Source organism: Vibrio hepatarius, from assembly GCF_001274785.1.
Lineage (GTDB): Bacteria > Pseudomonadota > Gammaproteobacteria > Enterobacterales > Vibrionaceae > Vibrio > Vibrio hepatarius.
Window position 1 is genome coordinate 1 of the sequence record NZ_LHPI01000004.1, and the last position, 57,671, is coordinate 57,671.

Genomic DNA, 57,671 nt, shown 5'->3' on the forward strand with positions numbered 1-57,671 from the left:
CGATGACGACAACTTTAGCTGGTTCAACGCCTGGAACGCCGCCAAGAAGAAGTCCACAACCACCGTGAGATTTCTCCAAGGTTTGTGCACCAGCTTGAATAGACATGCGTCCTGCGACTTCAGACATTGGAGCTAGTAGTGGCAAACGACCCATATTATCTGTTACAGTTTCATATGCTATGCAGACAGCTTTGCTCTTGATTAGCTCTTCAGTTTGTGGAAAATCTGGTGCTAGGTGCAAATATGTAAATAAAATTTGCCCCTCGCGGAGCATGGCACGCTCAACGGCTTGAGGTTCTTTGACTTTGACAATCATCTCAGCTGTTGCGAAAACCTCTGCAGCAGTAGGAAGAATGGATGCGCCTACAGCGATGTAATCGTCGTCTGAAAAACCAATACCTACGCCGGCATTGGTTTCAACAAAAACTTGGTGGCCTTTAGACACTAGCTCGCGAACGCTTGCTGGGATCATGCCTACGCGGTACTCGTGGTTCTTGATCTCTTTAGGTACGCCTATGATCATCCTGACTCCTTATTCTATTTTGGTTGTGAAATCTGGTTTGAATAACTAAGTGTAGGGTAAATCTTCGAATTAACGTCTAGTATAGACAGGATGTAATAATATTTGATACTAAATATTAAAAAATTGTAGTATATTTTTTTGCAAGGAAGTAACAAGGTGGAATAAAAAATGGCAGACAACAATAAGAAGCCGTCCAAGGATCTAGACCGTATCGATCGCAATATTCTTAATGAATTGCAGAAAGACGGTCGCATATCAAACGTAGAACTGTCTAAGCGTGTAGGTCTTTCTCCTACACCATGTCTAGAACGTGTTCGCCGTCTCGAGCGACAAGGTTACATTACTGGGTACACAGCGTTGCTGAACCCACAATACCTTGATGCATCACTACTCGTTTTCGTTGAAATCACTTTAAATCGTGGTGCGCCAGACGTGTTTGAGCAGTTTAATACTGCAGTTCAGAAACTAGATGATATTCAAGAGTGTCACTTAGTATCGGGCGACTTTGACTACTTGTTGAAAACGCGAGTATCAGATATGAGTGCGTACCGTAAACTGTTAGGCGACACACTGCTACGTCTTCCGGGTGTAAACGACACACGTACCTACGTGGTAATGGAAGAAGTTAAGCAAACGAACCAGTTGGTTATCAAAACTCGATAATTGCGTATAAGTCTGAATACCTTTCGATATTCTGACTTTAGGCAATTGGGTTTTAGGCCCTTATATGGTTAAATCGATAGTCCGAGTAGCATAGCTGCTCGGGCTATTTTTTTCCGCTACAAAGATAAGTTGGTTATGTTCAAAGAGAACAGAAGTAAAGTTGAAACAATAATCAAAACAGGGGAAGAGCCTCAGCCTTCTCGCCTGACAGGTCCGCAACGTCTTAAGGAGTGCACACTGATCGTGATTGTGCTGCTCTCTATTTTGCTGTCTGTCGCGCTACTGACTTTTAGTCCTGCCGATCCTTCATGGTCTCAAACTGCATGGGGGGTAGATGTCGAAAACGCTGGTGGCCTCGTCGGCGCTTGGCTGGCGGACACGCTATTTTTTACCTTTGGTTCTTTGGCATACCCAATCCCGTTCATTATCACGGTCACGGCATGGGTATTTTTGCGCAACCGGGATGAAGACGAGCCTTTAGATTTGATGCTTTGGGGCACGCGTCTACTCGGTCTAATCGTACTTATTCTGACTAGCTGCGGCCTTGCCGATATCAATTTTGATGATATCTGGTATTTCTCTTCAGGTGGTGTGATTGGTGACGTGCTTACCAGTCTCGCTCTGCCAACACTCAATGTACTGGGCACGACTTTGGTACTGTTGTTTCTTTGGGGCGCAGGCTTAACCTTACTTACCGGCGTTTCATGGCTAACTATCGTCGATAAACTAGGCGCGCTAGCGATCTCTTCATTCACTGCTTTGCTGAATAAGATTCGCGGTGAACAAGAAGAAATTCTCGAAGCCCAACTGGCGATGGCGAACTCAGCTCCACATGATCTAGAGCGTGAAGAATCTCCGTTTGCTGCTAAAGAAATATCGGAAGACGCTGCCGAGCCGCAACGTCGTTTCAACATTCATATGCCTGAGGCGCGCAAAGAGCCTGTTATTAGCGCAGACCCACTCTTTGAAGAGCCGAGCTTTGACGAACCTGTGTTTGAAAACAAATCGACGCAAACACCGCCTCGTCAGCCTGAACCTATTCAAGCTCAACCTGAACCAGTTATTGCTCCTGAACCTGTTGTGACGCCTACTAAGCCGCAACCTACGCAAAATCATGGTCATGAGCCTCAGGTAGAGCGTACGCGTCAACTGGGTGCGACGATTGAAGAGTTAGAAGCGGCAGCGCAGCGCGAAGATGACTTTGCACAGCAAGTGGCCGACGAAAACCAAGTTGAACCTCATGAAGACTTCCAGACAATCTATGAGTACGAACAATCTCAGCAGCAAGCGTCTGCAGAGCAAAACCTTCCATGGAACAACACTGAAGAAGTGGCCGAAGAAGAAGTAACTCAGCCTGTGCTGCAAGCCGAGCAATTGGAAGATATTTCGGCGTCAATTGAGCCAGAATCAGGCCATCAAGAGCCAGTGATCTCCACCTTTGACGTGGCGGACGACGAATATCAACAACCTATGATGGCAGACGTTGAAGAAGTCGATCCAAAAGACCAAGATGTCGCGGCGTTCCAAAACATTGTTTCTGATGCTCAGGCAAAAGTCGCCGCGCAGCAAAATCCATTCTTGGTGCAACAAGAGACGAATCTGCCAAAACCTAAAGAGCCGATGCCGACTCTGGAGCTTTTGTACCATCCTGAAAAGCGTGAGAACTTCATCGACCGTGAAGCGTTGGAAGAGATCGCGCGTCTGGTAGAAGCAAAACTGGCTGATTACAAAATCAAAGCGGAAGTCGTGGATATTTTCCCAGGACCTGTCATTACTCGATTCGAGCTCGATCTTGCACCAGGTGTGAAAGTAAGCCGTATCTCCAGCCTATCTATGGACTTGGCTCGTTCACTTTCTGCGATGGCGGTGCGCGTTGTAGAGGTGATTCCGGGCAAACCTTATGTGGGTCTAGAACTGCCTAATATGAGCCGTCAAACCGTGTACTTCTCAGATGTGGTAGGCAGTCCTCAGTTCATTGATGCGAAATCGCCAACCACCGTCGTGCTAGGTCAAGACATCGCCGGTGAAGCAGTGGTTGCTGATCTTGCCAAGATGCCACACGTGTTGGTGGCAGGTACCACTGGTTCGGGTAAGTCGGTCGGTGTGAACGTAATGATTCTGAGTATGCTGTACAAATCGACGCCAGAAGATGTACGTTTCATCATGATTGACCCTAAAATGCTTGAGCTTTCAATCTACGAAGGGATTCCGCACCTGTTGTCTGAAGTTGTTACCGACATGAAAGATGCCTCAAACGCACTACGTTGGTGTGTGGGTGAGATGGAGCGCCGCTACAAGCTGATGTCAGCACTGGGTGTGCGAAACATCAAAGGCTTTAACGACAAGCTTAAGATGGCTGCAGAAGCAGGGCACCCAATCCACGATCCACTCTGGCAACCGGGCGACAGTATGGATGAGCAGCCGCCACTACTTGAGAAACTGCCGTACATTGTGGTAGTGGTGGACGAATTTGCTGACCTAATGATGGTGGTTGGTAAGAAAGTGGAAGAGCTGATCGCTCGTCTGGCTCAAAAGGCGCGTGCTGCTGGCATCCACTTAATTCTAGCGACCCAGCGTCCTTCGGTTGACGTTATCACCGGTCTGATTAAGGCCAACATACCAACTCGTGTCGCGTTTACCGTGTCGACTAAGACCGACTCGCGCACCATACTAGACCAAGGCGGTGCTGAATCGCTATTGGGTATGGGTGATATGCTTTACTTGCCGCCAGGTTCAAGCCACACAATCCGTGTCCACGGTGCGTTTGCTTCGGACGATGATGTTCACGCGGTAGTGAATAACTGGAAGGCTCGTGGTAAGCCAAATTACATCGATGAGATCACTCACGGTGACCAAGGTCCAGAAGCATTACTGCCAGGTGAAAAACCAGAAGGTGATGAGGAAATGGACCCGCTATTTGACCAAGTGGTTGAGCACGTCGTTCAGTCTCGACGTGGTTCAGTTTCTGGCGTTCAGCGCCGCTTCAAGATTGGTTACAACCGAGCCGCGCGTATCGTTGAGCAGTTGGAAGCACAAGGCATTGTCAGCGCCCCAGGCCATAATGGTAACCGTGAGGTATTAGCTCCAGCACCAAGTCGTGATATGAACTAATCAAATCCAGTTGCGACAAATAGAAAAGCGCAGGAATGACCTGCGCTTTTTTGTATCTAGAATAGAGCTAAGTTATTTGTTTTTGGCAAACTGAGCAATCACAATTACCGCTAAAGCAACAAGGTTTGCAGCAAAAATGACTACTAACCACTGCGGCATTGATAGGGTTAAGAATTGCCAAACTACCTTACTGCAATCGCCATACGCTTCAAACATCCACGGAACCCATTGGTTAAGCGGTGCCCAATCAGGGAATGTAACGAATAGGTCGCAGGTCGCAAATGGGGATGGATTAAACTGGTAATCAACGTGCTGCATTGACAGCGCAAGGCCTTTGTACGCGCTAGCGCCCCAAGCAGCTAAACCTAACCAGCGAAATACTGGGTTATTTGGCGCAATCAGTCCAATCAACGCAGCACCGCCAATTCCCAGCATCGCAACACGCTCGTAGATACACATTACGCAAGGCGAAAGCATCAAAACGTGCTGGAAAAACAACGCGCACGCTTCAAAGAACACGACGAACGCTAAAAGAAGGAACCAAGAAAGACGTCCTTGGGAAAATGTTTTGAGTGTGGAAAGTAAATTCACAACAGTGTCCTGAAAATAAAAAAAGCCCTGACTAATCAGAGCTTTTTATCGTGTAAAAGTTTCAGTAGCAATAAAAACTTTTCAAAATTTGGAGTTAGTGGCCACCAGACACCGCTTGAACCGCGTCACCAACGTGGTGTGAGATCCAACCTGCATCGTAGAACCAAGTTGTCATCGGGTCGACTAAGAAGACGATGCCAGCTAAGCCAACCAGTGCTAAAACGATAGTGTAAGGCAGTGCCATGATAACCATGCGTCCGTATGACAAGCGGATCAGCGGCGCCAATGCTGACGTTAGCAAGAATAGGAACGCAGCTTGACCGTTTGGCGTTGCAACTGAAGGTAGGTTAGTACCAGTATTGATAGCGACAGCAAGTAAGTCGAACTGATCGCGGGTGATCATGCCTTCAATGAGTGCTGTTTTCACTTCGTTGATGTAAACCGTACCAACGAATACGTTATCCGACACCATAGACAGTAAGCCGTTCGCAACGTAGAAAAGTGCGAGCTGGGTGCCTTTGTCTTCAACGTGCAATACCGCATCGATAACTGGCTTAAATAGCTCTTGGTCGATGATAACTGCAACGATCGAGAAGAAAACCGCAAGTAGGGCAGTGAATGGCAGTGCTTCTTCAAACGCTTTACCCAGTGAATGCTCTTCGATAACGCCAGTGAAAGCTGTTGCCAAAATGATGACTGATAGGCCGATAAGACCAACCGCAGCAAGGTGTAGAGCCAGACCAACAATCAACCATACCGCGATTAAACCTTGAATCCAAAGTTTCGCTACGTCTTGGTTAGTACGGTTTTTACGCTCTTCGTTGTCGAAATCAACCAAGATCTGACGAACGTTGTCAGGCAGACGTGCGCCGTAACCGAACACTCTAAACTTCTCGACTAACACACAAGTAATCAAACCACAGACAAATACGGGTAGTGTTACTGGTAGCATGCGAATGATGAACTCACCAAATTGCCAACCCGCTTGGTCTGCAATGATCAGGTTTTGTGGCTCACCTACCATGGTCATTACGCCACCCAGTGCAGTACCGACACCTGCGTGCATTAGCAAAGAGCGTAAGAACGCACGGTAGTTTTCTAAGTCATCACGAGTAAGCTCAGACAAGTGGTCGTCTTGTGTATGGTCGTGGGCAGTGCTTGAGCCTTTACCTGATGCCACTTTGTGATAAATCGCGTAGAAGCCGACCGCAACGCTAATTACGACCGCAATAACGGTAAGAGCGTCTAAGAATGCTGACAAAAATGCCGCTGCGAAACAGAATGCAACAGATAGCATTGATTTTGAGCGGATACCTAGCAGGATCTTGGTGAAAATGAACAGCAGCAACTGCTTCATAAAGTAGATGCCGGCAACCATGAATACTAGTAGCAATAGCACTTCGATGTTTGCGACCAGCTCATGTTTGACTTGCTCTGCACTCGTCATCCCGATAGCAACTGCTTGGATTGCCAATAAGCCGCCTGGCTGTAGTGGGTAACATTTTAATGCCATTGCCAAAGTAAAAATAAACTCTGCAACTAATAGCCAACCTGCTACGAATGGATTTACGAGAAAGAAAACGAGAGGGTTTATGATTAAGAAAGAAATGATGGCAACTTTGTACCAATCTGGGGCTTTACCAAGAAAGTTCTTAATAAACGCATTTCCGAGTGAAATCGGCATGATCGTAATACTCTTATAAGTTGTTATGAATCGACACTGAACGTGCTTGCTTCATAAATCGGAGCAATACCAAACAAAAGCTGCACTCTCGGTTTAGCGCAATTCTTATTGATATTTTGGGTATTAAACCCGATCCAACAGTGACTTAGAAAAACAACATTAAGAGGTTGCAATGTGGCCTTGCCAAGTCACTCCCTGAGAAAGACAAGCACTCCTTACTTCGGTCGTCACTCTACTCCCCAGTAAAATTTAGTCAATCATAAAGTGGAGCTAGGCAATTATATTCATTCGTTTTTGTCTAAAAACGCGATCTGAGTGGCGTAACTATCTGGAGATAGTTGCTAAAACCTGCACTTAGTGTCGTGACGGAGTCGAAGTGTAAGAATAACAGAGAATAGGTGAATATTCTGAATGGAAATCAAAGAGTTTTTTGCAAATAGTAAAACTTAGATTTTGTGAACTTTTCCTTTTATTACGGGGACTTTGATGTGTTAAATTTTTATTAAACTTGAAAATAATCGGGTTATTCATTGATGTGAATATGCAAAATGCTCGTTTCACAATTAGAGTTATTGCTCAATTGTTGTTTGACAGCAAGTTTACTTGGTTCTGGTTTCCGATATAACTTAACTAGTGGTATGATGAGTTGCAACAGACCCATAAAAATACAAATAGTGGACAAGACATAAATGGTCATAAAGGCAAAGAGTCCAGCTGGATTTGCGGAAAAGTATATTATTGAAAGCATTTGGAAAGGACGCTTCCCTCCTGGTTCCATCTTACCTGCAGAAAGAGAGCTCTCTGAACTTATCGGAGTAACACGAACAACTTTGCGCGAAGTGCTACAACGTTTGGCGCGTGACGGCTGGTTAACCATTCAACACGGAAAACCAACTCGAGTGAATCAGTTTATGGAAACGTCAGGTTTGCATATTCTCGATACGCTAATGACTCTTGACGCTGAAAATGCCACTTCGATTGTAGAAGATCTCCTTGCGGCACGTACCAATATCAGCCCAATTTTCATGCGTTATGCGTTTAAAGCAAACAAAGAAAGCTCTGAGAAAACCATCTCAACGGTTATCGAGTCTTGTGAAGCGTTGCTCGCCGCTGACTCTTGGGATGCGTTTATGGAGTCTTCAGCTTACGCAGATAAAATTCTACAACATGTAAAAGATGACGGCGAAAAAGACGAAGCGATTCGTCAGTCGATTTTGGTCGCTAAAACTTTCAATTTCTACGATTACATGTTGTTCCAACGTTTAGCGTTCCATTCTGGCAACCAGATTTACGGTCTGATCTTTAATGGTTTGAAAAAACTGTACGATCGCGTTGGTAGCTACTACTTCTCAAGTTCGGAAGCGCGTAGTTTGGCGCTGAAGTTCTATCGTGACCTGTTAGATGTATGCGAGACAGGTGACCGTGAACGCATTCTTATCGTAGTGCGTAACTACGGTATGGAAAGTGCCCAAATCTGGAACAAGATGAAGATGACCCTGCCGACGAACTTTACGGAAGACGACAGCTAATCTGGATTAAAAGAAAAACCGCCGAAAGGCGGTTTTTTTGTATTTAGACATTGTTTACCAACTAGGTTAGCAGTCGGCACATTCGTCATCATTACCACCGGCTTCAAGGAACCAGTTGCTTAAGTGCGTCTTAAGGTCTTTAAGCTCGTCCGGACCAATAAGAGCAAGACCTAAGTCTTCAGCGCGGGTAATGTCATTGTGACGAAGCGGTCGGAAACTCACCAACATTGCACGCGCTTGTAAGCCACCGAGCAAGTCACGCAGAGATTCTAGCTTATACAAGGTATCATCGCCGTCATCGCGCATCCCTTTGGTTTTACACTCAATAATGTGCAGCTTGTTGTTAACCACAGAGGCGACATCAAGCTCGTTACGTACTTCGCGCTCGCCCAGTTGTCGATAAACCTGCACATTCAGCGATCGGTCTTGAATCGTCGGCATGGTTTTTTGAATTTGACGCACAGTACTGTGAACTAACGTTTCTAACCATTCGCCATTCGAGAAACGGCGCGCATCTTCGTTAGCAAAGGTTAAGATGCCGTTTTCATAAGTCGCAATGCCAGTATCCACTAAATCGGTGATCAGCATATTGAGCTCACGATAGCCTTGCTGTTTCTCTGTGAGTTCAACATCAAGCTTCTGCTCTTTGCGACAGGTGGTGGCTAAGTAGTTGAGCGTGGCTAAACCTGGACCGAGTTCCAGTGCGTTGCTTGCCCAGCGCTCGCCAAGTTCATAAAGCTGTTGGTCGAGTTGGGGGGAGATCTCGTGCTCGCTGAACTCACCACGCGCACCGAATATCGTCAGGTAGTCATCAATAGTGATGCGGTCTTGAACTTGTGTGTCTTCTTTGCCGTCTGGGTAGAGCCAGCACAAGCGGTCGCTGCTTGGCTCGACAACAAAGATTGGCCAATGATAGCTGCGGAAAATTTCGTAAACGGAAAGCAGGCGATGACGCAAACCGCAGCTTGCGTTTAACTTAACGTCTTCAGCACGCTGTTTTAGGTCTTTGGCGAGAGCACAAATGCTTTGTTTTATTTTGGTCGGATTGGCAACGTTTGGGATTTCGAAAAACTCGGACGTGATTTGGCGTTTTGCTAATACGTTGTGAAGGCGGGTGTAAATTTCTTCTTGAGCTTTTACACCGATGAAAACGATGTGATTGCTGATCGTCCGATTGTCTAAGAGCGGGGTTACCAAGCGAATTGGGTCTTTGTCTATGATGCCAACATGAATTGCCATAACTGTTCCTCAAGTATGGCTTGCAAAAAAGTGTGACAGAAAACGGGCAAGCCTATTACCCATATAATGTCATGGGTTATAAAAAACAAGGGCAACTAACAAAATTAGTCGCCCTTGGCATAAGTTTAGTTGTTGTTATAACTTGAATTGATGAACCAACTCGCCTTGCTGGTTGGCAAGAATAGTTAAGTCGGTGCTGGTTTTAGCAATCTGTGCCATCGCTTGGTAGTTCTGCTCAGCAATCAGGTTGATCTCTTCAATATTGCGCGCGATATCGCCCGACGTTGCGCTTTGCTCCGTCGCCGCTTGGGATATTTGTCCACTCATACGGCTGATCTCAATAATCAGCGCTTGAATCTCTTCCATAGCACTATTGGCGTTGGAAGCTTGCTCGACCGATTGCTCCATTTCAGCCATACAACTTTGAATCACTTGGCTTGCCGACGATGAGCTTGATTGCAAACTACTGATCATGTTTTCGATTTCGCTAGTAGACGACGTGGTTCTTTGCGCCAGCACTCGTACTTCATCGGCAACCACTGCAAATCCTCTTCCTTGTTCACCCGCGCGTGCCGCTTCGATGGCTGCATTCAACGCCAGTAGATTGGTCTGCTCTGCAATATTACGGATAACATCGAGAATCGAACCAATTTTACTGCTCATGCTTTGCAGGTCTTTCACTGCGTCCACCGACTGCAACAACCGAGTTTCCAATTGATTGATGGTCGAGATGTTGGTGCTCATGATTTGTCGACCGGATTCCGATGCCACTTCAACTTGCTCGACCATATGCTGCGAGCTCTGTGCATTCTGCGCGACTTCTTGTACTGAATGAGACATTTCTGTCATCGCAGTGGCCACCGTCGCGGTTTGTTCCCTTTGTTGGCTTAGTTGCTCTTGTGCCTGTGATGAAGTGCTCTGGTTGGAATCAGCGGTTTTCGTCAGGTTGTCTGACGCATCGTTAAGTTTGACCAAAATGTTGTGCAGGCTATCTGCGAGGGTATTGATGTGTCCACTGACGCGGCTGAATTCGTTGTTGTAGCGAATATCGATCCGATGAGTCATGTCACCTTCGGTCAGATATTCCAACGTTTTCAGAATGCGGGTCAAAGGTTCACGTACACTATGGGCAATGTGATAGCCAATACCAAGAGCGAGCGCAACGACTACGCCACCAATAATGACTGATGTCATAACGCCTTGTTGATAAACCTCACCCGCTTCCAATAAGGAGGCGTGTAGTCCTTGTTCTGCGACGTCGCTGAATGAGTTTAATATCGCCATGGTTTGGTCAACTTCGGCGGTCAAATTCGCGATGTTCTGATACAGCGCTTGTTTCGCTTGCAGATAAGAGCTGTGCTGGTCTAATACGCCGCCTTTTTTGCCGATGTCGACAGTAAACTGTTCCACCGGTTGGTCAAAGACTTGTTTGAGCTCTGGCATTTGTGCTGTCAAGCCGCGATAAGCATAGTTAAGGTGGGTAACTGCTTTTTTGTTATTGGTGACGGCTTTGGCGACAAACTCAAGATTGCTGCTAGCCAGGGCGTCTGACGTGATCACCTCTGCATCTTTTAGCTTAATGAAGTAGCTTTCTGCCATCACTTTAACGGAGATTTTGCTCTGCTCGTCAACATAATCTTTCATGCCGCTACTTAGCTCTGCATGTAAACGCTGGAAACGTCGCGTCGATTGCTGCACTTCGGCCTGTGCTTCAAACATTGCGCGGTAGTTTTCCATCGCTTTGTTTGCTTCTTCGAAATAGCTGGTTTCCTTTTCTTTAAGCTGGGCGATTTGTTGTTCAAGCTCTTCAATCGAATAGGTGGCTTGTTCTAAGTCAGCGAGGGCTTGGTGATAGTTGGCTTGGGCATCGGCAAAATGTGCAGAAAGCTCGTCCATACGCTCGAAACTTTGTGTAGTTAAAAAGTCTTTAAAGAGTTTGTCCGCAGAAAGGAGAGAAACGCTGGTGTGATTGGATTGAGAAACTAGTGGTAAAGAACGGTTAGAGACACTCTCGAAGTTGTCGTGAATCAGTTGCATACCACGTGTGGTAACGATTGTGGTGACAATAAACATTACTAAGATCAATGCAAAACCAGCGTACATTCGCCGTATGACAGAGCCTTTCATAGACCTCTCCCTGAGACATAATTATTGGCAAAAAATAACAAAAAAAGAGTAATGTATTGATAGTGACTGGAGGCTTTTACGACTCACAGCGCAAAAACAAAGCGTACGACTTGCTGTAAATGCCAATATTTAAACTTAACGATTGTTTTTAGTTGGTTATTTTGTACAGCTTGGCGCATACTCGGCAGTTGAGACAATTTTTAAAGATAAGATGACGGAGCGCTTCATGACCGAAGAAACCATTTTCAGTAAAATTATTCGCAAAGAAATTCCTGCAGATGTTGTTTACCAGGATGATATGGTGACGGCGTTTCGTGATATTAACCCTCGTGCGCCAAGCCACATCTTGATCATTCCGAATAAACTCATTCCGACAGTGAATGACATTGCGGACGAAGATGAAGCGCTGATGGGACGCATGTTTGTGGTCGCGCGTAAACTGGCGAAAGAAGAGGGTATTGATGAAGACGGCTATCGCCTAATCGTTAACTGCAACTCTCACGGTGGCCAAGAGGTTTACCATATTCACATGCACCTTGTTGGCGGCCGTCCTCTAGGCCCGATGTTGATGAGCTAACAAGCAAAGATAAATGTTTGAGTCGGTGGAACTTTTCTTCGACTCAAACCACTAATAGCCATCATTATTACTTATTTATTCAGATTCCCGGGGTACGAGGTGCGTAAAAACGTTCAACTCGCATTCATTGTTGTTAGCTCCTTATATCTTTCTGCATGCGCCAACTTTTCTGCTGGCAATTTATTTAGCCACTACAGTGCGCAAAATCAGGAGCTTTACCAAGCTGTTCAGAGCGGACAGTACCAACAAGCGGAAGAATCCCTCCCAGAAGACATTGCTGGACCGATACTCGATAACTTTGAAAAAGGTCGAGTTCACTTGCTGAGTGGGCAGTATGAGCAAAGTCAAAATGCATTTCAGTTGAGTGATGCGGCTGTCCGTGAGCAACAAGATAAAGCGACCATTTCAGTCTCAGATTCCGCGACCAGTTTAAGCGCCTTAGCAGTCAACGATAACCTGAATATCTACCAGCCCGCTGACTATGAACTCGGCTTTCTCCATCTTTACCTCTGTTTGAACTATCTTCAAGGCAATGACCTAGAAGGGGCGTTGGTAGAAATGCGCCGTGCCAATCAAGTTCAAGAAAGGGCAAAGAAAGATCGCGAAAAGGAACTCGAGTCAGCACAAGAAGATATGCAGGAGCAAGGCTTATCTCCTAACCTTGGCAGTATCTTATCGCAGTACCCTGACGCCGGAGATACGCTTAAAGCCGTTCAGAACGGTTATTTGATGTATTTGTCCGCGTTGCTGTATGAAGCTGATAACGATTTAAACAGTGCGTATGTTGACTATCGTCGTGCGCTCGCGGTAATGCCTGACAACCAACAGGTAATTGACGGTACTAAGCGTGTTGCTCAGCGCTTGGGGATGAGTGAGGATCTGCGTCTACTTGAAAAGCGTTATGGCAAAGTTAAACGACTCGAACCTAACCAAGCACGCGTTATTGTTCTTCAAGAACAAGGTGTAGTGCAGAGTATGCAAGGCTGGAAACAAGCTTTGCCGCTGTTTGACAGTCGGGGGCAAGGCGTTTGGTATTCTATTTCATTGCCTTATTACCCGAGTGTAAGTAAACCGAGCTTCACGCCATTGCTGGTTAATCAGCAAAGCATCTCAAGTGACTTGTTGACGGATGTTAACCTGATGGCCCAAAAGGATCTGTCTGAACGTCTACCGAGTATTATCATCCGCCAAGCGCTACGTGTGTGGGCAAAAGATCAACTCAGACGCCAAGCCGCAAAAGAAGACGATGTTGGTAACTTGATTTTCAATGTCTGGAACGTTCTGACTGAGCAACCAGATACTCGCAGTTGGTTGACACTCCCAGGTGAAATCCGCAGTAGCAGTGTTGTGGTGGATGCAGGACAGCAATCTTTGTCGGTGGGTGACAAACGCATTGATTTTAATGTTAATGCTGGTGACACAGTGTTGGTTTGGGTTTCTCGCCAAGGCGATAATGCTACACTTTGGCATAAACAATTAGGAAATATCCGATGAAAAAATGGGCTATCGCGGCTTTGACCGCATTAACGCTATTGGGTTGTGCGGACAATACCGCTGGATTGCGCATTGATGGCGCGACACAAACCGTTTTGTTTGGTGACAACGTCCTTGCCGGCCGTTTGAAGATTGACGATATATCGACGAGCGATGTTGACGGACGTGCGCGTGGCATCGTTAGACTTGAGAGCCAGTATAAAGGTGACCAAGCCATCCAATACCGCTTTTACTGGTACGACGATGAAGGTCTAGAAGTGAATACTCAGCTAGGTCCTTGGCGTCAGGCTATCGTGAGAGGCATGGAAACCATCGTTATTTCTGAAGTATCGGTGAATCCAAAAGGCACTCAGTTCCGTGTACAAATTCGCGAAAACGATAATTAATCCGAACTAAAGAGTTGTTTCTTTAGTCATAGAGTAAAAATTCAAGAAAATCTTGAGGATCCAAGAATGAAAAAAAGTGTTATTGCACTCCTTGGCTTAGCTGTCATCTTAGGCGGTTGTTCGAATAAAGTAAGCTATGGTGATGCCCAAGCAGTGGAAACGACAACGATCGATTTCGGTTCAACAGACTTGCAAAAGATTGCCGGAGACATGGTCGATAGCATGATGATGTCTGGCTCAGTCGCAGCGATTACTCGTAACTCTCGTCCAATCGTGTTTGTTGAGCGTATCAAAAACAAAACCAGCGAGCACATCGATACTGAGTCAATTACCGACACAATCAGCACTAAAATGCTGAATTCTGGTAAGTTCCGCTTTGTTGATATGGACCGCGTAGAAGCGGTGCGTGAACAGCTAAACTTCCAGAATAACGATCAACTAGTGAACCAAAGCAATGCGATTCAGTTTGGTAAAATGGTTGGTGCACAGTACATGCTATACGGCAACCTATCGAGTATCGCGAAAAACGCAGGTAGCGACAAAGACGTGTACTACAAAATGACCATGCGTCTTATGGACTTAGAGTCTGGCCTGATCGAGTGGGCAGATGAAACAGAAATCCGTAAGCAAGAGTCAAAAAGCCTTCTAGGCTTGTAATCCTATCGAGAGGTGATTTATGGCAAGGATGTCATGGAGTGAAGCATGTCAGCTCGACAGTTCATTGTTGTCACTCGATCACTTCTTTTCAGTGCCTCCGGATTACGCACAGACGTTGACTGGAGGCCTGACAAACCGATGTTGGAAAGTGGTTTCATCAAACGGTGAAGCCTATGTCTGGCGACCTGCTACACAAATCACTAAAGCGTTTTCCATTTCCCGTTTTCAGGAATACCAGATCCTATCTGCGATTCGTGATTCGCAACTATCTCCCGCACCGATTTTCATCAATGACCAAGGTTTGTTAGTTGAATGGGTTGAAGGTGAGTCACTCGCAGCGTCGTTAGATTTTGATTCGCTGCTGGAAACCATGGTAGCTATCCACAATCTCAACACCCAGCGAATTCCTGTCGCGCCGTTCAACTTCACTGCCAGAGTCGACCACTACTGGATGCTGCTGCGCGAAGATTTGAAAACCCAACCTTACCATGACGTTTATCAAGGATGGCGCAAAGCCCCAGTGCTTGCTGATGTAGGTACAACACTGTGCCATTTTGATTTGGCAGGCTACAACATGGTGAAAACTGAGCAAGGCAACAAAGTCATCGACTGGGAATACGCTGCGCTGGCTGACCCTAGGCTCGACCTCACTTTGAGTATCGATGTGATGGATGCGTCTCCTCTTGAAGCGGTATATCAATACTGTAAATTACGCGAAATCGAAGGTGTCGATGATTGGGTTGAAGGGGTGATGGCGTGGAAGCCGCGTGCCACAATGATGGCGATGTTATGGTATTTGCTCGCTTACCAATTATGGGGAGATGAACAATACTTAACCCAAGCAGAAAAAATACTCGACACATTTTGTAGTTAAGATCACTGTTTCAAATATCGAAAATAGGATTCTTAGAATGTGCGCTTTTAAACCCTAGTTTTCGTGGTAGATTTAAACGAGAAGGAGTGGGGGAAACAGAATGATTATTTACTTACATGGCTTTGATTCAACCAGCCCTGGTAACCATGAGAAAGTCCTGCAATTGCAGTTCATCGATGACGATGTGCGCTTTATCAATTACAGCACATTGCACCCCAAACACGACATGCAACATTTGCTCAAGGAAGTGCAAAAGGTGATTGAACAGTCGGACGACCCAGACCCAGTGATTTGTGGGGTTGGTTTGGGTGGCTTCTGGTCCGAACGCGTTGGTTTCTTATGTGGTATCAAGCAGGTTATCTTTAACCCAAATCTTCATCCTGAGCGCAATATGCAGGGTCGCATTGACCGCCCTGAAGAGTATGAAGACATTGCGACCAAGTGCATTGAACAATTTAGAATGAAGAACAACGGTCGTTGCCTTGTTATTTTGTCGAAAGAAGACGAAGTACACGACAACAACAAAACGGCGGAAGAGCTGGAAGATTACTACGAGGTTATTTGGGACGATACTCAGACCCATAAGTTTAAGAAAATCTCACAACATCTGCAGGCAATTAAGGCGTTTAAAGAAGCAAACTAGACATTTAAAACGTGCAATAAACTGTATAAAGCGACGTGGTTATGCCACGTCGCTTTTTTCTTGCGCATCTGCACCCTGTTTTAATAAGTTGCGTGCATTCTTTGGTTGCGATGCGCTTTTTGCTCCTTATAATATTCGAAGCATGAAAAAATTTGATATCAATCAAATAAATTAAGAACAGGCACAAAGCTTGTCCAAGAATAATTACTCTAAAAATGAGTGAATTTGAGCCTAAAGGCTCGCTTTTATCCAGTAAGTGTGTCGAAACACAATTGAAGCCTCTACCGGTCAGCGTACGTAAGACTGAGCTCAACCGTGCCAGCAGTTTGACCATGAAAAAAACAGAATTTTATCGGCTTGAGCAATCGAGCTGAAACATGTTTATTTACTTTTTGAGGAATGTTGCTGTGACACGAATTATCGTTGTAGGCGGCGGTGCAGGCGGTCTTGAGCTTGCTACCAAACTTGGTCGTACACTTGGACGAAAGGGAAGAGCAAAAGTCACTCTTGTTGACCGCAAAGCCAGCCACTTATGGAAGCCACTTTTACATGAAGTTGCTACCGGTTCATTGGATGAAGGCGTTGACGCGTTAAGCTATCGCGCACACGCTAAAAACCATCATTTCGATTTTCAAATGGGCAGTCTCGAAGACATCGACCGTGAGCGTAAAGTCGTTAAGCTAAGCGAGCTTACTGACGAGCACGGTGAACTGCTGATCCCAAGCCGAGAGCTGGAATACGATCTTCTGGTGATGGCTATCGGTTCTACCTCTAATGATTTCAACACTCCTGGTGTCCGCGAACATTGTATCTTCTTAGATAGCCCAGAGCAGGCGCACCGTTTCCGCACAGAAATGAACAATGAGTTCATGAAGCTACACGCGAACAACGGTAACGGCACAGTTGATATTGCAATTGTAGGTGCTGGTGCAACAGGTGTTGAACTGTCTGCAGAACTGCATAACGCGATCAAAGAGCTGCGTTCATACGGTTTTGATGATTTAGACTCGAGCAAACTGAACGTAAACCTGATTGAAGCTGGTGAACGTATTCTGCCAGCGCTACCACCGCGCATTTCAAGTGCGGCTCACCACGAGCTGACTAAGCTTGGGGTAAATGTTCGCACCGCGACTATGGTGACAAAAGCAGAGGCGGATGGCCTGACAACTAAAGACGGCGAGAAGATCCCAGCGAAGATTATGGTTTGGGCTGCCGGTATCAAAGCTCCTGACTTTATTAAAGACATCGCGGGCTTAGAAACAAACCGCATCAACCAGTTGGTTGTGAATGATACACTGCAAACCACGCGCGATGACAACATTTTCGTTATCGGTGATTTAGCGCAATGTACCCAAGCTGACGGTTCGTTTGTTCCGCCACGCGCGCAAGCTGCGCACCAAATGGCAAGCCGTGCGTTTTACAATATCGTTGCGAAGCTCAATGGTCGTGAACTTAAGCCTTATGTATACAAAGACAAAGGCTCTTTGGTTTCTTTAAGCCAGTTCTCTACGGTAGGTAGCCTGATGGGTAACCTGACTAAGGGTTCTATGATGGTTGAAGGACGTATTGCTCGCGTGGTTTACATCTCGCTTTATCGTCTACATCAAATGGCATTACACGGTGTGTTCAAAACTGCACTTATTATTCTGATGGGACGTATTAACCGCGTGCTTCGCCCGAACTTGAAGCTGCACTAATTCAGTCGAGCTTATTGATAAAAAAGAGCGCTTAGGCGCTCTTTTTTATTGTGGGATGATGGAGTAGACCATGCCATCTTTAGGCTTTCCATCATAGATAAACCGATTTCTTGCTTTGGTTTCAAACACCGCACCACAACGCTCAGCAAGCTTTTGGCTAGGTAGATTGTCTGGGTCACAGACGATTTCAACGCGAGTCACTTTGAGTTGCTCAAAACAAAAGTTAATCAGTCCTTCCAGCGCCTCTTTTCCGTAGCCATTCGCTTGGAAACTATCTCGAATCCAATAGCCCAAGCTGACCATATTGAAAGTATGGTACAGCTCATTGATGGCGACCATTCCAATCAGTTCGTCGTCATAACGGCGATATACGCCAAAACCATACGCTTCTGACTTGACCCAATTGAGGCGAGTAGCAAGGAGAAAGCGTTCCGATTGCTCCAGAGTAAAGTCGGGTGTACACCAATCAATCCAACGGTGTAGGGTAGGAGAGTGATTGACGCAGTCGCGTAGTTGGTCAGCGTCTTCGTTTGGGATCAGTTTCAATTCCAGTCTAGGCGTGATGATCTTATAGTCAGGTGTCATTCTAAAGCCTGCATAGCAAAACAGCCCAAGTTGGGCTGCTTAAATTAAAAAGAGAGCTACATATAATTATAGGCGGATTAATTGACGCGACGAACCTGAATAATTATCCCCATTAGTGGATGGTCTAGGTAGTGCGTCTCAGAACTCTTCATACGACGTTTTTGGTCGATACGGTAGCTCTTAAGAAACTCTTGTTTTTCAACTGTTGGTTGAACTTCTTCCATTAAACCAGCTTGCACTACACTGTCTGAAGGCGTTGTGGTTGCTTTGTCTGAGGCTAGCTCAACCGGTTCTTGCAGTACAACTTCACGTACGCTTGGTGCTTTAAGATCCATTTTTACGTCGGCGTACAAGTAGTGCTCGACGTATATTTGGAACGTACCGTCCAGTTCGTACAGAGAGTTGGAGACGTTTTGTTCTTGTACACCATCAATGACTTCAACGCCTTGGCGAGAGCCTTTAGCCGAACCGTCTGCATTAAACGCGTCAGAGAACTCTTTACCCGCTTGGATATGGAAGATTGGTGCAGACAAACGACCACGGTCGCCTTGACGCCACGCTTTGTGGAATAGAACGTCAAAACCAGCGTGTTGCTTCAGTCTTTGTGCATCATCCGTTAGCTGGTATGAAGAATACGGCAGCATACGTACACCCTTACGCGAACGAAAATCAGAGTCGGCAAATGTGCCGGCTTTCTCTAACTCAATTTTCGGTAAGGTGTTTGGCCATGACTCTTCTGTTTGCTCTGGATTTACATCACGCTTAAAAATGATCACTTCTATATCAAATTGTCGCTGCGCCCAAGATGGTAGGGCAACAAACAAGAGTAATAGTGGGATCAGCTTTTTCATTACAACTCCATAACCAGGTGGTGTCACCGTGGATAATTAATCAGCCCGAACCTATCAGGCTTTAGGTAAAAGGTTTTGTTGGAATTCACCCAACATGTCAGCAACGAATTGAATTCTCTTACGTCTATCGACTAATGGTACCGTAAACTTGAACTTAGTTGGCCCATCCATTGCGAATTTTTGTGGCTGAGACTGCAATAGTTTAACCAAATACATCGGGTTTATGTCAGCATCTGGATAGAACTCTATATATCCGCCTTTTTCGTGCGCTTCAATCTTCTTCACTTTGAGCATTGCTGCTTGCAGTTTTAACTCTGCAATCGTGAGTAAGTTCTTGGTCGCGTCTGGTAGCAGACCAAAGCGGTCAATCAGCTCAATTTTAAGCTCATCAAGCTCTTGCTTATCACTGACACTGGCGATCTGCTTATACATTGAGAGGCGGGTATTGATGTCTGGGATGTAATCGTCAGGCAGCAACGCGGGTAAGCGCATCTCGACTTCCGTTTGCTCACGCAATAGATCATCCAGTGACGGTTCTTTCCCTTCTTTTAATGCTTCTACCGCTTGCTCCAACATCTCCATGTACAAGGTAAAACCGACAGATTGGATTTGGCCGCTCTGTTCGTCACCAAGTAATTCACCTGCACCGCGGATTTCCAAATCGTGCGTTGCAAGCGTAAAACCTGCGCCGAGGTCTTCCAGCGAGGCGATCGCATCGAGACGCTTGATTGCGTCTTTGGTCATCGCTTTCGGATGTGGCGTCAGTAGGTACGCGTACGCTTGGTGGTGAGAACGACCTACACGACCACGCAATTGGTGTAACTGAGCCAAACCAAGGTTGTCCGCGCGATCCATGATGATGGTGTTGGCGGTTGGCACGTCGATCCCGGTTTCAATGATCGTGGTACAAACCAGAACGTTAAAGCGCTGGTGGTAGAAATCATTCATGATCCGCTCTAGTTCGCGCTCACGCATTTGCCCGTGCGCTACTGTGATACGCGCTTCAGGGATTAACTTCTCCAAATCTGCCGCTACTTTGTCGATAGTTTCGACTTGGTTGTGTAGGAAGTAAACCTGACCACCACGCATGATTTCACGTAGCACTGCTTCGCGAATCACCGCGTCTTCTCGCTGACGCACAAAGGTTTTAATCGCTAAACGTCTCGCAGGCGGTGTGGCAATGATCGAGAGGTCTCGCATGCCACTCATTGCCATATTCAGCGTTCTTGGGATTGGCGTTGCCGTTAAAGTGAGAATATCGACGTCAGCACGCATTGCTTTCATCTTCTCTTTTTGACGCACACCAAAACGGTGTTCTTCATCAACGATCAGCAATCCAAGATCTTTAAACTTGATGTCGTTTGACAGCAGCTTGTGCGTACCTACGACAATATCAACTTTGCCGTCTTCAACGTCCTGCATGACTTGCTTTTGCTCTTTGGCAGACTTAAAGCGTGAAAGCACTTCAACTCGGATAGGCAGGTTGGCAAAGCGGTCGCGGAAGTTCTCAAAGTGTTGCTGCGCGAGTAGTGTGGTCGGTACAAGTACCGCAACTTGCTTACCGTTATCGGTCGCCAAGAATGCCGCGCGCATCGCTACTTCGGTCTTACCAAAGCCCACATCACCACAAACCAAACGGTCCATGGCTTTGGCTTGGCACATGTCTGACATGACGGCGTTGATCGCCATTGACTGGTCGTCGGTTTCCTCAAACGGGAAGCCAGCTTTGAATGTCGCGTATTGACCTCTGTCGAGAGCAAACTTGTAACCCGGCTTGAGTTCGCGCTTGGCGTAAACGTCTAACAGTTCCGCTGCAACATCGCGTACTTTCTCAGCCGCTTTACGTCGTGCTTTTGCCCACGCTTCGCCACCCAGTTTGTGAATAGGTGCGGCGTCTTCAGCGCCACCAGAGTAGCGGCTAATCAGGTTTAACGAGGCAACCGGGACATAAAGTTTCGCTTCGTTCTGGTATTCGAGCGTGACGTATTCGGTCGTCATGCCGCCTGCTTCTAATGTTTGCAGACCAATGTAGCGTCCAATACCGTGGTCAATATGTACCACAGGTTGACCAGGCTTGAGCTCAGCAAGGTTTCGAATAACCGCGTCGCTATTGGTCGCTTTACGGTCTTTTCTGCGGCGTTGGATGACGCGGTCGCCGAGCAAATCACTTTCACAAATCAACGCTAGGTGATCATCACCGTATAAGAAACCGTGCTCAGCAGCGCCGAGAATAAGCGTGAACTTATCTTTGGCTTTCAGTGCTGAGGTAAAGCTATCACATGCTTTAGGGCGCAGTTTAATTGGTTGCAGCAACTCTAATAGCGCTTCGCGTCGGCCTTCCGATTCGACGGAAAAAATGATCTTGCCCGCGTAGCTTTCACTGAACTTTCTCAGTGCTGCCATTGGCTCTTTGTTCTGATGCTGGACTGCAAGATCAGGAAGCGGTTGGATGCTAGCGTTATTACGGCCTTGCTTCTCCGTGATAGGCTCAATTGAAAGCTGCAGCTGTGGCAACGATTTGAACTTACCAAACAGCTCGTCTTTTTTCAGCCACAGTTCGTCGGGTGGAAGCAAAGGACGCAGAGGGTCAACTTTACGTTGATCGTAACGGTAATCGACGTCGGCTAAGAAGTTGTCAATTGACGCTTCAATATCACCGACGGTAATCAGTTGGCTGTCGTCGGCAATGTAGTCGAACAGAGTTTCAGTTTGCTCGAAAAATAGCGGTTGCCAATACTCAATACCGGCTGGCCACGTGCCTTTGGAAACCTGCATATAGACAGATTCTGGTTCGCGGCGAGCTTCGAAACGTTGACGCCAACGGATTCGGAAATCCTCAATTGCGGCTTCACTTGTCGGGAACTCGTGCGCTGGCAACAAACGGATTTCTTTTACATCGTCGATTGAGCGTTGGTTCTCAGGGTCAAAAGTACGAATGGTGTCGATTTCGTCATCAAAGAAGTCGATGCGGAATGGATCATTCGAGCCCATCGGGAACAAATCCAAAATCGAGCCACGGCTTGCGTACTCACCCGGACCAAACACCTGGTCAACGTGTCGGTAACCCGATTTTTCCAACTGAATGCGCAGTTTATCTAACGAGTACAAATCACCCACTTTGACCATCAAAGTGTGCTGCATTAGAAACTCACGCGGCGATTGGCGCTGGAGTAGCGTACTGACCGGGACTATCGTGATACCGCTGGTCTGTGTTGGCAGTTGATACAATCTAGCGATACGGTCGGAAATGATCTCCTGATGCGGAGAAAAATTATCGTACGGCAGAGTTTCCCAGTCTGGAAAAAGCGCGACTTCTTGGTCTGTAAACTGTTCAATTTCTTGTAACAGTTTGAGAGCAGTCTGTGGATCAGGTACCGCGAGTAAGGTATGGCTTGAATGTTGTCCAGCTAATTCAGCAATGGCCAACGCTAGGCTTGCGCCTTGGAGATTACCGACGAATTTTTTGTCGCCAACACCTGTTGGGTTCGTCAGTTTTAAAAGAGTAGTATCGGACATAGAAAACAGGTTTATTTGTCTCGGTTTAGTGAACGCTGACGTAGGATTTTTTGTTGTTGGTAAAGTGCAGCTTTAATCAGCAGGTCTTCATCCATATCACGTAGCAGGTCATATTTTACGGTCACTAGATGTTGTTCGTCTTGAGTTTCGCACGCGATGACGTGGCCATAGCTGTAAATCGCTGCGGCTGGTCGGTCTAAAAACAACTTTACGCGGACTTTAGTCTCAATAGAAAGCGGCTCTTGAGTGACGAAACTAAATTGGCTTGCTCCAAAAGACGTAGTTTTAAATCGGAGCGTCTCGTCGTCTTGTTGTGACAGCATAAAGGTCAGCAGTAAGTTTAACTTTGAGTTCTGTGTATCGAGTAGTTCGATGACGTGCTTTAGTTCACTGCTATTGAGTTCGGCGCGTGCTTTATCGTTGAGTAAATCTAGGTTGCTGAACTCACTCGCGACTAAGAAAGGTGCAGGGATTTCACTTTCAAACTGATCGTAAGAGGGGAATGATTCGCCCGGTGCTAATGGCTCGACGTTAATCGTCATTTTATGATGGACGCTAAAGTATTCTTGATCAGACATGTGAAATTTCCTTCTCTAATCCTCTGATTATCGCCATACGAAGCAACTAATCAAGGTATGTCATTGTTTATCACACATTTTGACGTGTAATTAGCAAATAAGGGCTACACCCACCCGTGATAAATCGGTACATTAGCAGCTATCAAACGTTAATGGTCTATTTTATGTTTCATCCGGTTTCGGCTTTTATCGGACTGCGTTATTTACGTGGACGTTCCGGTGATAGATTCAGTCGATTTGTTTCTTATATGTCTACAGCGGGTATCACCATCGGGGTGATGTCTCTGGTTACCGTATTATCGGTAATGAATGGGTTCGAAGCCCAGCTTAAAGGACGCATCCTCGGCGTACTTCCACAAGCTATTGTTTCTCAAGAGGGCGGTAAAACAACGAGAACGGAACAAGCGCCGCAGTTCATACAAAACTTATCGAGTGCCGCACATCCTGAGCCTATCGTACAGAGTGAAGCGGTTATTCAAAGCTCATCGCAACTTACGGCAGGCCTGCTGATTGGAATTAAGCCCAGTGACCATGACCCAATTGAGCAGCATTTAATTGCTGGCCGATTGACGAACATGCAAGCGGGCAAGTACCAGGTATTTCTTGGCCATACTCTGGCGCGTAATATGGGCGTGTCGATCGGGGATAAGGTCAGACTGATGGTAACCAGTGCCAGCCAGTTTACACCGTTAGGGCGAATCCCGAGCCAACGTATGTTTACCGTGGCTGGCATCTACAATACGGGCTCCGACGTGGATGGCCAGTTAATGTTGACCCATATCGACGATGCAGCGCGCTTGTTGAGACTGAAAAGCGACACGATGACGGGCTGGCGTCTATTTTTTGCTGACCCATTTGTGGTTTCTGAGTTGAGTGAAGCCGATTTACCACAAGGTTGGAAGTGGCAAGACTGGCGTGACCAACGTGGTGAACTTTTCCAGGCCGTGCGTATGGAGAAGAATATGATGGGACTGATGCTGGGTCTTATTATTGGCGTTGCCGCGTTTAACATCATTTCCGCACTTATCATGGTGGTGATGGAGAAGCAGGCAGAAGTCGCCATATTAAAAACTCAAGGCATGACGGACAAACAAGTGCTCACGATCTTTATGGTTCAAGGCGCGAGTAGTGGTGTAATGGGCGCATTAATCGGCGGCACACTAGGTGTACTGTTGGCGAGTAACCTCAACACATTACTGGAAAGTGCTGGCGTGGCGCTATTTTCGGTTGGCGGACAGCTGCCTGTTTTAATTAACCCGATTCAAATCGTGGTGGTCGTAGTATTGGCAATTGCACTTAGCTTACTCGCGACACTTTTCCCTTCTTACCGTGCATCTTCTGTAAAACCAGCTGAGGCTTTGAGATATGAGTAACCTTCTACAGTGTCACAATATTTGTAAAACATACCGCGAAGGGACACTTGATACTCAGGTATTAAAAGGTGTCAGTTTTGATCTGAAAGAAGGTGAGTTGGCGTCGATCATCGGCTCGTCGGGTTCGGGTAAAAGTACGTTATTGCATATTTTAGGTGCGCTTGATGACGCGACTGAAGGGCATGTCACGTTTCTTGGCGATGAGTTGTCGGCACTAAGTTCTAATAAACAGGCGAAGATTCGCAACCAACACTTGGGCTTTGTCTATCAGTTCCACCATCTTTTGGCTGATTTTAGCGCGCTAGAAAATGTCGCAATGCCGTTATTGATTGGTGGTATGAGAACAGGAGCGGCGAAAGAAAAAGCCAAAGTCCTGTTGGATAAAGTTGGCTTGAGTCATCGAATTGACCACCGTCCGTCTGAGCTGTCAGGTGGTGAAAGACAGCGAGTGGCAATTGCGCGCGCGCTGGTGAATAGTCCAGCATTGGTACTGGCAGACGAGCCGACTGGTAACTTGGACCACAAAACTGCGCTCGCTATCTACGATCTGATGCGTGAGTTGAATAAAGAGTCTGGGACTGCATTTTTAGTCGTAACCCACGATGGTGAGTTGGCGGCGAAGATGGACCGACAACTACATATGCAAGATGGGTTGTTGCTCAATGTAGGGGAGGCGTAAGTTGTTCTCTTCTCTTTCATTATTTATCGGTCGACGTTTTAGTCGTGCGAAGCAGCGTAACAAAATGGTGTCGTTCATTTCACTCTCCTCCACGCTAGGTATTATGGTCGGTGTGGCGGTGATCATCATTGGTCTCTCTGCGATGAATGGTTTTGAGCGAGAATTGAAAGACCGCGTGCTATCTGTGATTTCACATGGTGAGTTTGAAGGTGTGAAAGAGCCGATTCTCGATTGGCAGTCAGTCGTGACCCAAGCCGAAAAGCATCCAGAGGTCGAAGCAGCCGCTCCTTATGTCAGGTTAACGGCTCTGGCAGAAAAAGGCTCGCAACTCAAAGCAATCGAAGTGCGTGGCATTGACCCGGTACAAGAAGAAAAAGTCTCTAATCTTAACCAGTACATCGAACGTGATGTGTGGGACAACTTCGCTGCAGGATCTAAGCAAGTCATTCTAGGCCAAGGTGTGGCGAGTTTATTAGGTGTTGAACAAGGGGATTATCTGACTTTGATGATTCCTTCTATCGGTTCAGCCAGCAAAGTCCAGGCGCCAAAACGTGTACGAGTCCAAGTCGCTGGTTTGTTGACCTTAAATGGCCAGATTGACCACAACCTTGCGCTAGTACCATTGGCGGACGCTCAGCAATATGCGAAGTTGAACCAAGGCGTGACAGGCGTTTCGCTGAAAGTTTCGGATGTACTGAATGCAACCCAGATCGTGCGTGAGTCAGGTAACACATTGGACGTGTATGTTTACCTGCGCAGTTGGCTGCAGAAATACGGCTTCTTATACCGAGATATTCAGTTGGTAAGAACCATTATGTATTTGGTAATGGTGCTGGTGATCGGGGTGGCGAGTTTTAATATCGTTTCAACCTTAATGATGGCAGTTAAAGACCGTGCATCTGAAATCGCCATCTTACGCACCATGGGGGCAACGGATGGGCTGGTGAAACGAATCTTCGTTTGGCAGGGCGTATTCTCGGGTGTACTCGGCAGTTTGGTCGGTAGTGTGATTGGTGTAGCTGTTGCGTTAAATCTGACACAGATAATCTCAGCGTTAGAGAGTTTAATCGGGCATAAGTTTTTGTCGGGTGATATCTATTTCGTCGACTTCCTACCGTCGCAAGTGAATGTCGCAGATGTGATGTTGGTCTCTTCGACTGCGATTATTCTCAGCCTACTGGCGACTTGGTATCCTGCTTCTCGAGCGAGCAAGCTGAACCCAGCAGCGGTACTCAGTTCCAAGTAACGTATTCCACCTCAAAACGCAAAAAGGACCATCACGGTCCTTTTTTTCATACTTGTTTATCAGCTCAGTTACACTCTGGCGTTAACTCAACTCAATTCTATATAGAGTCGACTTTACTTCTTAAGTAGTCCGCCTAATCTGATTTTGCGTTTCTGCCAACTACGAACCACCGAGTAGCGCCATAAGGCTTTAATGCCAAAGTAGCCCAGCATGGCCGAAACCAAGCCGCAAATCATACAGCCGAGTAAAAACGGTGGGCCAATGGTGTTCATTTGTTGGACGATAAATTCCCAAGAAAGCTCAAAGTGGAAAGGTTGCGGTGGGACGTGCATTACCCAAGCGCCAATCTTGTACGCAAAGTAGAACAGAACTGGCATGGTGATTGGGTTACTGACCCAAACTAGCGCGACGGAGAGAGGTAGGTTTACACCACATACAATAGCCAGTCCGGCTGACATGATCATTTGGCTTGGAAGCGGTACAAACGCCATAAATAACCCAACAGCGAAAGCGCCGGCCGCTGAACGGCGGTTCAGACACCATAAGTTGGGGTTGTATAGCACATTGCCAAAAATCTTTAATGCCTTCTGACGCTTGATTACTTCGTGGTCAGGCATAAAGCGTTTTATGAACTTTCTTGGCATGGGGGAAAATGACTCTCTACTTAATTTATTGGACGCTTGTGTCGTTCGCGATCGTTATTTTTACCGCCCCCACATGGCCTACATTGCCAAACTGGGGTTGGATTGCTCCCTGTATTGGTTTAATCGCACTTTCACTAAAAGTCAAAACGCTAAGAGTTTGTATTGGTTTAACTTTCGCATGCGGAGTCATACTCATTCATGGAAATATTCTGCGTCACCAAACAGATAAGCTTTTTAAAACTGGTTCGGATATTATCATAAATGCGGAGGTTGACAGCTTTTTTAAGCAAATAAGTCACGGCTTTCAGGGCAGAGTTGTAGTTAGATCAATCAATGGACGAAGATTGAGCATTTTTGAGCGTCCAACTTTGTGGCTTACCTCTCCACATCGTTTAAAAATAGGCGATCAAGTCACCACTCATGTCTCATTGAAACCAATTGCAGGGTTAATGAATAATGTTGGCTTTGACGCTGAAAAGTATGCGCTTTCACGTTCAGTCGTTGCAAGAGCGTCGATCAAACCTTCCACCAGTTTCTATATCGTTAATCACTACTCATTGAGACAGACCTTATATGATCGCTTAGTCAGCGATACTCAAAGTTTACAACACAGAGGTTTGGTAGAAGCGTTGCTGTTTGGAGTGCGGCACAACATATCTCAACAAACATGGCAAAACTTACAATCCAGTGGTCTCAGTCATTTGATCGCGATCTCGGGGCTGCATATTGGAATTGTCTTCGCGCTTGGTTGGGGGCTTGGGCGTATCGCGCTTGGCGTCAATACGCGGTACGACTTGATGCCGCTGGTTTGCGCGATAACTTTTGCCGTCGTCTACGCTTGGTTAGCAGGGTTTTCAATCCCCACTCGTCGCGCTTTGCTAATGTGCGTACTGTTTTGTTTACTCCAAACCAGCCAGCGGCATATTCCGATGCCTTTGAAGTGGTTAGTTATCTTATGTGTTTTGCTGGTGGTATCGCCATTTTCCAGTGTCGACGTCAGCCTTTGGTTATCTATGACCGCTGTCGGCATTATCTTTGTTTATCTAGGGCTAAAAACACACCGGCGCGGCGGCTGGAAAATGGCACTAGAAATCCAAGTATTCATTGTTACGGCAATGGCACCGATGATTGCGTTGCTGTTTCATGGCGTCAGCCTCAGCGCTATCGCTTACAACTTTATCTTCGTACCCTGGTTTAGTTTTGTTGTAGTTCCGCTTAGTTTTCTTGCTTTGTTGGGTTCACTGCTGTTTTCGGAGGCGAACTTTCTTTGGTCGCTGGTAGATCTCAGTCTCGATCCGGTTACTTACCTAACGTCGCTAGCTACTCATACATGGTTTGAATTGTCTGCGACTCAAGTGGAGTTATTAGTCTTTTCGGTACTCATTATTTTTCTTATTCGATGGTTAACACATAGGGCAGTGATTGTTTTCGTTGCCGTGCTGATATGTGTGAGATACGACAGGAAACCCGAGCCACTTTGGCAGTTGATTGTACTAGACGTTGGACATGGTTTGTCGGTGATTGCGGTACAGCATCAGTACGCTTTGGTTTATGACACAGGCGTCGCTTGGGGAGATTCGAGTATTGCTCAGCAAGTGCTATTGCCAACGCTGATGAATAAAGGTATACGCCAACTCGATTTTTTCGTGGTTAGTCATTTTGATAGCGACCACGCAGGAGATTGGCAAACGGTGGTTAATCGTATGGCGCCACAACATTTTGTTACCAGCCAGCAAGAAGTCGGAAATACTAAGTGTGTTAACGGGCAAGAATGGCAATGGCGTTCTATGGCGGTTGATGTGCTTTGGCCTCCACAAAGTGTGCCGCGAGCTTATAATCCGCAATCCTGCGTTATCAAGTTACGTCACCAAGACTCTCCTTATTCGGTACTGTTGCCGGGCGATATCGATGCGATTTCTGAATGGTTACTCTTGCAAGGGGATCGTGGGTTGGATGCGGACATTTTGCTTGTTCCTCATCACGGCAGTAAAACGTCTTCTGTACCGAAGTTTATCGAAGCCGTCTCTCCCGAAGTTGCGATTGCCTCGACCGCGAAATCAGGGCGATGGGAATTGCCCCAACCAGCGGTAGTTGCACGTTACCAAAGCCAGCAAGTTAAGTGGCTTGATACCGGAACGTCAGGGCAAATAGTGGTGAGCTTTTATGCAGAACGTTATTCAGTGAGCCAACTTAGGGTGAGCAAAGGCGGCGCTTGGTATAGGCAGATGCTACGTAAGGGGGTAGAATAGGCAGATTATTGTAAGAAAAATAAGCAGTTCTATGTCACTGAATAAAGACGAAACCACTTTACAAACATTTAAGCGTTTGTGGATTTATATCCGCCTGTACAAAGCGGGCCTTGCGGTTGCCGTAGTTGCTCTGATTATTAACGCTGCCGCAGACACTTACATGGTGTCTTTACTTAAGCCACTTCTTGATGAAGGTTTTGGCAACGCTGAGTCTGATTTCTTTCGCGTGCTCCCATTGATCATTCTCGGCATGATGGTAATTCGCGGTTTAAGTGGGTTTGTCTCCTCCTACTGCTTGAGTTGGGTGTCCGGCAACGTGGTCATGTTGATGCGTCGCAGCATCTTCAAACAGTTTATGCACATGCCAGTTGCATTCTTCGATAAAGAATCGACAGGTGGTTTGCTCTCTCGCATTACTTATGACTCGGAACAAGTTGCAGGCGCAACAAGCCGAGCGTTAGTCAGTATTGTTCGCGAAGGCGCGAGCATTATCGGCCTGCTAGTTCTGATGTTTTGGAACAGTTGGCAACTTTCTTTGGTTCTGATCGTGATTGCACCTGTTGTTGCTTGGGCGATTGGCTTTGTCTCTAAGCGTTTCCGTAAGATTTCAAAGAACATGCAAGACTCGATGGGGCGCGTAACTTCGTCTGCGGAGCAAATGCTAAAAGGCCATAAGGTTGTATTAAGCTACGGTGGTCAAAACATCGAAAGCCAACGTTTCGATGTTGTTAGTAATCGTATGCGTCAACAGTCGATGAAACTGGTGGCGGCTAAGTCGATTGCTAACCCTGTTATTCAGCTGATTGCTTCATTTGCATTGGTTGTTGTGCTGTTCTTGGCAAGTTTTGAAGAGATTCGTAGTCAGTTGACTCCGGGTACGTTTACCGTCGTATTCTCTGCGATGTTCGGTATGATGCGCCCACTTAAAGCACTAACAAACGTAACCTCTGACTTCCAACGTGGTATGGCAGCGAGCCAAACCTTGTTTGCGCTAATGGATCTTGAAACTGAAAAAGACACGGGCACTTATGAAACTGACCGTGTGCGTGGTGAGATTGAAGTGAAAGACGTGACCTTTACCTATCAAGGTAAAGAAAAACCGGCGCTTCGTAACGTAAGCTTTAAGATCCCGCAAGGGAAAACCGTGGCGCTTGTCGGTCGTTCAGGTTCGGGTAAGAGTACCATTGCAAACCTATTTACACGCTTCTACGACGTCGATTCTGGCAGCATTATGCTCGACGACCATGACGTTCGTGATTTCAAACTACTGAACTTGCGTTCGCATTTCGCTTTGGTATCGCAAAACGTACACTTGTTTAACGACACCATCGCCAACAACATTGCATACGCAGCAGAAGATAAGTACACCCGTGAGCAAATCGAAGAAGCGGCACGCCTAGCGTACGCGATGGATTTCATCGAACCAATGGAACATGGCTTAGATACTATGATTGGTGAGAACGGCGCAAGCTTATCTGGTGGTCAAAGACAGCGTATTGCGATTGCCCGTGCTCTATTGCGAGACGCACCTGTACTTATCCTCGACGAAGCGACTTCAGCTCTGGATACAGAATCAGAAAAAGCGATTCAGTCAGCGCTGGACGAGTTGCAGAAAAATAAGACAGTACTTGTGATAGCACACCGCTTATCGACTATCGAAAATGCCGATGAAATTTTGGTAATCGATGAAGGTGAGGTGGTAGAGCGTGGCGATCACCAAACGCTAATCGAAAAAGATGGTGCTTACGCGCAGTTACACCGTATTCAGTTTGGTAGCTAAGCGTGATTGAAAAAATCTGGTTCGAAAATCACCCGATGAAATATCTCCTGTGGCCATTGCTCTGGCCACTGAGTGTGTTGTTTGGCGTGATCAGTCGTTCAAGACGTAGCAAATATCAATCAGGTGCGAAACCGAGCTATCGCGCGCCAGCGCCTGTTATCGTAGTAGGTAATATTACCGCTGGTGGTAACGGCAAGACACCGGTGGTGATTTGGTTGGTCGAGCATCTGCAGAAACTGGGTTACAAACCGGGAGTGGTGTCTCGCGGGTACGGAGCGAAATCACCAAGTTACCCATTAGTCGTAGACAATGCTACGTCAACCAAACACTGTGGCGATGAACCTAAACTGATATTCAAACGAACTGGGGCGCCAGTAGCGGTATCACCAGTCCGCAGCGAAGCGGTGCAAGCGTTGTTGCCACTTGGCGTTGATATCATCATTACCGATGATGGTTTACAGCACTATGCGCTACAACGCGATATAGAGCTGGTGGTTGTTGATGGTGAGCGTCGATTTGGTAACCAGTCATTGATACCACTGGGTCCATTGCGTGAAAGTGTCGAGCGTCTCAATGAAGTTGACTTCATTATTACCAACGGTGGCAAAGCGCACGACGGTGAAGCTGCCATGTCGCTCTCCCCAAGTTTTGCTGTGAACCTAAAGAATCGTCAACAAGTGCCAGTTAGCCAGCTAACCAATCTTGTCGCGATGGCGGGGATAGGGCATCCACCACGCTTTTTTAATACATTAGAAACGCTTGGGGCTAAGCTAAACTATGCCCAAGGGTTTGCGGATCATAAAGATTTTATACCGGCAGAGTTAGAGGCCTTGTCCAAGCGTGGCGAGCACCTGATAATGACCGAGAAAGATGCAGTAAAATGCGCTGACTATGCGAAAGAGAACTGGTGGTACTTACCAGTTACCGCAAGCTTTAATCAACAAGATGAGCAGCGTATTTTGAACAAAATAAAAGAGGTTAAGGAAAAATATGGATCACCGTCTGCTTGAAATCGTCGCATGCCCAGTATGTAAAGGTAAGCTAACTTTTGATAAAGATAAGCAAGAGCTGATCTGCAAACTGGACCGCCTAGCGTACCCAATCAAGGAAGGCATTCCTGTTCTATTAGAACCTGAAGCTCGTCAAATGAGCATGGATGAGGGACGATAATGTCATTTACAGTCGTTATTCCAGCGCGCTACCAGTCCACGCGTTTACCGGGTAAACCACTGGCGGATATTGGTGGCAAACCAATGGTTCAGTGGGTTTACGAACAAGCGATTCAAGCTGGTGCAGATCAGGTTATCATCGCAACGGATGATGAACGTGTGGAAAAAGCAGTCAAAGCTTTTGGTGGCGATGTTTGCATGACGTCTCCTGACCATGAGTCTGGTACCGAGCGTTTGGCCGAAGTGGTTAAGCTAAAGAACATTCCTGATGATCACATCATCGTTAATGTTCAAGGTGATGAGCCGCTTATCCCGCCATCGATCATCTCGCAAGTAGCTAATAACCTTGCGGCAAGCCAAGCACCGATGGCGACATTGGCAGTAGAAATCGAAGACGAAGCTGAAGTGTTTAATCCAAATGCGGTTAAAGTGCTGACAGATAAAGACGGTTACGCGATGTATTTCAGCCGTGCGACGATTCCTTGGGACCGTGATAATTTTGCAAATGGCGGCAAGACGATCGCTCAACCGCTAATGCGTCATATCGGTATCTACGCTTATCGCGCTGGATTCATCAATACCTATATCAACTGGGAGCCAACAGCACTTGAGAAAATCGAGTGTTTGGAACAGCTTCGCGTACTTTGGTACGGTGAGAAAATCCACGTTGAAGTCGCTAAAGAAGCGCCGTCTGCCGGCGTTGATACCCCAGAAGATTTGGAAGTAGTGAGAAACATCATTGCTAACCAATAAAGAAAAAGGCCCTTTGTGGGCCATTTTCAATCTTACTGCGTTTAGATTTTTCCGTCGTACTCGTTTCTCTTCGGACAGGTTGACAGAATTTCACGATGTCCCGACTCTTTGACTTCTTCAAGAACCACGCTAAAGCCCCACAAACGGTAAAGGTGTTTAAGTACTTCATCGTAGCTCTCATCGAGCGGAATTCTATCGTGAGGCACGTACTGGAGCGTTAACGAGCGATCGCCTCTCACATCCACGTTGTAAACTTGAATATTCGGTTCGAGATTACTCAGGTTGTACTGCGCAGCTAACTTTTCACGGATCGCGTGATAGCCCATATCGTCGTGGATCGCGGTGACCTCGATATAGTTTTTTCTGTCATCATCGGTGATTGCGAACAGCTTAAAATCACGCATCAGTTTGGGTGACAAGTACTGACTTATAAAGCTTTCATCTTTGAAGTTGTGCATTGCAAAGTGAACCGCTTCCAGCCAGTCTGAGCCTGCTAGCTCAGGGAACCATTCTTTATCTTCGTCGGTAGGCTCTTCACAGATCCTGCGAATATCACGGAACATCGCAAAACCCAACGCGTATGGGTTAATACCACTGAAATAAGGGCTGTTATATGCTGGCTGAGCGACGACGCTGGTATGGCTATGGAGAAACTCTAAGATAAATCGCTCACTTACCAACCCTTCATCGTAAAGATGGTTAAGAATCGTGTAGTGCCAGAATGTTGCCCAGCCTTCGTTCATCACTTGAGTCTGCTTCTGTGGATAGAAGTACTGACTGATCTTACGTACAATTCTAACAATCTCACGTTGCCAAGGTTCAAGCAGCGGTGCGTGTTTTTCAATAAAATACAGGATGTTTTCCTGAGGTTCAGATGGAAAACGTTGTTTAGACTTTTCTTGAGCGATTTTGGACTTGGGAACGGTACGCCACAAATCATTGACTTGAGACTGCAAATAAGCCTCGCGCTCTTCCTGGCGCAACTTCTCTTCCGCGATTGAAATTTTCTCAGGACGTTTGTATCTATCCACGCCAAAGTTCATCAATGCGTGACAGGAATCGAGCAGTTCCTCAACTTCTTTGACACCGTACTTTTCTTCGCACTCCGCGATGTACTTCTTCGCAAACAGAAGATAGTCAATGATTGAACTGGCATCTGTCCATGTTTGGAATAGGTAGTTACCTTTAAAGAAAGAGTTGTGGCCATAGCAAGCGTGAGCCATAACCAAAGCTTGCATCGCAACAGTGTTCTCCTCCATCAAATAAGCGATACACGGGTCGGAGTTAATCACGATCTCATACGCTAACCCCATTTGCCCGTGTTTATACCCTTGCTCAGTTTGGATAAACTTCTTACCGAATGACCAATGATTATAATTGATCGGCATACCAATACTGGAATATGCATCCATCATTTGCTCAGAAGTGATGACCTCAATCTGATTTGGATAGGTGTCGAGGCGATAGTGCTCGGCAACACGTTGTATTTCAACGTGGTAACGATCGAGCAGATCAAAGGTCCAATCTGGTCCATCAGGCAGCATCTTCTCTTTGGTTGGCTTTTTAGTTGTTGTCGTCATAGCGGCCTCCCTATGCTGTTTCCTTTCTGAAGAGCTCTCTGAATACCGGGTAGATATCTTCTACGCTACGGATGTTTTTCATCGCGAAGTTGTCGTAGCTACCCTCTAATTTTTCATATTCGTGCCACAGCGTTTGGTGAGAGCGGCGCGTAATTTCGATATAGGAAAAGTACTGGCAGTTTGGCAGTAGGTGCTTGGTTAGCAGTTCACGGCAGCGAGGCGAGTCATCCGCCCAGTTATCACCATCCGATGCTTGAGCCGCATAGATATTCCACTCACCGGTTGGGAATCGGTCTGCGACGATCTCTTTCATCAGTTTTAGAGCACTGGAAACAATCGTACCGCCGGTTTCTTGGGAGTAGAAAAACTCATGTTCATCCACTTCCTTCGCTTGGGTGTGGTGGCGAATAAACACGACTTCGACGTTCTCGTAAGTTCGGGTCAGGAACAAATAGAGCAAAACATAGAAGCGCTTGGCAATATCTTTGGTTGCTTGGTCCATTGAACCTGAAACGTCCATCAAACAGAACATCACCGCTTGGCTAGATGGAATAGGGCGACGCTCGTAATTTTTGAAGCGCAAGTCAAAGGTATCAATGAACGGAACTGCGGCAATTTTATCGCGCAGCTCTTGGATTTCCGCTTTTAGGCGTTTTTCTTCCAGTAGCTGAGCGGGTTCACTATTTTTGATTCGTTCGAGTTCATCTTCCAATTCATGGAGGAAGCGTTTTTTACCTGCGGTCATCGCGGTGCGACGAGCCAGCGATTGTTGGAGTGATTTTACAATTGAGATATTGGCGGGTACACCAGCGGTTTGGTAGCCCGCACGATGCGTTTTCCACTCGGTAATCTTATTGATTTGATTCTTTTCAAGGTTAGGGAGTTCTAAGTCTTCAAAGAGAATATCCAAATACTCATCTTTCGAAATTTGGAACACAAAATCATCTTGGCCTTCGCCATCAGGACTCGCGTCGCCATCGCCAGAACCGCCGCCTTGACCGCCACCTTTAGGGCGTTCAATTTTGTCGCCAGTAATGAATTGGTCGTTACCTGGATGAACACGTTCTTTCAGGCCGCCTCGACCTTGATGAAATACAGGTTCTTTGATGTCTTTATGAGGGATCGAGACATCCTCGCCTGTCTCGGTATTGGTAATTGAGCGACGATTTACTGCGTCTGCAACAGACTCTTTAATTTGTTCCTTGTGACGACGCAAGAATCGTTGGCGGTTTACCGCACTCTTATTCTTGCCGTTTAGTCGTCGGTCAATAAATTGCGCCATGAGTCACCCCTTTTCGTACACGCAGCCTAAGCACTAATGTTGATCGTGCATCCCGCCTCTACCAGAGCTAAAAGCTCTGGCAGGGACATCTTGGGTACTCGACTACTCTATTTAGCGTAGTCGAGTTGAGGCTCATTACTATGAAGATTTACGTACGCGTAAGTACCATTCGGATAATAGGCGAACCTGTTTCTCGGTATATCCTTTCTCCATCATGCGAGCGACAAAGTCGTCGTGTTTTTTCTGATCTTCAGAAGAGGTTTTCGCATTGAATGAGATAACGGGTAGTAGCTCTTCGGTATTGGAGAACATTTTCTTCTCAATAACCGTGCGTAGTTTCTCGTAACTGGTCCACGCCGGATTTTGCCCTTTGTTGTTTGCACGGGCACGTAGGACAAAGTTGACGATTTCGTTTCGGAAATCTTTAGGGTTACTAATGCCAGCTGTTTTTTCGATTTTCTCCAATTCGTTGTTTAGTGCAGAGCGGTCAAATAGCTGTCCGGTTTCTGGGTCGCGGTATTCTTGGTCTTGGATCCAGAAGTCAGCGTAGGTGACGTAGCGGTCGAAGATGTTTTGTCCGTATTCAGAGTAAGATTCCAAGTAGGCGGTTTGGATCTCTTTTCCGATGAACTCGACATAGCGTGGTACTAAATAGCCTTTCAAGAACTCAAGGTACTTCTCTGCGGTTTCTTGTGGGAACTGTTCGCGTTCAATTTGCTGCTCAATAACGTAGAACAGGTGAACCGGGTTAGCCGCAACTTCGGTTTGGTCGAAGTTGAACACGCGCGATAGAATCTTGAAGGCAAAACGGGTTGATAGCCCGGACATACCTTCATCAACGCCGGCGAAGTCGCGATATTCTTGATAGCTTTTCGCCTTTGGATCGGTGTCTTTTAGTGTTTCACCATCGTATACGCGCATTTTAGAGAAGATAGACGAGTTCTCTGGCTCTTTCAGACGGGACAGAATACTGAACTGGGAAAGTAGCTCTAATGTGCTAGGGGAGCATGGTGCTTTGGACAATTCTGAATGGTCGAGTAGTTTTTGGTAAATCTTAACTTCTTCCGATACACGCAAGCAGTACGGTACTTTGACGATGTAAACACGGTCAAGGAACGCTTCGTTATTTTTGTTGTTACGGAAGGTTTGCCATTCGGACTCGTTGGAGTGGGCGAGAATCATGCCTTCAAACGGTAGGGCAGAAAGGCCTTCGGTACCGTTGTAGTTACCTTCTTGTGTTGCAGTAAGCAGAGGGTGAAGCACTTTAATCGGCGCTTTGAACATCTCTACGAACTCCATCAAGCCTTGGTTGGCTCGACATAACGCACCAGAGTAGCTGTATGCATCTGGGTCGTCTTGTGAATAGTGTTCGAGTTTACGTATATCAACTTTACCAACCAACGATGAGATATCTTGGTTGTTTTCGTCACCAGGCTCTGTTTTCGCTACCGCGATTTGATCGAGGATAGATGGACGAACTTTCACTACTTTAAACTTAGTGATGTCACCACCAAACTCATGAAGTCGTTTCGCTGCCCACGGTGACATGATTGAACGCAAGTAGCGTTGGTCGATACCGTATTCTCGTTTTAGTAGATCGCCGTCTTCATTGACGTCAAACAAGCAGAATGGATGGTCGTTTACCGGGCTTCGAACACCGTCAACCGACAGAACATAAATAGGTACTTGCTGCATTAGCGCTTTTAGTTTTTCAGCAAGTGACGATTTACCACCGCCCACAGGGCCAAGTAGGTAAAGGATCTGTTTACGTTCTTCCAACCCTTGAGCTGCGTGCTTTAGATACGAAACGATTTGTTCTATGGCATCTTCCATGCCGTAGAAGTCTTTGAACGTTGGGTATCTAGAAATGACCCGGTTAGAGAAAATACGACTCAAGCGTGGATCATGTGAAGTATCGATGAGCTCGGGTTCGCCAATCGCCATCAGCAAACGCTCGGCGGCATTGGCATACGCGCTCTTATCATCTCGACAAAGTGCTAAGAATTCTTGCAAAGATAACTCTTCATCCTTGGCTGCTTCATAGCGTGCTTGATAATGGTCAAAAATACTCATAATGAATTCCCCTCTGAACTTGTCTTAACGACAATCAACCCGCATAGAAAAAGCTATTCCATTCTTAGTTAAGACTAGTTTGTTTTTCGAATTTTGCTTAAAAAATATGTGTTTATTTGCAAATTGTGATGAACCACAGAATGTCAGCAGCGACCAACAAAGAGGTTGATAGATAACTAATTATGGTTGGATAACTCAAAGAGTGGGTAATGAGATGTTACACATTTATGACGCGAATATCGTAGTGGCGATAAGGCCGCCGATTGAGAGGTGAAAAGTGGATCTGTTCTTTTTGACGTATGGTGAAGTGAATGAGAGTAAGACTGCGATTTTGGAAGTAGTCATGGCTAAGAAAGTAAACAGGCCACATTTTAAGTGGCCTGTTTAAGTAATTAAGCGTTAAAAATTTGTCTTAGCTCATTCGCGCACAAGTGGTACTGACGAGGACAGTTACGCCAGGTTGCTAGCATACGACGGTATTTTTCTAGCATCGGCATTTGCGCATTGAAATGGTGGTCTGCTTTATCAAATTGAGGGTACAAACCTTCAGAATCAGTAAGGAAGCGTACATAGTTCACTAGCTGACATTCTGTCGCGATATCAAAACCGAGGAATTGTAGTCGGCGCTGATCAACGTCTTTACGCTCTGCTTCTTCCAACATTTTGTTGGACTCTTGCATTGCATGATACATTTCCATGATATCAATAACCTGTCTACATTCCGCATCACTCAGACAGCCAAAGTCTTTGTTTAGCTCGTTCATTTGCAGTTCGTATCCGCGCTCAACAATAGTTTGTAAGCGTTGGTATTTTGCTGCGTTGTCTGGATCCATCTGAGACATCAGGTAGTACTGGTTTGATAGGATTAGGCGTTGAGCATTGGTCATTTCCATGGGGGCCTCACTAAAAGAATCTAATACATTTTTAATGTGCTTAGGTTATCTGTTCAAGCGGGAGTGAAACATGATCTCAACACATATTTAATATGAAAAGTACAAAGATTCAGCAGAAAAATAGCCTATTTTTTGTGGTAATGATTGTAGATATAGTCTCGGTCCGAGAAGACCCGTAGCCACTCCGGTTTAAACACAGAAAACATAGCTAAAGACATACCATTTAACAAACCTTCAGGGAAAGCGAGCAGGGGAACAAACACCAAATAGTTATCAACGATGGTCGGCCAGTCGTAGGTGCCATGCCAAGCGATGTACAGGCTGTTAAAAAGAAGATGTGTACTGCCCGTTATCGCGCCATTGAAAAAACCGGCGACAAAGATAAAGACAAAAATATTGCGGGGGAGAAATCGGTAACTGAGAAGGAAAACCGCATAGCTAACCCAAATTGGCAACAAGCAAGAAAATAACAGATATTCAGGGAGTTGGCTGAACTCAATAGTACCAATGATCGCTAATATAGTAGAGACAACGATTGATAACGCATAAGCGCTTCGCCAGCCGTACATGAGCGTTAAGGTGGTCAGTGCAAGAAAGTGAATCGCCAGGCCCTCTTTTACGCTGGCTTGCGCCGACCACAGTGTGGTTAAGGCAAAGATGACAGCAAAGGTTAGATGCTGAAACGTACGTTCATTTTTTAGCTTGGGTAGAAATACCTTGGTGACATCTTTCCAGATTGACCCCAGTGACAACAAAACTAAGACGAATGCAAACAACTCGTTGAGCAGCACGTTAACTCCAAAAAAATACCAGCCGATAACGACTGGTATTTTTTACGAAAAGGTAACGCGATGGTATCAGTATTTTACATTTGAGTGATACTGCTCAAGAATCGAAACAACTTTGTCCATGGTTTCTTTGTTTGGAGGATTAACACCTTCGAGTGGGTAATCATGTCCCAAGGCTTCCCATTTGTGCGCGCCCAGTTTGTGATATGGCAATAGCTCGATTTTTTCGATGTTATCCATATCTTTAATGAACTCGCCGAGCATGTGCGCAGCTTCTTCATCGTCGGTGTAACCAGGCACAACGACATAACGAATCCAAGTTTTCTGCCCAATCTTATGTAAGTAACGTGCGAAGTCTAACGTACGTTTATTCGATACCCCAATGAAATCATGGTGAATCTCATCCTTCATATGTTTGATATCGAGCATGACCAAATCTGTCGCATCCAGTACTTCGTCAATGACTTCTGTGTGCTTACGGATATAACCATTTGTATCTAGACAGGTATGAATACCTTCAGCTTGAGCCGCGCGGAAAAAGTCTCGGACGAACTCTGGCTGAAGCATTGCCTCGCCACCGGAACACGTCACACCACCACCTGATGCATTCATAAAATGGCGGTAGCTTTTCGCTTCACTAATAATTTCTTCAACTGTGACTTCTTTGCCAGCGTGGGTATCCCAAGTATCGCGGTTATGGCAATACATACAACGCATTAGGCAGCCCTGCATGAAGACAATAAAGCGAATACCAGGCCCATCTACCGTTCCGCAGGATTCAAAAGAATGAATACGACCAGTTGTTGACATGTGCTCATCTCGTCTTAGTTATTTGCCCGTTATTTTATTACAAATGGTAGGGATAAAATAGGTTTTCTCAGTTTTGGTCGCAAGAAAACAGAAATTAAGAAAAATTAAACTTAAGGACTAAAATGTATGTTATAAAAGTGTTAAATGATGTGTAAAAATAACAAACAATGCTCACCGTCAGGCAAGGTGTTAAACATCTGATTGTTGCTGAAGGACTTTTTATATGGATATGCTTGCGCTTTCGCAGAAACAGAAAGTCACGCTGTTTTTGCTTGTATTGACGATAGGATTTGCGTCTCTCGCCTTTTTCACTTCTGAACGCTTGTCACAAATGACAAACCAATATCAAAGCAGTGCTGATATTGCGGCTGGCTCGTTATCAATCTATCAAACTCAAAGCCAGATTCTGACGTTAGGTGGAGAGCTGGATCGTATGACTGGTGCTAAGGTGCCGGATACTCAGATACGCATCGAGGAGATTGTTACCGCGATTGGCAAAGACTCTCAGTTTTTGAGTCAGGTTGGGTTAGTCTCTCAGGGAGAACAACTCTCTAAGAGTGTGGTTGACTTTAAAGAAGCAGTATCACCATGGTTGTCGATGAAACAGGAACTCGGATTTAACATTGACGAAGGTAAGCTTGGGCAATTAAAGCAACTCGCATCCATCATAGAGCAGAAAATCGCTGAAACCGGAATGGTGACATTGAACTCTGACTTTCAGGCGATGGTGAAAGCGCAGCAAAACTACCTACTGCAACCGACGGAAGAGAACCTCAAACTGTTTAATCGTGCGATGGGTGCATTTGAAAGTATGTCGAATGTTTACGCTATGTTGGAGTTGTACGAAAAAGAAATCGAGCAATATAAACAGACATTTCAAACCGTCAGTGACCTTTCCAAGCAGCTGATCTCGATTGAGCAAAAAGTAGCGGCGACTAAAGCCACTATGACGCAGCTGATTGGTTCGATTACCTCTGAACTAGGCGGTATTAGTACTGAACATCAGAATGTTGCAGAGCGCTCATCCAAGCAGACCTTATGGTCGATTCTAATTGCGTGTGTGGTACTGGCGGTTTTCACTATCGCAATCTCTGCGATGCAAAACGTTTCATTATCACGTTCGCTCAATCGTACTAAAGAGATTTTGAATAGCTTGTCGAAAGGGGATTTATCGCAACGTATGGAGCAAAGTGAAAACCCGAATGATGAGTTTAACCAGTTAGCCGCGAGTATCAACCAGAGTAGTACTAATCTTGGTGAGTTGGTATCGGGGGTTCAGACGAGCAGTTTAGCGTTGAGTAGTAACGCCGTAGAGCTCAATCAAGGTTTAGATAAACTGGCGCATCACCAGTCAGAAGTGTTGGGACAAACTCAGTTACTTGCGTCGGCGACGGAAGAGGTCAGTGTCACGACTCAAGAAGTTTCTAACTCGTTAGAATTTGTCGCAGACATCAGCCGCTCTTCAACTCAGGCTGCAGAAGAAGGTGCTAAAGTGATTGGCGCCGCAATCGGCTCTCTTGAAGAAGTTGGGGCCATATTGACGTCGGCGGCGGGTCATATTAAGCAGTTAGAAGAAGCTTCATCAAAAGTTGACTCAGTAATGGACATCATCAATGGCATTGCCGAGCAGACCAACTTATTGGCGCTGAACGCGGCAATTGAAGCGGCAAGGGCTGGTGAGCAAGGGCGTGGTTTTGCTGTGGTTGCTGATGAAGTACGTAGCCTTGCGGTAAGGACAGTCGACGCCGTGTCAGAGATCTCCGGAACCATAGATACGATGAAAAAAGAGAGCGCAGAAGTCATTCAATACATAGGTCAATCTGAGTCGTCAATGAACACCGGTCGTGAACGAGGACATGAGGCGATGGAGGCGCTTAAACTGATTACAGAAAAAGCGGATGAAGCGTCTCACCAAACTGAGGTTATTTTTACCTCAATTAAAGAGTTGGCGACGACCAGCCAATCAATGGCCGATAACATGACGCAGATTTCTTCTGCAATGAAAGAGTTAGAAGAGAACAACGAGCATCTTCGCAGTATTAGTGGTGTTGTAGAGCAGCGCTCTGACAGCCTCAACAAAGACTGCCAGAAGTTTACTATTTAGCGTAATCAGAAAAACGCGTATAGCGAGACACTACCCGTACCGTAAACAGACTCCGGCGCGTGTTCATAATCTGGAGTCTTCGCGGTGGCACTGAGCGTAGCGCCAAAGCTGTGACCATAGATTGCGATGCCCGCCACACCTGATGCCTGCAGATTTTGCAGCGATACATCGTAGGCATCAGGGTTTGAAATCGAAGGGTTGTCTTCGATACCAGGTCGGTCACCTCCCACAGTAAAGTCGTTAAAGCGATAACGACCTTCAACACCTGCGTATAAGAACCAGCCTGATTTTGAAGCGCCTAACATGCTTGCGCGAAACGGGTTTTCGTTGTCGATGTTAGCAGCGCCCATGCTTCCTGCCAGATCAGCTCCCCAACGCAACATGAAACCGGTAGACACATCAGAGCGAAAATTACCGACGTTGACCTCCGAGACGTTTGAGATTTCCCAATCGGTGTTAGCGATAGAGCGGATACGAGCAATGTTGAAGTGGCTTAGATAACCGACGCTACCAATAAACTTGTCTTCTACTTGGTATTCCCAACCATTCGGTTCATCAGAGCCAGTAATACCGTGCACGATGTCTTGCGCTTCGTCAGCCAGAGAGCTTTCACCAGTTGTACCCAGCGTCAGGTTAAATCGTTGTGCCTGCTGCGGGTGTAAGCTGATGTAATTGAATTCGGTATGTAAGTAGCCCGCGTATGGACGATCATTGATGAGGGGGTCTTTTGTTTCAATATCTGAGGGGGTATACATCTTATGCCCAAGCGCGAACTCAAACTTATCTAAAGAGGCTCCGCCCCAGTAAGACAGACTGAGAGGGCTAAAAATAGGGTATGGATTAATAGCGCCGGTGGCAAAGTTAAAAAACACGCCATTGGTGTAGTCTTGGTCAACGCCGAACACGCCATCATTATCTAAGGTAAAAGACAGCGTTGCACGCTCTGACGCCAAAACATTCAGCGACAATAGGCAAAGTGGTACCAAGTAAATCGGTTTTATTTTCATTATGTTACTGCAAAAGAAGGAGAGTCGGTATCAATGTAGCAATTAGTGAACCGTTGTTCCATACCAGAACAAAAAAAGCCCCGCTGCTGCGGGGCTTTTTCAATAATCAACTGAAATTATAGAGACTCAGTGAATGTACGTGCAATAACGTCTTGCTGTTGCTCTGCTGTTAGCGAGTTAAAGCGTACAGCGTAACCAGATACACGGATTGTTAGCTGAGGGTATTTCTCAGGGTGCTTAACTGCGTCTTCTAGAGTTTCACGGTTAAGAACGTTAACGTTCAGGTGTTGACCGCCTTCGATGCCAGCTTCGTGGTGGAAGTAACCATCCATTAGACCTGCAAGGTTAGCACGTTGAGAACCTTCATCTTTACCTAGTGCATTAGGTACGATAGAGAATGTGTAAGAGATACCATCTTGAGCATCAGCAAACGGTAGTTTAGCTACTGAAGTCAATGATGCTACTGCACCTTTCTCATCACGTCCGTGCATTGGGTTAGCACCTGGTGCGAATGGAGTACCTGCGCGACGACCATCTGGAGTGTTACCAGTCTTCTTACCGTATACCACGTTTGAAGTGATAGTTAGGATTGACTGAGTAGGGATAGCGTTGCGGTATGTATTAAGTTTACGGATTTTGCCCATAAACACGCTAACAAGTTCACAAGCGATGTCATCAACGCGAGCATCGTTGTTACCGAATTTAGGGTAATCGCCTTCGATTTCGAAGTCGATTGCTAGACCATCTTCGTCACGAACTGGTTTCACTTTCGCGTATTTAATTGCTGATAGTGAGTCAGCTGCAACAGACAGACCTGCAATACCACATGCCATAGTACGCTTAACATCACGGTCATGCAGAGCCATTAGTGAAGCTTCGTAGCTGTACTTGTCGTGCATGTAGTGAATTGCATTTAGTGCAGTTACGTATTGCTTAGCTAGCCAGTCCATGAAGTGGTCCATTTTTTCCCACAGTTCATCGTAGTCAAGATACTCACCAGTAATCTTGTCCATTTTCGGACCAACTTGAAGTTTTAACTTCTCATCAATACCACCGTTGATGGTGTATAGCATTGTTTTAGCAAGGTTCGCACGAGCACCGAAGAACTGCATTTGCTTACCAACAACCATTGGAGATACACAACACGCGATAGCGTAGTCGTCAGACTCCATGTCTGGGCGCATTAGGTCGTCGTTTTCGTACTGGATGGATGAAGTATCGATAGATACTTTCGCACAGAAACGTTTGAAGCCGTCAGGTAGCTGCTCAGACCAAAGTACAGTGATGTTTGGCTCTGGAGAAGGACCCATAGTGTATAGGCTGTTTAGGAAACGGAAGTTAGAACGCGTTACTAGCGTACGACCGTCAAGACCCATACCACCCATAGATTCTGTAGCCCAGATTGGGTCGCCAGAGAATAGCTCATCGTACTCAGGAGTACGTAGGAAACGAACCATACGTAGTTTCATTACGAAGTGGTCGATCATTTCTTGAGCTTGTTCTTCAGTGATCTTACCTGCAGCGATATCACGCTCGATGTACACGTCTAGGAAAGTAGAAGTACGACCTAGAGACATTGCAGCACCGTTTTGAGACTTAACAGCAGCTAGGTAGCCGAAGTAAGTCCATTGGATAGCTTCTTGTGCAGTTTCAGCTGGACGACCGATATCGAAACCGTATTTCGCAGCCATTTGTTTGATTTGACCAAGAGCACGGTGTTGCTCTGCAATTTCTTCACGAAGTTGCATAGTCATATGAAGGTCTTCGCCGTTTTCAAACTTCTCTTGTAGAGAGTTGAACTGAGCAAGTTTGTCCTTCATTAGGAAGTCGATACCGTAAAGTGCAACGCGACGGTAGTCACCAATGATACGGCCACGGCCATATGCATCAGGAAGACCTGTTAGTACACCAGATTTACGGCATGCAAGGATGTCAGGAGTGTAGATATCGAAAACACCAGCGTTGTGAGTTTTACGATATTCAGTGAAGATTTTCTTAACTTGAGGGTCAAGCTCACGATCATATGCCTTGCACGAACCTTCAACCATACGGATACCACCGTTAGGGATGATTGCGCGTTTAAGCGGCGCTTCAGTTTGAAGGCCTACGATTGTTTCAAGGTCTTTTTCGATGTAGCCAGCATCGTGAGCAGTGATGGTAGAAATAACAGAAGTATCAAAATCAACAGGTGCGTGAGTCGCGTTTTCCTGTTTGATACCTTCCATTACTTTAGCCCAAAGCTTATTGGTCGCTTCAGTACCTTCAGAAACTAGGAAAGATTCGTCGCCTTCGTACGGTGTGTAGTTCTTTTGAATGAAATCACGAACGTTTACTTCGTTTTGCCAATCACCTGCAGCAAAACCTTCCCAAGCTTTAGCAAATTGCTCTGCCATGACATACCTACCTTTTTAGTAGTAAAAACACGTACCTGTCAGACCGTTGAGCCAGTCAGACTCCCATTACTGGTTTGGTACACTCTTAATGAATAACAATATGTATAGTCTTAAAACCCAATCACCGAAAGCGGTCATAAAAACATAGATATTGTTACTGCCTTTAAAGCTAAATCCCTCAACTTGATTGTTAGGATAAATTAAAAAAAAATTGCAAACCTTAAACTAAATCAATAAATCTTCAAAAGTTGCAATAAAATTTGGGTGGCATTGACGCCACCCAAATGGATTTCTCTATTATAGCCAAGCTTTGATGCCATATTGGCTTTCTAGCATACCAACTGCAAGCATAGCAACCAAACAGATAACAAAGACACCTACTGGGATTACAATCTTGTCTGCGAAAGAAAGGCGAGATGCGCGCTCTTTATCACCAATCAAACCATTGTTATCTAGGAACATGGTTAGTGCCCAAGCAAGTACAGGGTTTGCTACAACTGAGGCAAAGATACAGATACCAGCAGCTTGTGAATCTTTCGTGTCACGAACCATTTGCATACCTGCTTCTAATAAAGGAAGGAATACACCAACCAATAGAGCAACACGCATAACTGGCGGCCATACCGCTACATCCATAGGGAAACCGAGGATAGCAACGATGATACATAGTGTACCTAGCACAATCGCACCGGCAGGGATTGGACGCTTCGCGATAGCCGCAGGGATCATGTAAGTACCCCAAGACGAAGTAATGTTACCGCCACCTACTGCTGTACCTACCATCTGACGGATAGAACACATAGTCATGGTGTCATCGACATCCATCAGTACTTTTTCAGTTTTACGCGGGTAGTTTAGCTCTTGGAAGATACGATGGCCTAAGAAGTCAGGAGACCACATCGCTACCGCTAGAATCGCAAATGGGAGTGACGCAATAAAGTGCTCTAAGTTTGGTAGACCAAGCTGCCAACCTTGCTCAGTGCTGCCCCACCAGTAAACTGGGTTAAGGTTTGGTAGACCCATTTTAGTTTCGAACTGAAGGTCAAAACCTGCGCCAAGTACTAAGGCAACTAATAGACCAGTGAACGCACATACCGGGATGGCAAGCCAGCGCATGTTGATTTTCGCCAAGAATGCGTAGATAGCGATAGTGATACCTAAAACAATCAGACCAACATAGCCCATGCTACCTGCTGCAATATCTGCAGATTGTAGGCTGGTTGCCCAAGACTGAATTGAACCGATTTGGCTCATCGTACCGGTAAAGCCCAAGAAGATAAGCAAGCCACCTGCGGTACCTTCCGAGGTGAGGTTAACCAGCTTGGAACCGCCTTTAAAGTAACTTAACAGCAGACCGAACACGCCAAGTAAAATGGCAAGAGCAAGAGGGTGGGCACCTGCAAGGGCAATCGAACCGATCAATGGGATCATTGGTCCGTGGTTACCTGCAAGGTTGGCGCGTGGGTTAAAGATACCTGAAGACAGAATACAGAAAAGAAGGGCAGGGATAAGCATTTCTACTCGAGCGACTTCAATCGCAAACTCTTTCCCAAGGTTTACGTGATCCCAAGCGGCTGAAAGACCATCAGCCCAAGACATCATAACCGCTGAGTACATTGCGATGATGCCGATAGTGCCTGCCAAAGCGGGTACTAGATCTTCTAATTCGAAACGGAAATCTCGACCTGGAAGGTTTAGACCAAAGCGGCGAGGCTTCATGATCTGTAGTTCGTGGTCAAGGTAATCACTGCGGCTGGCAAACTCAGAGGCCGGGCGGTGCAGCTCTTGATAGCTCTTATTCTCTATATCCGAATCAGAGTGCGATTTGTTGACTGCGTCTGACATAGATTCCTCATATATTAAAAAAGTTAATGAATCTTTATTGAATCGTCATTAATTATTGTGCGGTGACGATCTCTAAAACCTTTTTAGCGTCCTGCTTATTGGTCCATAAGCGCTCATCTGTGGCTCAAACCTTATGTGCTAAAGATGAGAAGCTAAAAGAGACTAAAACTTGCGTAATTTAGGCTTATTCTTTGGGGCGAGTTTAGCTTGCTAACCCTAAGGAGTGATTGATTTAGATCACTATATGAAAGAATGTGAAAGAAAACTACACAACAAGCGTTGTTTGTCGCGTTAATGGTAATTTTGCCTGAAATAAATTTACATAATCAGGTTGCTATGAAATTAAGTTAATAACAAAAACGGTCAAAGTAGAAGAGGATAAATCGAATATTGAGACAGATCTTATTTTTATAAAAATGTAAATTTCATTTTCAGGTTAAGATATCGATGTTTAAAACGTTTTATGCGTGATTGAAAGAAAAAACAACTGAAAAGTGAATGTGTAGTCATATAATATGGCTAAATATCCGCTGTTTATAGGTTAATAATTTGTTGCATGTTATAAATTGTAGTGCTAGTTTGTATCGCAATGTAGGTGGAGACCTGCAACAAACCCACCATCAAAATTCCAAATAGTGGGACAAAATAATAACAGGGAGTTAGGCGCATGAATGAAGTACCAGCGCTAGATATAAAAGAACTACACAAAACTTTCGGACAAAATGAAGTCTTAAAGGGCATTTCACTAGAAGCCCACAAAGGGGACGTTATTTCAATTATCGGGTCATCAGGATCGGGTAAAAGTACTTTCCTTCGATGCATTAACCTTCTTGAAACTCCAACTGCTGGCGAAATCTGGGTGAATGGTGAACTCATTCAAATGAAGAATAACCGCCAAGGGGAAGCTGTACCCGCAAACGAAAAGCAAGTACAACGAATCCGTTCTCGCCTAGCGATGGTATTCCAAGGTTTCAACTTATGGTCACACATGACGGTATTGGAAAACGTCATTGAAGCACCTGTTCATGTGCTCGGTGTGCCTAAAGCACAGGCAATTGAAAACGCTGAAGTGCTGTTAAAGAAAGTGGGTTTATACGAGCGTAAAGATTACTACCCAGGTCACCTTTCAGGTGGTCAGCAGCAACGTGCGGCGATTGCTCGAGCACTCGCAGTAGACCCAGAAGTTATGTTATTTGACGAACCAACTTCTGCACTTGACCCAGAGCTGGTCGGTGAAGTTCTTGGCGTAATGCGCGATTTGGCCGAAGAAGGCCGTACTATGCTGGTGGTAACACACGAAATGGCGTTTGCCCGTGATGTATCAAACCACGTTATGTTCTTGCACCAAGGTTTGGTTGAAGAGCAAGGTCATCCATCAAAACTATTTACTAACCCAGATTCGGAACGCTTAAAGCAGTTCGTATCGTCTATTTACTAGTCGCAAACCAATAAGCGGCAAACACAACACTATTTTTGAAGTATAAAAATCACAGGAGTATGGAAATGAAAAAGTGGTTATTAGCAGCAACACTAGCAGCAACTGCAGTGACAGGCGTTGCCCAAGCGAAAGAATGGAAAACAGTTCGCTTCGGCATTGAAGGCGCTTACCCTCCATTTAGCTGGACTGAAGGCGACGGCTCTCTGAAAGGCTTTGACGTTGACATGGCCAATGCACTTTGTGAAGAGATGCAAGTGAAGTGTAAAATCGTGGCACAAGATTGGGATGGCATCATTCCTTCTCTACTAGCACGTAAATACGACGCAATTATTGCGGCGATGTCAATTACTGAAGAGCGTAAGAAGAAAGTCGACTTCACTGGCAAATACGCACTTATCCCTAACAAGTTCATCGCGAAGAAAGGCGCTAACCTAGATTTCGATAATCTAGACGGTCAAAAAATCGCGGTGCAACGTGCAACAACTCACGATAAATACCTAACTGATAACTATGGTGACAAAGTAGAAATCGTACGTTACGGCTCTTTTGACGAAGCGTACCTAGACCTAGCAAACGGCCGTGTTGTTGCTGTACTGGGTGATGCATCAGCGCTTGAAGAAGGTGTACTGAACAAAGAAGGTGGCGAAGGCTACGAGTTTGTTGGTCCTTCTCTAACTGATCCTAAATGGTTTGGCGACGGTTTTGGTATTGCAGTACGTAAGCAAGACAAAGACCTAACTGAGAAGCTAGACGCTGCGATTCTATCTCTACGTGACAAAGGTGTTTACCAAGAGATTGCTGCACGTTACTTCAACTACGATGTATACGGCGAGTAAGTCGTAATTAAGCGACCGTTGGCTTGTTCCTAGAAGTAGCCAACGGTCGATCTTATGAGTTTAGGGATTAGGAACTCACCTATGCTAGATCTAAAAGGATACGAAGCCTCTATTTTAAAAGGGGCCATAGTCACCATCGAGGTGGCGCTACTATCATTACTGCTGGCGGTAATCTTAGGCATGCTTGGTGCATTAGCAAAAATGGCCCCTTACCGTTGGGCCCGTGCTATCGCAACACTCTACACAACCGTTATTCGTGGTATTCCAGACCTTGTTCTGATGATGCTTATCTTCTTTGGTGGTCAGATCCTACTGAATAACAGTCTTTATTCCATCAACGAGTCACTTAATGAATGGTTCGCGTCGAGCGATCCTAACCATGAATGGGTCTCTTATCTTCCGGATTATATCGATGTTAGCCCGTTCATTGCTGGTGTTCTAACGATTGGGTTTATCTTTGGCGCTTACATGGCAGAGACTTTCCGTGGTGCGATTATGGCGGTTGATCGCGGTGAGCTTGAAGCGGCTAAAGCGTACGGAATGAGTGCGACATTATCTTTCCGTCGAATTTTGCTTCCGCAGATGATTCGCCATGCGTTACCGGGCTTTGGCAATAACTGGTTGGTATTGCTTAAAACAACCGCACTGGTTTCGATTATCGGTCTGGAAGACATGGTACGTGTTAGTTCACTAGCCGCTGGTTCAACTAAGATGCCATTTACCTTCTACATGGTCGTTGCAGTTATTTTCTTACTGTTTACCAGTATCTCAACGGGCTTATTGAAAGTCGTTGAACGTAAATTCAGTATTCACGCGAGGTAAGTTATGGACTTTTCATTGATTATAGAAAGTTTGCCAATTTACCTAGATGGTTTATGGACAACAGTTTGGTTGGTTGGTTTGGCGCTAATCATTGGTCTGAGCGTCGCGATTCCTCTGGCTGTGGCGAGAAACAGCCACAACTTCTTTATTTCAGGTCCTAGCTGGGCATTTATTTACTTCTTCCGTGGCACACCTTTGTTGGTTCAGCTGTATCTAATTTACTACGGTATGGACCAGTTCTTCCCCGTAAAAGACACACTTTGGGAAAATGCTTGGTTCTGTGCTTTGGTGGCATTCGTGCTTAATACGTCAGCGTACACAGCGGAAATTATTCGTGGTGCGATCAACGGCTTGCCAAAAGGCGAAGTCGAAGCGGCGAAAGCGTATGGTATGAGTAAGTTTGCCACTTATCGTCGTATCATTCTGCCGAGTGCATTACGTCGTGCTATTCCGGTATACAGTAACGAAGTGATCTTCATGCTGCATGGTAGTGCGGTCGCAGGTATTGTTACCATATTAGATCTTACTGGCGCAGCGAGACTGGTTAACTCTCGCTACTACGCACCGTTTGAGTCGTTCCTAACCGCGGGTCTGTTCTATATGGGACTGACGTTCATCATTCTTTGGTGTTTCAAACACGCAGAGAAACGATTCCTCGCTTATTCTCGTCCTCTAAGCTAAGTAAAGCGGCACCGAAAGGTGCCGTTTTCATCTATATTTGTTAATTCGCTTCCGAAATTTTTAATAACCCTCTTGAGGGTAATTACTCTAACTCTTTGTTTTATTAGACTTCCTGCAATTATCGATATTGTTGTAAGAAGCATGAATAAATCAGTTTTACCACTTTGTATGTCGTTATGGCTTGTAGCCTGCGGAGGTGGGGGAGGAGGCAGTGATAGCAGTAGCAATGTCACTGACCGTGCAGAAGAAACCGCGTTGCAAAAGGCGTTACGAACCGGGGACGCAACTTATGTCAGCGACCCTAATGCGTTCATCGAGCATAGCCAACAATTGGTCAACGACCACAAAACCCGCTTTAATCGAATCAAGGCGGCGATAAATGGTTCGACAGGCGCTCTTGCTTGGGATCCCAGCCATGATACCGCGCTACTGACTCCAACTTATGGTTTTAACGATTCTATCTTGATGACCAACCGAGCGATGCAGGCAGGCTATAGCGACCAAGAGATGACGCTCGGCGTGGCAGGCGAATACGGTAAAGGCGGCAAATACGCAGTACTGGGCAGTAACCCTTATCGCACCAGTTTACGCTTTCCTGGCAGTGCAAATGATGCCATGGAGCAATGGTTGCGCAACCTGATTGCTTGGCTCGTCGGCAGAGCCCCGGAACAAGGAATGAACGTAGCGATCGCACAAATGCAGCAGTCGTACTATTTCCCTGATGAACAAGCAACGAGACAGTGGCTATCCGCGCAATTTGGTACTGGAGTTGTTTACAACCTAGCAAACGATTGTGATGGCGATGAGCTATTGGGGTGTGTCGAGTCAAATCCAGACCTATTGGTCATTTCTCAGCATCTGCGTGATGGTGATTCACTTGAGCGAGTCAAAGCGGCCATTCAACGCGCGAAGCACCTGGAAATCCCAGTTTTATACCTACATTTAGACGGCAACATGACTGAGCTCGGCAATGAAGTGTTTTCGCTCTTCAACGTTGGTTACGCGGGCGATAACTATTGGCGTAAGCTGGGAGTCGACGCTTGGAACCCTCAGTCGATTTACGACCAGACTCCTGATTTCATTGAAGATCAAATTACTCTCTTACAAAGGCTCAAAAACAACAGTTTTACGGTTGATTTGTCGCTTTGTGATGACAAATCGTGTCCTGACGAATCAAACATGAGTAGCGAGTTCTACGCTGCCGCCAACAGTATGCGTAGCCAGTTGATGAACCTCGATAGGCGCAAGATTGACTTGTTTAACTCGGCAGGTTACGAGTACGAGAAGTCATTGGTCTTGCTCGCTGATTTGTATCGTCAAGAAGTGTCCTTCCCAATGGACAAAAACGCTACCGACAGTTTGGTATTTTTGCGAAGCTATTTTTCTGACTACGTCCAATACCACAGCCGTACTATCAATCCGGCGCAACAAGATATGGGGAATTTCAGTAGAAGCCACTTTGGAACAGATGTAGCGCGGGTTAGTAAACTGCTACAGATGCAATCCAAACGGAATTTTCGTTCTGCTGGCGTTTACGCATTACCAGGAGAGACATTTTCTGTTACGCGCCAAGACAATAATCCGGTTACGACTAAGATAGTGGTTAACAGTTTACGCAGCGGCGCCACTCATGAGTTCTCGAAAAACGGCTATACAAGGCCCAAATTTTTGACTTCGGCACAATATGAAGTGAAACCGGGAGAAACGATCTCGCTTACTTCTGCTTATGGTGGACCGATTCATGTTCACTTCGATGCCAACGATATTGATGTGGAGTTGCAGTTTGAGCAAGTCGCTGAGCATCCGATTTGGCGCAGTTCGGCAGATAATCAAAAGTTTGCTCAGCAGCTCAACGATAACTTGTTTGATTGGGCTGAGCTAATGACTCCGGGATTTGAAGTGCACTCCAAGCGCGACAAAATGCTGAAAAGTATCAGCTCTTGGAGTACCCCCGCAGATATGGCAGCCGCGACAGAACGTTATGTGCACAATTTTCCGCATGTACTGGCAGGTTTTCAGGGACCTGGCATCGACAAGGTTGACGATATTTATCTCTATGCGCAAAACCAAGGCTGGCAAGTCGCGAACATCGATATTGTTAAACACATGAATGCCGATCAAGCCAACTGTGGGTACGGTTGTTCGGGGAACCCTTACGATGCATATTGGGAGTTTAACCCACTTGGTCACGGTGACTTACACGAACTTGGCCATGGTTTGGAAAAATCACGGTTTCGATTCGCAGGCTGGGAAGGCCATTCGACAACCAACTACTATTCTTACTACAGCAAATCCCGTTATTTTCAAGATACAGGGATCGACTCTGGGTGCCAGTCTCTGGATTTTAAGTCTCAATACGAGACACTCCAATATAGTCGCACACAGGCGGACCCCAATGCTTACATGGCTCAGTTGAACCAAACGAGTTGGAGTTGGGGGGCTCGTATGTTTATCCAAATGATGATGGCTTCTGAGCATCAGGGCGTGATAGAGAATGGCTGGCATCTGCTTGGTCGCCTTCACCTTATCGAACGGGAGTTTAATCGGATCAAACAATCAGAATCTACGTGGCTAGCGGAAAGGAACATTATTGGCTTTGATAGCTATTCATACGCAGACGCCAACTCGATTAGCAACAACGATTGGCTGCTAATAGCGCTTAGTGTGGTGAGCAATCGCGATATGCGTGAGTACTTGGATATGTGGGGCTTTAACTTCTCAGACCAAGCGAAGAGCTTAGTGCAGAGCAAAGGATTAGTCTCGATGCCGTTGACGTACTTTGCTGCGAGCAACACGGGCTATTGCCGAGATGAATTTGCCAACAGGCCTATTGCGATTGATGGTACGTCGGTTTGGCCGTTATAAATGCAAAAGGGAGACATGATGTCTCCCTTTTCAATCGCAATTGAGTCCAGATGCTTAACTCAGAATGATGAGCACGGTACCCGTCAGCGTCATCAAGATGTTGGCGATAGCGTAAGTACCGGCGTATCCCAAGGCTGGAATCGTTGACTTTGCATAGTCGTTCACGATATCCATCGCCGGTGCGCAGGTTCTTGCACCAATAATCGCACCAAAGAGCAGAGCGCGGTTCATCTTTAGAACGTATGCACCAACCAAGTACGCAAGCGCAACTGGAACCACACTAACCAAAAATGCTAAACCAAGGACTTGCGGACCAACTTGGGAAAGGTGTTCAAACATTTTTCCGCCAGCACTTAAACCGATGCCTACCATGAAGAACATCAACCCTAGGTCTTTAACCATATTCAGCGCGCCTTGGGGAACGTAACCAAAAGTCGGGTGGTTTGCACGTAAAAAGCCGAGTGTAATACCTGACAATAACAGGCCTACCGCATTACCCAAGCCAAACGACATCTGGCCAAACGTCATGGTGATCAAACCGAATAACAAGCCTAGAATAAAGAAGCTACAAAACGCTAGCAGGTCGGCCATTTGGCTGTGGATCGAAATGAAACCGATACGTTCAGCGAGACCGTGAACACGACTTTTCTCACCACTTACCTGCAATACATCGCCTTTCGCCAATACGATGTCTAAGTCCATCGGCATTTCAATCTGAGCTCGTACTACTCGGTTAAGAAAACAGCCGTACTCAGACAGGTTAAGGTCGGACAGACGCTTGCCTGCAATAGCATCGCTCTTTACCACGATCTCTTCTTCCACAATGCGCAGGTCAAGCAAGTTGCGGTCAAACACTTCTTTGCCGTTTCTGAAGCTAGGGTCAAGACGAGCGTGACTGTCAGGGAAGCCGACGAGTGCGATTTCATCACCTTCTTGCAAAATAGCGTCACCATCTGGGTGGGCTAGGATACCGTTGCGGCGAATACGTTCGATGTAACAGCCAGTCTGGCGATAAATACCCAGTTCACGCAGGTTCTTACCGTCAATCCAGTTAATCAGCTCTTGACCTACACGGTATGCGCGAATGATAGGTAAGTAGACCTTACGCTGCCCCGAATTACCTAAGCCACGCTCTTGTGCGATTTGTTGCGCCGAATCAGATAGGTTGTGCTTTTGCAGTTTAGGCATCAACTTCGCGAACATGATCATGCTGATCAAGCCGACCAAATACGCCATCGCATAACCAACCGAAAGGTTCTCTAGTACTAACGCAAAGTCCATACCGCGCGGGACTTCAGCTAAGCCCGATGTTAATGCGTCTTGAGCACCTACTAGAACCGGTGTCGACGTTAATGCTCCTGCCATCATGCCGGCAGAAAGCCCGAATCCTAAGCCGAGATAATGGCTGGCAAAGTAAGTGATCAGCAATGCGGTCGAGAGAACCACCATACTTAAAATGAAATAGTGCTTACCGTCGCGGAAGAAAATACCGAAAAAGTTTGGTCCAGCTTCTATACCCACACAGTAAATAAACAGCATGAAACCAATGGTCAATGCGTCTGCGTTGAAGGTAAAGCCGAGGTGACCCATCACGAGGGAGGTCAGCAGCACGCCGATGGAATTGCCTAACTGGAGGTTGCCAAAGCGGATTTTGCCAATAGCGAGACCAATGGCGAGAACCACAAAAATAAGAAGGATAGGGTTTTGCTCGAGTAAAAGTACGACGTCGATGTTCACAGGGCAGTTCTTGTTCTGTGTCGGGAGAATGTATAAGTGGGCGAATTGTATCTGAATGCTACAAAATGAATAGTGAATTTTTTTAGAATTTACGATTACTTTACTTAGGTCAATTATAAAGCGCTATTTCAGCCGCTATCAGGTGGTTATGTGTGTGCTAAACAACGAATAACAAAGATGTTTTCTCTGATGTTCAAGATACAAAAAAGCCGCATAAAGCGGCTTCTTAAAAATGTTAGGCTGGCGATTACTCGTCAAATAGACCTAGGTGCTCTTTCGCATATGCTTCGAAATCGTCACAACCACCGATGTGCTCTTGGTCGATAAAAATTTGAGGAACAGTTTCTACTGGTTTACCTACAGTTTTCTCAAGGTCAGCTTTTGAAATGCCTTCTGCGTGAATATCTACGTAGCGGTAGTTGAAGTCATCACGTTTCGCTTTTAGCGTTTCTGCGTGTTCTTTTGCACGAACACAGAATGGACAAGCTGGGCGACCAAAGATAACTACGAACATATGTCTTTCTCCTTTATTTTGTTAGTTGCCACTATGCCCGATCCAGTGGCGGAAATAAAGAAGCATTTGGCACTTGTTCCGATAGAGAAAACCTATTGATGAAAATTTGCGCTTGCTACGTTCAAAAAGAGAAATGGGCGCCTTGATATCGGTAGGAGAGTGAGGAACGAGATCGGTGTTTTTTTTCTTGAACGACGAGAGAAGTCTGGTTGTTAGAAAGAAAAAAGGAGCAAATCATTGCTCCTTTTCTTTTAACGATTTAGATGACTAAAACTGTGACAGCTTGTCGTAGCGAGAATCTTTCAGTGCGTCTTTCACACGCTTAAGATTCTCACGGAAACCTGTACCACGGCGCAGAGTAAAGCCTGTAGCTAATACATCGATTACCGTCATCTGCACCACGCGACTTGCCATAGGCATGTATACGTCGGTGTCTTCTGGCACGTCTAGAGAGATCGATAACGAACTCGCTTTATCCAGTGGTGAGTCTTTTGCCGTAATCGCAATAACAGTTGCACCGTTTTCACGAGCGAGGTTAGCGATCTCAACTTGGCTCTTCGTGCGACCAGTGTGAGAAATCAGCACGATCACGTCGTTGTCTGTACAGTTAATGCAGCTCATTCGTTGCATCACGATGTCTTCAAAACAAGTAATTGGAATATTGAATCGAATAAACTTGTTCTGTGCATCTTTAGCGACCGCAGAGGAAGCTCCTAAACCAAAGAAAGAGATGCGTTTTGCTTGAGTAAGGAGATCAACAGCACGGTTAACCTGCATTGGGTCTA

The 57,671-nt window shown here is 45.9% G+C and carries 46 protein-coding genes (1 of these 46 running past the window's edge); 24 read left to right on the forward strand and 22 right to left on the reverse strand.

Features of this window, described 5'->3' with window-relative positions; all coding sequences use genetic code 11:
* A partial coding sequence (locus AKJ31_RS06760; protein ID WP_425425078.1) for an alanine dehydrogenase occupies positions 1 to 523 on the reverse strand: 523 nt, incomplete at its 3' end.
* Positions 524 to 691: 168 nt separating this feature from the next.
* Here AKJ31_RS06760 and lrp point away from each other — a divergent pair.
* Complete coding sequence (gene lrp, locus AKJ31_RS06765; RefSeq protein WP_004414493.1) at positions 692 to 1,186, forward strand: leucine-responsive transcriptional regulator Lrp; 495 nt, start codon at positions 692 to 694, stop codon at positions 1,184 to 1,186.
* Between the two features lie 135 nt (positions 1,187 to 1,321).
* A complete protein-coding gene (locus tag AKJ31_RS06770; RefSeq protein ID WP_053408345.1) occupies positions 1,322 to 4,297 on the forward strand; it encodes a DNA translocase FtsK in 2,976 nt (991 codons plus the stop codon).
* 72 nt (positions 4,298 to 4,369) lie between these two features.
* On the opposite strand, the gene dsbB is transcribed toward AKJ31_RS06770, so the two are convergent.
* Positions 4,370 to 4,888 (reverse strand): disulfide bond formation protein DsbB, encoded by a 519-nt coding sequence (gene dsbB, locus AKJ31_RS06775; RefSeq protein ID WP_053408346.1) that lies wholly within the window; start codon positions 4,886 to 4,888, stop codon positions 4,370 to 4,372.
* 94 nt (positions 4,889 to 4,982) lie between these two features.
* Positions 4,983 to 6,572 carry a Na(+)/H(+) antiporter NhaB gene (gene nhaB, locus AKJ31_RS06780; RefSeq protein ID WP_053408347.1) on the reverse strand — a complete coding sequence of 530 codons (1,590 nt, stop codon included), beginning with the start codon at positions 6,570 to 6,572 and terminating at the stop codon, positions 4,983 to 4,985.
* Between the two features lie 689 nt (positions 6,573 to 7,261).
* Here nhaB and fadR point away from each other — a divergent pair.
* Complete coding sequence (gene fadR, locus AKJ31_RS06785) at positions 7,262 to 8,101, forward strand: fatty acid metabolism transcriptional regulator FadR (protein WP_053408348.1); 840 nt, start codon at positions 7,262 to 7,264, stop codon at positions 8,099 to 8,101.
* Positions 8,102 to 8,167: 66 nt separating this feature from the next.
* On the opposite strand, the gene AKJ31_RS06790 is transcribed toward fadR, so the two are convergent.
* On the reverse strand, positions 8,168 to 9,340 hold the full coding sequence (locus AKJ31_RS06790; protein WP_053408349.1) for a DUF1887 family protein: 1,173 nt from the start codon (positions 9,338 to 9,340) through the stop codon (positions 8,168 to 8,170).
* Between the two features lie 135 nt (positions 9,341 to 9,475).
* The gene (locus AKJ31_RS06795) at positions 9,476 to 11,467 is read right to left on the reverse strand and encodes a HAMP domain-containing methyl-accepting chemotaxis protein (RefSeq protein WP_053408350.1); all 1,992 of its coding nucleotides are present in this window, start codon (positions 11,465 to 11,467) and stop codon (positions 9,476 to 9,478) included.
* 226 nt (positions 11,468 to 11,693) lie between these two features.
* On the opposite strand from AKJ31_RS06795, the gene hinT reads away from it, so the two are divergent.
* The 7 genes from hinT (at position 11,694) to AKJ31_RS06830 (ending at position 17,795) form a co-directional block, all read left to right on the forward strand.
* A complete protein-coding gene (gene hinT, locus AKJ31_RS06800) occupies positions 11,694 to 12,044 on the forward strand; it encodes a purine nucleoside phosphoramidase (protein WP_053408351.1) in 351 nt (116 codons plus the stop codon).
* A 99-nt stretch (positions 12,045 to 12,143) separates the two neighbouring features.
* Positions 12,144 to 13,538 (forward strand): COG3014 family protein, encoded by a 1,395-nt coding sequence (locus AKJ31_RS06805; protein ID WP_053408352.1) that lies wholly within the window; start codon positions 12,144 to 12,146, stop codon positions 13,536 to 13,538.
* The gene (locus tag AKJ31_RS06810; RefSeq protein WP_053408353.1) at positions 13,535 to 13,924 is read left to right on the forward strand and encodes a YcfL family putative periplasmic lipoprotein; all 390 of its coding nucleotides are present in this window, start codon (positions 13,535 to 13,537) and stop codon (positions 13,922 to 13,924) included. Before AKJ31_RS06805 ends, AKJ31_RS06810 begins: the two co-directional genes overlap by 4 nt.
* A gap of 66 nt (positions 13,925 to 13,990) precedes the next feature.
* The gene (gene lpoB, locus AKJ31_RS06815) at positions 13,991 to 14,581 is read left to right on the forward strand and encodes a penicillin-binding protein activator LpoB (protein WP_053408354.1); all 591 of its coding nucleotides are present in this window, start codon (positions 13,991 to 13,993) and stop codon (positions 14,579 to 14,581) included.
* 19 nt (positions 14,582 to 14,600) lie between these two features.
* Positions 14,601 to 15,455 carry a phosphotransferase gene (locus AKJ31_RS06820; RefSeq protein ID WP_053408355.1) on the forward strand — a complete coding sequence of 285 codons (855 nt, stop codon included), beginning with the start codon at positions 14,601 to 14,603 and terminating at the stop codon, positions 15,453 to 15,455.
* 100 nt (positions 15,456 to 15,555) lie between these two features.
* The gene (gene ycfP, locus AKJ31_RS06825) at positions 15,556 to 16,098 is read left to right on the forward strand and encodes an alpha/beta hydrolase YcfP (protein ID WP_053408356.1); all 543 of its coding nucleotides are present in this window, start codon (positions 15,556 to 15,558) and stop codon (positions 16,096 to 16,098) included.
* 407 nt (positions 16,099 to 16,505) lie between these two features.
* Positions 16,506 to 17,795, forward strand: coding sequence for an NAD(P)/FAD-dependent oxidoreductase (locus AKJ31_RS06830; protein ID WP_053408571.1), 1,290 nt, complete (start codon positions 16,506 to 16,508; stop codon positions 17,793 to 17,795).
* Between the two features lie 45 nt (positions 17,796 to 17,840).
* Here the strand turns inward: AKJ31_RS06830 and AKJ31_RS06835 are convergent, their stop codons facing one another.
* The 4 genes from AKJ31_RS06835 to AKJ31_RS06850 all read right to left on the reverse strand — a co-directional run bounded on the left by AKJ31_RS06835 (position 17,841) and on the right by AKJ31_RS06850 (position 23,325).
* Positions 17,841 to 18,380, reverse strand: coding sequence for a GNAT family N-acetyltransferase (locus AKJ31_RS06835; RefSeq protein WP_053408357.1), 540 nt, complete (start codon positions 18,378 to 18,380; stop codon positions 17,841 to 17,843).
* 77 nt (positions 18,381 to 18,457) lie between these two features.
* Positions 18,458 to 19,231 (reverse strand): peptidoglycan binding protein CsiV, encoded by a 774-nt coding sequence (locus tag AKJ31_RS06840; RefSeq protein ID WP_053408358.1) that lies wholly within the window; start codon positions 19,229 to 19,231, stop codon positions 18,458 to 18,460.
* A gap of 54 nt (positions 19,232 to 19,285) precedes the next feature.
* Positions 19,286 to 22,747 (reverse strand): transcription-repair coupling factor, encoded by a 3,462-nt coding sequence (gene mfd / locus AKJ31_RS06845; protein ID WP_053408359.1) that lies wholly within the window; start codon positions 22,745 to 22,747, stop codon positions 19,286 to 19,288.
* 11 nt (positions 22,748 to 22,758) lie between these two features.
* Complete coding sequence (locus AKJ31_RS06850) at positions 22,759 to 23,325, reverse strand: hypothetical protein (RefSeq protein ID WP_053408360.1); 567 nt, start codon at positions 23,323 to 23,325, stop codon at positions 22,759 to 22,761.
* A 164-nt stretch (positions 23,326 to 23,489) separates the two neighbouring features.
* On the opposite strand from AKJ31_RS06850, the gene lolC reads away from it, so the two are divergent.
* The 3 genes from lolC to lolE are packed head-to-tail and all read left to right on the forward strand — an operon-like array spanning position 23,490 to position 26,623.
* Positions 23,490 to 24,698: a lipoprotein-releasing ABC transporter permease subunit LolC gene (gene lolC / locus AKJ31_RS06855; RefSeq protein WP_053408361.1), complete on the forward strand. Its 1,209-nt coding sequence runs from the start codon at positions 23,490 to 23,492 to the stop codon at positions 24,696 to 24,698.
* Positions 24,691 to 25,377, forward strand: a complete 687-nt coding sequence (lolD, locus tag AKJ31_RS06860) for a lipoprotein-releasing ABC transporter ATP-binding protein LolD (RefSeq protein WP_053408362.1) — start codon at positions 24,691 to 24,693, stop codon at positions 25,375 to 25,377. The genes lolC and lolD overlap by 8 nt, the downstream gene beginning before the upstream one ends.
* Position 25,378: 1 nt before the next feature.
* Positions 25,379 to 26,623: a lipoprotein-releasing ABC transporter permease subunit LolE gene (lolE, locus tag AKJ31_RS06865; RefSeq protein WP_053408363.1), complete on the forward strand. Its 1,245-nt coding sequence runs from the start codon at positions 25,379 to 25,381 to the stop codon at positions 26,621 to 26,623.
* 113 nt (positions 26,624 to 26,736) lie between these two features.
* On the opposite strand, the gene AKJ31_RS06870 is transcribed toward lolE, so the two are convergent.
* Positions 26,737 to 27,267 (reverse strand): DUF2062 domain-containing protein, encoded by a 531-nt coding sequence (locus AKJ31_RS06870; protein ID WP_053408364.1) that lies wholly within the window; start codon positions 27,265 to 27,267, stop codon positions 26,737 to 26,739.
* Positions 27,268 to 27,275: 8 nt separating this feature from the next.
* Here AKJ31_RS06870 and AKJ31_RS06875 point away from each other — a divergent pair, with 8 nt between their 5' ends.
* The 5 genes from AKJ31_RS06875 to kdsB are packed head-to-tail and all read left to right on the forward strand — an operon-like array spanning position 27,276 to position 33,218.
* Complete coding sequence (locus AKJ31_RS06875; protein ID WP_053408365.1) at positions 27,276 to 29,516, forward strand: DNA internalization-related competence protein ComEC/Rec2; 2,241 nt, start codon at positions 27,276 to 27,278, stop codon at positions 29,514 to 29,516.
* Positions 29,517 to 29,547: 31 nt separating this feature from the next.
* Complete coding sequence (gene msbA / locus AKJ31_RS06880) at positions 29,548 to 31,296, forward strand: lipid A ABC transporter ATP-binding protein/permease MsbA (RefSeq protein ID WP_053408366.1); 1,749 nt, start codon at positions 29,548 to 29,550, stop codon at positions 31,294 to 31,296.
* A 2-nt stretch (positions 31,297 to 31,298) separates the two neighbouring features.
* Entirely contained in the window at positions 31,299 to 32,306 is a 1,008-nt protein-coding gene (gene lpxK / locus AKJ31_RS06885; protein ID WP_053408367.1) for a tetraacyldisaccharide 4'-kinase, read from the forward strand.
* A complete protein-coding gene (locus AKJ31_RS06890; protein ID WP_005474972.1) occupies positions 32,287 to 32,466 on the forward strand; it encodes a Trm112 family protein in 180 nt (59 codons plus the stop codon). The genes lpxK and AKJ31_RS06890 overlap by 20 nt, the downstream gene beginning before the upstream one ends.
* Positions 32,466 to 33,218: a 3-deoxy-manno-octulosonate cytidylyltransferase gene (gene kdsB / locus AKJ31_RS06895; protein WP_053408368.1), complete on the forward strand. Its 753-nt coding sequence runs from the start codon at positions 32,466 to 32,468 to the stop codon at positions 33,216 to 33,218. Before AKJ31_RS06890 ends, kdsB begins: the two co-directional genes overlap by 1 nt.
* 41 nt (positions 33,219 to 33,259) lie before the next feature.
* Here kdsB and AKJ31_RS06900 read toward each other — a convergent pair whose 3' ends face one another.
* The 6 genes from AKJ31_RS06900 to pflA form a co-directional block, all read right to left on the reverse strand.
* Positions 33,260 to 34,798 (reverse strand): SpoVR family protein, encoded by a 1,539-nt coding sequence (locus AKJ31_RS06900; protein WP_053408369.1) that lies wholly within the window; start codon positions 34,796 to 34,798, stop codon positions 33,260 to 33,262.
* Positions 34,799 to 34,808: 10 nt separating this feature from the next.
* Positions 34,809 to 36,080, reverse strand: a complete 1,272-nt coding sequence (locus AKJ31_RS06905; protein ID WP_053408370.1) for a YeaH/YhbH family protein — start codon at positions 36,078 to 36,080, stop codon at positions 34,809 to 34,811.
* A 138-nt stretch (positions 36,081 to 36,218) separates the two neighbouring features.
* Entirely contained in the window at positions 36,219 to 38,153 is a 1,935-nt protein-coding gene (locus AKJ31_RS06910) for a PrkA family serine protein kinase (protein ID WP_053408371.1), read from the reverse strand.
* Positions 38,154 to 38,545: 392 nt separating this feature from the next.
* The gene (locus AKJ31_RS06915; protein WP_053408372.1) at positions 38,546 to 39,046 is read right to left on the reverse strand and encodes a YfbU family protein; all 501 of its coding nucleotides are present in this window, start codon (positions 39,044 to 39,046) and stop codon (positions 38,546 to 38,548) included.
* A gap of 125 nt (positions 39,047 to 39,171) precedes the next feature.
* A complete protein-coding gene (locus AKJ31_RS06920; RefSeq protein WP_416340949.1) occupies positions 39,172 to 39,792 on the reverse strand; it encodes an energy-coupling factor ABC transporter permease in 621 nt (206 codons plus the stop codon).
* A gap of 111 nt (positions 39,793 to 39,903) precedes the next feature.
* The gene (gene pflA / locus AKJ31_RS06925; protein ID WP_053408374.1) at positions 39,904 to 40,644 is read right to left on the reverse strand and encodes a pyruvate formate lyase 1-activating protein; all 741 of its coding nucleotides are present in this window, start codon (positions 40,642 to 40,644) and stop codon (positions 39,904 to 39,906) included.
* Positions 40,645 to 40,867: 223 nt separating this feature from the next.
* On the opposite strand from pflA, the gene AKJ31_RS06930 reads away from it, so the two are divergent.
* Entirely contained in the window at positions 40,868 to 42,748 is a 1,881-nt protein-coding gene (locus tag AKJ31_RS06930; protein ID WP_053408375.1) for a methyl-accepting chemotaxis protein, read from the forward strand.
* Between the two features lie 5 nt (positions 42,749 to 42,753).
* On the opposite strand, the gene AKJ31_RS06935 is transcribed toward AKJ31_RS06930, so the two are convergent.
* The 3 genes from AKJ31_RS06935 to AKJ31_RS06945 form a co-directional block, all read right to left on the reverse strand.
* Positions 42,754 to 43,755, reverse strand: a complete 1,002-nt coding sequence (locus AKJ31_RS06935; protein WP_053408376.1) for a lipid A deacylase LpxR family protein — start codon at positions 43,753 to 43,755, stop codon at positions 42,754 to 42,756.
* A gap of 116 nt (positions 43,756 to 43,871) precedes the next feature.
* Positions 43,872 to 46,148, reverse strand: coding sequence for a formate C-acetyltransferase (gene pflB / locus AKJ31_RS06940; RefSeq protein WP_053408377.1), 2,277 nt, complete (start codon positions 46,146 to 46,148; stop codon positions 43,872 to 43,874).
* A 297-nt stretch (positions 46,149 to 46,445) separates the two neighbouring features.
* Positions 46,446 to 47,993, reverse strand: a complete 1,548-nt coding sequence (locus AKJ31_RS06945; RefSeq protein ID WP_053408378.1) for a DUF3360 family protein — start codon at positions 47,991 to 47,993, stop codon at positions 46,446 to 46,448.
* A gap of 667 nt (positions 47,994 to 48,660) precedes the next feature.
* Here AKJ31_RS06945 and AKJ31_RS06950 point away from each other — a divergent pair.
* The 5 genes from AKJ31_RS06950 to AKJ31_RS06970 all read left to right on the forward strand — a co-directional run bounded on the left by AKJ31_RS06950 (position 48,661) and on the right by AKJ31_RS06970 (position 54,635).
* Complete coding sequence (locus AKJ31_RS06950; protein WP_053408379.1) at positions 48,661 to 49,431, forward strand: ABC transporter ATP-binding protein; 771 nt, start codon at positions 48,661 to 48,663, stop codon at positions 49,429 to 49,431.
* A 65-nt stretch (positions 49,432 to 49,496) separates the two neighbouring features.
* Positions 49,497 to 50,267 (forward strand): ABC transporter substrate-binding protein, encoded by a 771-nt coding sequence (locus AKJ31_RS06955; RefSeq protein WP_053408380.1) that lies wholly within the window; start codon positions 49,497 to 49,499, stop codon positions 50,265 to 50,267.
* Between the two features lie 81 nt (positions 50,268 to 50,348).
* The gene (locus AKJ31_RS06960; protein WP_053408381.1) at positions 50,349 to 51,089 is read left to right on the forward strand and encodes an ABC transporter permease; all 741 of its coding nucleotides are present in this window, start codon (positions 50,349 to 50,351) and stop codon (positions 51,087 to 51,089) included.
* Positions 51,090 to 51,092: 3 nt separating this feature from the next.
* Positions 51,093 to 51,770 carry an ABC transporter permease gene (locus AKJ31_RS06965; protein WP_053408382.1) on the forward strand — a complete coding sequence of 226 codons (678 nt, stop codon included), beginning with the start codon at positions 51,093 to 51,095 and terminating at the stop codon, positions 51,768 to 51,770.
* A 141-nt stretch (positions 51,771 to 51,911) separates the two neighbouring features.
* A complete protein-coding gene (locus AKJ31_RS06970) occupies positions 51,912 to 54,635 on the forward strand; it encodes an ImpA family metalloprotease (RefSeq protein ID WP_053408383.1) in 2,724 nt (907 codons plus the stop codon).
* 54 nt (positions 54,636 to 54,689) lie between these two features.
* On the opposite strand, the gene AKJ31_RS06975 is transcribed toward AKJ31_RS06970, so the two are convergent.
* From AKJ31_RS06975 to AKJ31_RS06985, 3 genes are all read right to left on the reverse strand, one after another.
* Positions 54,690 to 56,372, reverse strand: a complete 1,683-nt coding sequence (locus tag AKJ31_RS06975; RefSeq protein WP_053408384.1) for an aspartate:alanine antiporter — start codon at positions 56,370 to 56,372, stop codon at positions 54,690 to 54,692.
* A gap of 247 nt (positions 56,373 to 56,619) precedes the next feature.
* Complete coding sequence (locus AKJ31_RS06980) at positions 56,620 to 56,886, reverse strand: GrxA family glutaredoxin (protein WP_010448562.1); 267 nt, start codon at positions 56,884 to 56,886, stop codon at positions 56,620 to 56,622.
* A 267-nt stretch (positions 56,887 to 57,153) separates the two neighbouring features.
* Positions 57,154 to 57,671 carry the 3' portion of a MurR/RpiR family transcriptional regulator gene (locus AKJ31_RS06985; protein ID WP_053408385.1) on the reverse strand. The gene runs 337 nt beyond the window's last position, so only the last 518 of its 855 coding nucleotides appear in the window; its start codon lies beyond the right edge, outside the window; the stop codon is at positions 57,154 to 57,156.

What these genes read in the sequence shown, in the direction of transcription:
- hinT (WP_053408351.1), top strand. Translation starts at nt 11,694, where the DNA reads ATGACCGAAGAAACCATTTTCAGTAAAATTATTCGCAAAGAAATTCCT.
- AKJ31_RS06835 (WP_053408357.1), bottom strand. Translation starts at nt 18,380, where the DNA reads ATGACACCTGACTATAAGATCATCACGCCTAGACTGGAATTGAAACTG.
- AKJ31_RS06795 (WP_053408350.1), bottom strand. Translation starts at nt 11,467, where the DNA reads ATGAAAGGCTCTGTCATACGGCGAATGTACGCTGGTTTTGCATTGATC.
- kdsB (WP_053408368.1), top strand. Translation starts at nt 32,466, where the DNA reads ATGTCATTTACAGTCGTTATTCCAGCGCGCTACCAGTCCACGCGTTTA.
- AKJ31_RS06820 (WP_053408355.1), top strand. Translation starts at nt 14,601, where the DNA reads ATGGCAAGGATGTCATGGAGTGAAGCATGTCAGCTCGACAGTTCATTG.
- AKJ31_RS06955 (WP_053408380.1), top strand. Translation starts at nt 49,497, where the DNA reads ATGAAAAAGTGGTTATTAGCAGCAACACTAGCAGCAACTGCAGTGACA.
- AKJ31_RS06850 (WP_053408360.1), bottom strand. Translation starts at nt 23,325, where the DNA reads ATGTCTGATCAAGAATACTTTAGCGTCCATCATAAAATGACGATTAAC.
- AKJ31_RS06890 (WP_005474972.1), top strand. Translation starts at nt 32,287, where the DNA reads ATGGATCACCGTCTGCTTGAAATCGTCGCATGCCCAGTATGTAAAGGT.
- lpoB (WP_053408354.1), top strand. Translation starts at nt 13,991, where the DNA reads ATGAAAAAAAGTGTTATTGCACTCCTTGGCTTAGCTGTCATCTTAGGC.
- lolD (WP_053408362.1), top strand. Translation starts at nt 24,691, where the DNA reads ATGAGTAACCTTCTACAGTGTCACAATATTTGTAAAACATACCGCGAA.
- AKJ31_RS06900 (WP_053408369.1), bottom strand. Translation starts at nt 34,798, where the DNA reads ATGACGACAACAACTAAAAAGCCAACCAAAGAGAAGATGCTGCCTGAT.
- mfd (WP_053408359.1), bottom strand. Translation starts at nt 22,747, where the DNA reads ATGTCCGATACTACTCTTTTAAAACTGACGAACCCAACAGGTGTTGGC.
- AKJ31_RS06905 (WP_053408370.1), bottom strand. Translation starts at nt 36,080, where the DNA reads ATGGCGCAATTTATTGACCGACGACTAAACGGCAAGAATAAGAGTGCG.
- pflA (WP_053408374.1), bottom strand. Translation starts at nt 40,644, where the DNA reads ATGTCAACAACTGGTCGTATTCATTCTTTTGAATCCTGCGGAACGGTA.
- AKJ31_RS06945 (WP_053408378.1), bottom strand. Translation starts at nt 47,993, where the DNA reads ATGTCAGACGCAGTCAACAAATCGCACTCTGATTCGGATATAGAGAAT.
- nhaB (WP_053408347.1), bottom strand. Translation starts at nt 6,572, where the DNA reads ATGCCGATTTCACTCGGAAATGCGTTTATTAAGAACTTTCTTGGTAAA.
- AKJ31_RS06970 (WP_053408383.1), top strand. Translation starts at nt 51,912, where the DNA reads ATGAATAAATCAGTTTTACCACTTTGTATGTCGTTATGGCTTGTAGCC.
- AKJ31_RS06840 (WP_053408358.1), bottom strand. Translation starts at nt 19,231, where the DNA reads ATGAAAAAGCTGATCCCACTATTACTCTTGTTTGTTGCCCTACCATCT.
- AKJ31_RS06960 (WP_053408381.1), top strand. Translation starts at nt 50,349, where the DNA reads ATGCTAGATCTAAAAGGATACGAAGCCTCTATTTTAAAAGGGGCCATA.
- fadR (WP_053408348.1), top strand. Translation starts at nt 7,262, where the DNA reads ATGGTCATAAAGGCAAAGAGTCCAGCTGGATTTGCGGAAAAGTATATT.
- AKJ31_RS06930 (WP_053408375.1), top strand. Translation starts at nt 40,868, where the DNA reads ATGGATATGCTTGCGCTTTCGCAGAAACAGAAAGTCACGCTGTTTTTG.
- msbA (WP_053408366.1), top strand. Translation starts at nt 29,548, where the DNA reads ATGTCACTGAATAAAGACGAAACCACTTTACAAACATTTAAGCGTTTG.
- AKJ31_RS06935 (WP_053408376.1), bottom strand. Translation starts at nt 43,755, where the DNA reads ATGAAAATAAAACCGATTTACTTGGTACCACTTTGCCTATTGTCGCTG.
- AKJ31_RS06870 (WP_053408364.1), bottom strand. Translation starts at nt 27,267, where the DNA reads ATGCCAAGAAAGTTCATAAAACGCTTTATGCCTGACCACGAAGTAATC.
- AKJ31_RS06950 (WP_053408379.1), top strand. Translation starts at nt 48,661, where the DNA reads ATGAATGAAGTACCAGCGCTAGATATAAAAGAACTACACAAAACTTTC.
- AKJ31_RS06980 (WP_010448562.1), bottom strand. Translation starts at nt 56,886, where the DNA reads ATGTTCGTAGTTATCTTTGGTCGCCCAGCTTGTCCATTCTGTGTTCGT.
- AKJ31_RS06875 (WP_053408365.1), top strand. Translation starts at nt 27,276, where the DNA reads ATGACTCTCTACTTAATTTATTGGACGCTTGTGTCGTTCGCGATCGTT.
- AKJ31_RS06770 (WP_053408345.1), top strand. Translation starts at nt 1,322, where the DNA reads ATGTTCAAAGAGAACAGAAGTAAAGTTGAAACAATAATCAAAACAGGG.
- ycfP (WP_053408356.1), top strand. Translation starts at nt 15,556, where the DNA reads ATGATTATTTACTTACATGGCTTTGATTCAACCAGCCCTGGTAACCAT.
- AKJ31_RS06910 (WP_053408371.1), bottom strand. Translation starts at nt 38,153, where the DNA reads ATGAGTATTTTTGACCATTATCAAGCACGCTATGAAGCAGCCAAGGAT.
- AKJ31_RS06790 (WP_053408349.1), bottom strand. Translation starts at nt 9,340, where the DNA reads ATGGCAATTCATGTTGGCATCATAGACAAAGACCCAATTCGCTTGGTA.
- AKJ31_RS06965 (WP_053408382.1), top strand. Translation starts at nt 51,093, where the DNA reads ATGGACTTTTCATTGATTATAGAAAGTTTGCCAATTTACCTAGATGGT.
- pflB (WP_053408377.1), bottom strand. Translation starts at nt 46,148, where the DNA reads ATGGCAGAGCAATTTGCTAAAGCTTGGGAAGGTTTTGCTGCAGGTGAT.
- AKJ31_RS06915 (WP_053408372.1), bottom strand. Translation starts at nt 39,046, where the DNA reads ATGGAAATGACCAATGCTCAACGCCTAATCCTATCAAACCAGTACTAC.
- AKJ31_RS06810 (WP_053408353.1), top strand. Translation starts at nt 13,535, where the DNA reads ATGAAAAAATGGGCTATCGCGGCTTTGACCGCATTAACGCTATTGGGT.
- lolC (WP_053408361.1), top strand. Translation starts at nt 23,490, where the DNA reads ATGTTTCATCCGGTTTCGGCTTTTATCGGACTGCGTTATTTACGTGGA.
- lrp (WP_004414493.1), top strand. Translation starts at nt 692, where the DNA reads ATGGCAGACAACAATAAGAAGCCGTCCAAGGATCTAGACCGTATCGAT.